Below are 44,585 nucleotides of genomic sequence, written 5' to 3'. Positions count from 1 at the left end.
TCGTGGGGCGCCCCGGTTGGCCCGGAGGTCTGGATCGGCTCGCCCAACATACAAGGCACCGCCCCGCGGGCGGCACGACAAGGGCCCGGATGCCGGCGCGTCCGGGCCCTTCGTCCGTCCGGCGCCACGCGGCCGCAATCGCGCCCGCGTGGCCCTGCCGTTCCGCGCCTCGCGGGCAACTGCCGCGCCGGCGCCCCCGTTGGCCCCGCATCACCGGGAGAGCCAGCATGCCGGACGACAAGCAGACCCCGCAGCCGAAGCAGCACCAGAACCGCCATCCCGGCTTCGAGTCCGAGATGACGCCGCAGCCGCGGGACCGGATGGAGAATTGGAAGGCCAGCGGCAAGCTGGCGGGCAAGGTCGCGCTCGTCACCGGCGGCGACAGCGGCATCGGCCGCGCCGTCGCGATCGGCTTCGCCAAGGAAGGCGCGGATGTCGCGGTGCTCTACCTGAACGAGCACCAGGACGCCGAGGAGACGAAGCGCCATGTGGAGGCCGCGGGTCGCCGCTGCGTCACCATCGCCGGCGATGTCGGCGATGCTGGCTTCGCGCGCCAGGCGGTGAGCCAGGCGGCGCAGGCGCTCGGCGGCCGCATCGACATCCTGGTCAACAATGCCTCCGAGCAGCATGTCTGCGAGGATTTCGCGGAGATCCCCGAGGCGCAGGTCGAGCGCACCTTCCGCAGCAACATCCTCGGCATGTTCTGGATCACGAAATACGCCCTGCCGCTGATGCCGGAGGGCGGGGCGATCATCAACACGACCTCGATCACCGCCTTCAAGGGCAGCCCGATGCTGGTCGACTATGCCAGCACCAAGGGCGCCATCCTCGCCTTCACCCGCAGCCTGTCGCAGGCGCTGTTCCAGCAGAGGAAGATCCGGGTGAATGCGGTGGCGCCCGGCCCGATCTGGACGCCGCTGATCCCGGCGAGCTTCGACGAGGAGAAGACGGCGAAGCATGGCGAGAGCGCCGGGATGGGCCGCGCCGGCCAGCCCGATGAATGCGCGCCGAGCTACATCTTCCTCGCCAGCGATGCCGACAGCAGCTACATCAACGGCCAGACGCTGCACCCGAACGGCGGCACGGTGGTGAACGCCTGACGCCGCCGGCGTGATGTGGTCGTGGCGCGCATTCCGCGCGCTCGACCCCATCGAGCGACCCCGAGCCTCGCCATCATGGCCTTCAGCACCAGTCGCCTTCGACGGCGTCGAAGGCGCATGCTTGCGCCTTCAGATCCAGCGCCGCACCCGCAGCAGGTAGGCCTCGTAGGCCGCCCCGAAGCGCTGCCGCAGGTAGCGCTCCTCCCGCGCCACCGCCAGCCGGTCGAGCACCAGGAAGGCCCCGACCGCCGCCAGCCAGGGCCAGAGGTCGCCCCAGCGGCAGGCGAAGCCCGCCGCGACCAGCAGGAAGCCGAGATAGATCGGGTTGCGCGAGAGGCGGAACGGCCCCCGCTCCACCAGCGCCTGGTCGGGCCTGTGCGGCTGCGGGTCGGTGCCGGCGCGCAGCATGAACACCACGGTCCAGACCGAGAGCGCGAGGCCGAGCGCCATCAGCCCGGTGCCGACCGTGGGCAGCGGCCGGCCGAGCGGCACCGGCACCTGCCGCTGCAGCAGCCAGCCCAGCAGCAGCAGCAGGCCGACCTGCACCGGTGGCGGCACGCGGATGCCCGGGCCGTGGTCGGCCGGCATCAGGCGGTGGCGGCGGCGGGCAGCACCATCCAGCCCGGGATCCGCGGCGTCAGCGCGGCCTCCCCGCAGCGGAGCGCGCGGCCATCCAGCGCCTCCAGCCGCAACTGCGCGACGCCCAGGCCGTCGCGGCCCGAGCGCATCTCGCCCACCTCGGCGCCATCCGCCAGCACCGGCGTGCCGGGGGCGGGCAGGGGACCCTCCACCGCCACCGGCACCAGCCGGCGCTTCACCAAGCCGCGATACTTGGTCCGCGCCGTCAGCTCCTGGCCCATGTAGCAGCCCTTGGTCCAGGAGACGCCGTGCAGCTCGTCGAAGCCGGCCTCGAGCAGCACGGTCTGCTCCGCGACCAGGTCCTTCGACCCCTCGGGCAGGCCGAGCGACAGGCGGTGCCGGTCCCAGTCCTCCGCCGTCGCATCCGCCCCCGGCAGCGGCGCCGGCGCGAGCGCCCGCCAGCCCGCCTCGGGCAGCCGCGGGTCGGGCGCGGCGACCACGCCGTCGGGCAGCGGCGCCCCGCCCCAGCCCGCATGCACCACGAGGTCGCCGGAGGCGTCGCGCAGCGTCACCTTCGACCGCAGCTTGAAGCGGGTCAGCCGCTGCAGCGTGGCCGCGACCAGCCCGCGCTCGACATCCAGCAGCAGCCGGTCCGGCGCGGCCAGGATGAGGAACTCGGACACCCACTTGCCCTGCGGCGTCAGCAGGGCGGCGAAGACGGCGTTCCCCGGGGCGGCCCCGCGGACGTCGTTGGAGACGAGGCCCTGGAGGAAGGCGACGCGGTCCTCGCCCGCCACCTCCACCACGCCCCGCTCGGGCAGGACTGCGATCGGCATGCCGACAGGGTGGGGCTTCCCCGTCGCCGCCGCAACGGGCCGGATGGGTAGGGTCCGGCCCGCAACCGTGCTACAGGCCGCGCGCCGTGCGCATCCTCTTCATCTCCTCCACCCGGATCGGCGACGCCGTGCTCTCGACCGGGCTGCTGGACCACCTGATCCGGACCTATCCCCACGCCAAGATCGCGGTCGCCTGCGGCCCGGTGGCGGAGGGGGTCTTCGCCCGCATGCCGAACCGCGCCTGGACCATCGTGCTGGCCAAGCGCCGCTTCCGTGCCCATTGGTGGGAGCTGTGGCGGGAGGTCGCGGGCCAGCGCTGGGACATCGTGGTCGACCTGCGCGGCTCGGCCTTCGCCTGGCTGGTGCGGGCGCGGAAGCGCTACGTCATCCGCGGCGGCCGGCAGCCGGGGCATCGCCTCGCGCATCTCGGCGCGCTGCTCGGCCTCGATCCGCCGCCCCTGCCGGTCGCCTGGTTCAACCAGGCCGACCGGGCGCGCGCCGCGAAGCTGCTGCCGGGGGAGGGCATGTGGATCGCCCTCGGCCCCACCGCCAATTGGGACCGCAAGGTCTGGCCGGCCGAGCGCTTCGTGGCGCTGTTCCGGGCGCTGACCGCGCCCGGCGCGCCGCTCGAGGGTGCCTGCGCCGCCATCCTGGGCGGGCCGGGGCCGCAGGAGCGGGCGATGGCCGCGCCGGTGCTGGAGGCGCTCGGCGACCGGGCGGTGGACCTGGTCGGCGCCCTGGCCCTGCCGGAGGTCGCGGCGGTGCTGGCGCGCTGCGCCCTCTTCGTCGGCAACGACAGCGGGCTGATGCACCTCTCGGCCGCGACCGGCACGCCGACGCTGGGCCTCTTCGGCCCGAGCCGCGTCGAGGAATACGCCCCCGCCGGCCGCCGCACCGCGACGGCGGTGGCCCCCGGCAGCCCGGCGCTCGACAGCATGCCGGGCCTGACGCTCGAGAGCGCGCTGGCAGCGGCGGAGCGGCTGCTGGCCGCGAAGGTGGCGGCATGACCGCGTCCGATCGCCGGAGGGCGGAGGGGTCGGAGGCCCCGAGCACCGCAGGCGTGAATCGGCCGCCCGGCATCGAGCCGTCCGATCGCCGGAGGGCAGAGGGACCGGAGGTCCCGAGCACCGCAGGCGTGAATCGGCCGCCCAAGCTTCGCATCTCCGCCCTGGTCGTCGCCCGCAACGAGGCGGCGCGGCTGCCCGCCTGCCTCGCCAGCCTGGGCGGCGCCGACGAGATCGTGGTGGTGCTGGACCGCAGCACCGATGCCAGCGCCGAGATCGCCCGCGCCCATGGCGCCCGCCTGGTGGAGGGCGGCTGGGAGCTGGAGGGCGAGCGCCGCAATGCCGGCATCGCCGCCTGCAGCGGCGACTGGATCCTCGAGGTGGATGCCGACGAGCGGGTGCCGCCCGAACTCTGGGAGGAGATCCGCCGCGTGGTGGCGGCCTCCCCGCACGGCTTCCACCGCGTGCGCATCGACAATTACGTAGGCGACCGGCTCATCCTGCATGGCTGGGGCGGCAGCTTCGGCACCACCCTCAAGCCCGTGCTGTTCCGCCGCGGCGCCAAGCACTGGCGCGGCCAGCGGGTGCATCCCGGCCTCGACTGGACCGGCCCCGAGGGGGCCGCGCTGGAGGGCGAGCGGATCACCGCGCATGGCATCCGGCACGAGGTGGACCGCGACATCTCCGACATGCTCCGGCGGCTGGACCGCTACTCCTCCGCCAAGGCGGCCGACCTGCTGGCCGCCGGGCGGATCGGCTCGCTGCCCGACAACCTCCGCCGCTGCCTCTCCCGCATCATCAAGTGCTATGTCGGCCGCAAGGGCTACCGGGAGGGCGGCTGGGGCCTGCTGATCGCCCTCTGCGCCGGGCTCTTCCCGCTGCTGTCGCACCTGAAGGCGCGGCTGGAGCCGGAGCGCCACCGCCCTGCCGCGCCCCGCTGATGCGTCGCGACGAAGGCGTGCGGATGCGCCGCGGCCAAGGCGCGCGGACGTGCATCGTGACGAAGGCGCGTTGATGCGCGTCGCGGCGGAGGCGCGCTGATGCGCATCGTCATGGCGACGGACGGCCCGCGCCTCGGGCCGGAGTCGGTGGGCGAGCGGCCGATGGGTGGGGTCGAGACCGCCTTCGCCCTGCTGGCCGAGGCCTTCCTCCGCCGCGGCCACGAGGTCGAACTGCGCGCCGGCCGCGACCTCGCCGAGGCGCGCGGCGGCCTTCGCTGGGCGCCTCTCGCCCGCGGCGGCGCGCCGGCGGCGCTGGTCATCGCCAACCGCTCGCCGCGGCTCTTCCGCTGGATGCCCGCGGGCCGCCGCGTGCTCTGGCTGCACAACCCGGGGGGCTACCTGCGCAAGGCGCGCAACATCCCGCCGATGCTGGCGACCTGGCCGCGCCTCGTCACCCTCGGCCCCGCCCATTCCCGGAGCCTGCGCGGCTGGATGCCGATCCGCCCGGTCGAGATCCCGCTGGCCCTCGCCCCGCCCTTCGATGCGGGCGCCACGGAGCGGCCGCCGCCACCGCCCGTCGCGGTCTTCGCCTCCAACCCCCGCCGCGGCCTGCTCTGGCTGCTCGACCTATGGGCGCAGCGCATCCGGCCGGCGGTCCCGGATGCGGAGTTGCACCTCTACACCGGTGCCGCCACCTATGGCGGCGATGCGCGCCTCGCTGCCCATGCCGCGCCCGTGCTGGCCCGCGCCGAGGCGCTGGCCGGCCAGGGCGTCCGGATCTTCGACCCCCTGCCGCGCGCCGGCCTCGCCGCGCGCCTGCGTGAGGCCCGCCTGATGCTCTATCGCGGCGATACCGGCGAGACCTTCTGCCTGGCCCTGGCCGAGGCGCAGGCGATGGGCCTGCCGGCCGTGGTCACGCCGCTCGGCGCCGTGCCGGAGCGCGTGGCGGATGGCGTGACCGGCGTGGTCGCCCGGGACGAGGCTGGCTTCGCCGCCGCCGCCATCCGCCTGCTCTCCGACGACGCTGCCTGGTCCGCCATGCACCGCGCGGCGCTCGCCCGCGGCCCCGGCCCCTCCTGGGACGAGGTCGCCGCCCGCTTCGAGGCGCTGGCATGAGCCTCGATGCCCCCGCCCTCTCGGCCATCCCGGCCCTGGCCGACCCGCCGCTGCGCATCGCGCATGTGATGGGCGGTGCCGCTGTCGGCGGCGCCGAGGCCTTTTATGAACGCCTCACCCTCGCGCAGCATGCCGCCGGCGAGGAGGTGCTGGCGGTGATCCGGCAGGAAGCGGGACGCGCGGCGCGGCTCCGGGCCGGGGGCCTGGCGCCGGTCGAGCTGGATTTCGGCGGCTATTTCGACCTGCGGACGGGCGGAAGGCTGCGCCGCCTGCTGGACGCCTTCCGGCCGCAGGTGGTGGTGGCCTGGCAGAGCCGCGCCGGCCGCTATGCCGGCGCCGTCAAGCGCCGGACCGGCGCGCCCTGGACGCTGGTCGGGCGGCTCGGCGGCTATTACGACCTGAAATACTATCGCGGCTGCGACCACCTCGTCGGCAATACCCGCGACCTCCGGGACTGGTTCATCCGCCAGGGCTGGCCGGCGGAGCGGGCGCATTTCGTGCCGAATTTCGCGCATGACTTCACCGGAGTCGCGCCCGCGGCCCTGCCGGCGCCGCCGGGCGCGCCGCGGCTGCTGGCGCTCGGCCGGCTGCATGTCAACAAGGGCTTCGACCTGCTGCTGCGCGCCCTCGCCCGACTGCCGGGGGCGCATCTCTCGCTCGCCGGTGAGGGGCCGGAGCGCGGCGCGCTGGAGCGGCTGGCGCGCGCGCTCGGCGTCGCGGACCGCGTCGCCTTCCTCGGCTGGCGGCAGGATGCCGGGGCGCTGCTCGGGGGCTGCGACGTATTCGTCTGCCCCTCCCGCCACGAGCCGCTGGGCAATGTGGTGCTGGAGGCCTGGTCGGCGGCGCGGCCGGTCGTCGCCGCTGCGGTGCACGGGCCGGTCGAGCTGATCCGCGACGGGGTGACCGGGCTGCTGGTGCCGAAGGAGGACCCGGCGGCGCTGGCCGCTGCCATCGGCGGCCTGCTGGCCGACCCGGCCCGCCGCGCGCGCCTCGCCGCTGCCGGCCGGGCCGAGTTCGAGCGGGCGCATGCCGAGGCGCCGGTGCTGGCGCGCTGGCGGGAATTCCTCCGCTCCGTCGTGCCGTCGGCCGCCGGGATGCCGCGCTGATGTGCGGCCTGGCGGGCCTGGCGCTGCGGCAGGGGCTGGAGCCGGACGGCGCGACGCTCGACGCCCTGACCCGCGCGCTGGCGCATCGCGGGCCGGACGGCGCGGGGCACCATGTCTCGGGCCCCGTCGCGCTGGCGCATACGCGGCTCGCCATCATCGACCTCGTCACCGGCGACCAGCCGCTCTTCGCCGGGCCGGCGGCGCTGGTCGCCAATGGCGAGGTCTACAACTACCGGGAGCTGCGCGAGGCCAACCAGCTCCGCTGTGCGACGCAGAGCGACTGCGAGCCGCCGCTGCATCTCTGGCGCCGCGACGGCGCGGCCTTCGCCGAGGCGCTGCGCGGCATGTACGCCATCGTCCTGCAGGACCGCGCGGCGAAGCAGGTGGTCCTCGCCCGCGACCCCTTCGGCATCAAGCCGCTCTATACCGCCGAGGTGGCCGGCGGCATCGCCTTCGCCTCCGAGCCGCAGGCGCTGGTCGCGGCCGGCCTGGTGCAGCCGCGGGTGCGCGCGGCGGCGCGGGCGGAGCTGCTGCAGCTGCAGTTCACCACCGGCGCGGAGACGATCTTCGAGGGCATCCACCGCGTGCTTCCGGGCGAGACCGTGGTGATCTCGGACGGCGCGGTGACGGAGCGCCGCCGGCGCGCGGCGCTGCCCGAGGGCGGGCCGGAGGTCATCGCCACCGAGGAGGCGCTGCTGCGGCTGGACGCGGCGCTGGAGGAGAGCGTCGCGCTGCACCAGCGCAGCGACGTGCCCTATGGCATGTTCCTCTCTGGCGGCATCGACAGCGCGGCGGTGCTGGCGATGATGGCCCGCCTGAACGAGCGGCCGGTGCTGGCCTTCACCGCCGGTTTCGACGTGGCGGGCGCGGCGGACGAGCGCATCCAGGCCGCCTCGCTGGCCGCGGCGGCCGGCGCGCGGCACGTCACCGTCGCGGTGACCGAGGCGATGGTCTGGCGCCACCTGCCCGAGATCGTCGGCGCCATGGACGACCCGGCGGCCGACTACGCCATCATCCCCACCTGGTTCCTCGCCCGGCGGGCGCGGGAGGAGGTGAAGGTGGTGCTCTCCGGCGAGGGCGGCGACGAGCTCTTCGGCGGCTATGGCCGCTACCGCGCCGCCATGAAGCCGTGGTGGCTGGGCGGCAAGACGCCGCGCGCCCATGGCAGCTTCGACCGCGTGGACGTGCTGCGGGAGGCGCCGACGGGCTGGCGCGACGGCATCGGCGCGGCGGAGGCCGCGGCGGCGACCGGCGGCCGGTCCCGCCTGCAGGCGGCGCAGGCGCTGGACGTGGCGGACTGGCTGCCGAACGACCTGCTCATCAAGCTCGACCGCTGCCTGATGGCGCATGGGGTGGAGGGGCGGACCCCGCTGCTCGACCCCGGCGTCGCCGCTGCCGCCTTCCGCCTGCCAGATGCGCTGAAGGTGCAGGGCCATACCGGCAAGTGGCTGCTGCGGCAGTGGCTGGCGCGGCACCTGCCGGCGGCCGAGCCCTTCAAGCCCAAGCAGGGCTTCACCGTGCCGGTCGGCGCCTGGATCGAGCATGTGGGTGACCGCCTCGGCCCGCTGGTCGCGGCGCAGCCGGGCGTCGCCGAGATCGCCCGGCCGGACCGGGTGGCGGCGCTGTTCCGCCATGCCGGCGGCGAGAAGCATCGCGGCTTCGCCGCCTGGCACCTGCTGTTCTACGCCCTCTGGCACCGCCGCCATGTCGAGGGGCGGCGGGCGGAGGGGGACGTCTTCGAGGTCCTGTCGGGACGGTAGCGCCCGATCAGGGCGTCGTTCAGAAGATCTTCTCGAGCAGGTACATCACGACGACGCTGATGATGGCGCCGGCGCCGACCATGACGATCGCGCGGTTCGCTTCCCTGGTATCCCTGTCGACGTCCCGGTCCAGTGCCATGTGGGGTTTTCCTTGCCGTTTCCGGCCTGCCTTTTGGCGGGCCGCCGCGGAAACGTGGCGGGCTTCGCGGCGGTTGCCGGATGGTCCGGCCGCGCGACGGTGGCGCGGCTCAGGGCGCCGGCGGCGCCGGATACCAGTCCTCGTTCAGGACCTGCGCGTCGAGGTCGTAGCGCGGCGGACCCTCGGCCGGGACGGCGGCGGCGAAGGCGCGGGCGGCCTCGGGGGCATCCACCCCCAGGTCGCGGGCGAGTTCGCGCCGGGCATCCCGCCAGGCCTTGGCGAAGAGCGCCTCCCGCTGCGCGAACAGGCTCGGGCTCTCCTCGAAGAGGCGGCCCAACTCGTCCCGGAAATTGCCGATCTCCTTTCGCCAATGGCCGGCGAATTCGGTGACCGGGTGGAATTCCATCTTCAGCGCATGCAGCGCGATCAGCCGCAGGAACGACGTGATCGCCCGGCGATCGGACTTGCCCAGGCTCTCGATCTCCTGGGCGACCTCCTCCACGTCCAGGCCATTGGGGCGGAGATGCTCCGGCCAGGCGCGCAGCCGCGCCGCCTGGTCCTGGGTCCAGGCGTACCAGTCGCGGTCGTGGAGGCCGGCATCGTCGGGCATGGCGGGGAGAGTATAGGAACCGCCCGACCCCGCCCCAAGGAGGAACCCCGCCCCTCGCCCGCGGCGTGACGGTAGCAGGGTTCAGGGCGCCGGCGGCGCGGGGTACCAGTCCTCGTTCAGGACCTGGGCGTCGAGGTCGTAGCGCGGCGGACCCTCGGCCGGGACGGCAACGGCGAAGGCGCGGGCGGCCTCGGGCGCCTCGCGCTCCAGCTCCCGCCGGACGATGCGCAGGCCCTTGTCCCAGGCCTGGCCGAACAGGGTGCCGCGCCGGGCCCGGAGCGAGGGGCTGTCGCGGAACTCGGTCTCGACCTGGGCGCGGAACCCGTCGATCTCCCGCATCCAGTGCGCCCTGGCCTCCTCCGCCGGATGGAATTCCAGCTTGAGGCAGTGGATGACGACCTGGCGCAGCAGGGACTCGACGGCGCGGCGCTGCGATCCCCCCAACTCCTCCACCTCCTCGGCCAGCAGTTCCACATCCAGGCCATTGGGGCGGAGATGCTCCGGCCAGGCACGCAGCCGCGCCGCCTGGTCCTGGGTCCAGGCGTACCAGTCGCGGTCATGGAGGCCGGCATCGTCGGGCATGGCGGGAGGGAGTATAGGAACCGCCCGATCGCGCCCCAAGGAGGAACCCCGCCCATGGCCAGCTACGACCTCATCCTGCGCGGCGGCGCCTGCGTGCTGCCCTGGGGCGTCGAGACCACCGATGTCGGGGTACGGGAGGGGCGGATCGCCGCCCTCGGCGACCTCCGCACCGCGCATGCCGCCAACGAGGTCGATTGCCGCGGCCTGCATGTCCTCCCCGGCCTGATCGACGCGCATGTCCATCTCCGCGACCCCGGCGACCCGGCGGTCGAGGACCTGGCGCATGGCACGAAGGGCGCGCTGCTCGGCGGCCTGGCCGCGGTCTTCGACATGCCGAATACCGCGCCCTCCATCACCGACCGCGAGCGGCTGGACTGGAAGCGCGGCTACCTGGACGGCCGCGCCTGGGTCGATGTCGGGCTCTATGTCGGGGCGTCCAAGAAGAACATCGAGGACCTCGGCACGCTCGAGCAGCAGCCCAATGTCTGCGCCGTGAAGGTCTTCGCGGGCAGCAGCACCGGCGACCTGCTGGTGGAGGACGATGCCTCCCTGGAAGCCGTGATGCGCAGCGGCCGCCGCCGCATCTGCTACCATTCGGAGGACGAGTACCGCCTGCAGGAGAGGAAGCCGCAGTTCAAGAGCGGCATGCCGCACCGCAACCACATGGTCTGGCGCGACGTGGAATGCGCCTTCCTCGGCACCCGCCGGCTGATGGCGCTGGCCCGCCGCACCGGCCGCCCCGCGCATATCCTGCACGTCTCGACCGCCGAGGAGCTCGACTATCTCCGCGACTTCCGCGATGTCTGCACGGTCGAGGTGCTGCTCAACCACCTCACCCAGACCGACGAGGCCTATGACCGCCTCGGCGGCTATGCCGTGATGAACCCGCCGATCCGCGACCAGCGCCACATGGAGGCCGCCTGGGCCGCCGTCGCCGATGGCCGGGTGGATGTCGTCGGCTCCGACCACGCGCCGCACAGCCGCGCGGCGAAGGAGCGGCCCTGGCCCGACTGCGCCGCGGGGCTGACCGGCGTGCAGACCATCGTCCCGCTGATGCTCGACCATGTCAGCGCCGGGCGGCTCTCCCTCTCCCGCCTCGCCGACCTGATGTGCGCCGGGCCGGCGCGGGTCTATGGCGTGACCGGCAAGGGGCGGCTCGCCGCCGGCTACGACGCCGACTTCACCGTCGTGGACATGCGGAAGCAGCGGACCATCGAGGAGAGCTGGATCGTCTCCCCCTGTGGCTGGACGCCCTTCGCCGGGCACCGCTGCACCGGCTGGCCGATCATGACGGTCCTGCGCGGCGAGGTGGCGATGCGCGAGGACGAGGTGATCGGCGCCCCGCGCGGCCAGGGCGTGCGGTTCCTCGAGGCGCGCGGGGGCTGACACCGGGGGTGGTCCTGCGCCAGCCGCGAGCCGCCCGCGGAGACGACGGGGCGGCGGAGGCAGCCCGCCACTCCCGCGGTCGAGGCGGCCGGTCATCGCGTGTCCGTGCGCGCAGGATGCTTGGCCATGCGGCGGCAACCGGTGCAGGCTTGCGTCCCTCAGCACAAGGGGAGGACGCGATGCCCAGCTACAAGGGCGCCTGCTTCTGCGGCGCCGTCGAACTCGAGGCGACCGGCGAGCCGGCGGGCATGGGCTACTGCCATTGCCGGTCCTGCCGGTCCTGGTCCGGCGGGCCGGTGAATGCCTTCACCCTCTGGGCGCCCGAGGCGGTGAAGGTGACCAAGGGCGAGGAGAACATCGCCACCTTCGCCAAGACCGAGATGAGCCACCGGCAGTACTGCAGCAAGTGCGGCGGTCACCTGATGACCCGCCACCCGCCGCTGAACATGGTGGACATCTTCTCCGCCACCCTGCCGGACCTGCCCTTCAAGCCCGGCGTGCACGTGAACTACGCCGAGACGGTGCTGCCCATGAAGGACGGGCTGCCGAAGCTGAAGGACTTCCCGGCGGAGTTCGGCGGCTCCGGCGAGATGGTGGCGGAGTAGCGCCCAGGCGCTACTCCCCACGGGCGGCGGCGGTCCTGGCCCGCTCCGCCTCCCGCAGCCAGTCCTCCGTGGTCTTGGTGACGGGCCGCGGCGGGCCGGCATAGGGGTCCAGGCCGCCGAAGGTCGCCTCGATGGCGCGGCAGTCCTCGCACATCTCCAGCACCGCCAGGCGCTTCGGATCGGCGAACATCCAGTGGCCGCCGGCGGTCAGCTTGGCCTTCACCCGCTCGATGCTGCTCCGCGTGCCGAAGGCCTTGCTGCAGCGGGTGCAGAGCGCCGGCGCCTCCTCCTTCACCACCTGCGGCTGCGCCGCCGCCTCGGCGAAGTTGAGGCGCGGCTCGAGCGCGATCACCCGCTCCGGGCAGGTCGCGGCGCAGAGCCCGCACTGCACGCAGGCATCCTCCAGGAAGCGCAGTTGCGGCGTCTCCGGATTGGCGGAGAAGGCGCCGGTCGGGCAGACCATGGTGCAGGCGAGGCAGAGGGTGCAGCCCTCGGCGGCCACGCGCGCCAGGCCGAAGGGCGCCTTCTCCGGCATCGGCACCACCGCCGGCGCGGCGCTGCCCGCGGCGTCATGCAACCCGCGCAAAGCCAGCCGCAGCACCTCCCGCGGCGTCCCCAGCGGCAGGAACTGCGCCGGCGCCCAGCCCGCGCGCAGCGCCATGGCCGGGGCCAGCGCCTCGCCCAGCGTGAAGGGGTCGTCGGTCTCGATCGCCCCGGCGCGCGGCAGCGCCGCGGCGAGGCCCAGCCCGTCCAGCGCCGCGCCCACATAGTCCAGGTTGCGGAACAGCCCCTCCGTCCCGTGCCCGCGCCGGCCCGGCAGCAGCACCCGCACCCCGGCCGCGCCCCAGGCCAGGGCGGCGGCGAGCGTCGTCAGGTCGAGCTGCGAGACCTCATTCACGCGCAACGGCAGCACCCGCGCCGGCAGCCCCTCGCCATGCCGCGCCAGCGCCTCGATCAGCGGCTCGCCATGCGTCGCATCGTGCAGCAGCAGCACCGCGTCGCGCCCGCCCGCCTCGGCATAGCCCAGCAGCAGGGCGCGCAGCCGCGCCAGCGTCGTCGCCGGCGGCGGCAGGGCATAGGTCGCGGCCCCGGTCGGGCAGACCGCGGCGCAGGTGCCGCAGCCCGCGCAGATCTCGGCGCTGATCACCACGCTGTCCCGGCCCGGCGCGATCGCGCCCGTCGGGCAGAGGTCGAGGCACCGGGTGCAGCCCACCCGCCTGTTGCGGCTATGGGCGCAGAGCCCGGCCTCGAAATCGACGAAGCGCGGCTTGTCGAACTCCCCGACCAGCCCGCCGGCCTCCGCCACCAGCCGCTCCACCGCCGCGGCATCCGCGGGGTCGGCGCGAAGATAGCCCGGCCGCACCGCATGTGCCGGGAACAGCGGCGCGCCGCCGGTCAGGTCCAGCAGCAGGTCGCAGCGGCTCTTCGCCCCGTCCCGCGCCGGCCCCCAGCGATAGGCATCGCGCGAGGAGGGCGCGGGTGCGGCATAGCCGTCCACCACCACCTCGAACTCGCCGAGGAACCCCGTCGCGGCCTTCGCCCGGCCGCGCAGCACCGGGAAGGCCGCGGCGCGCGCGGGCTGCACCGGCGCCTCGCCGGTCAGCAGCACCGTCAGGTCCAGCCGGTCCGCCAGGCGCTCCGCGACCGCCAGCGCCGTCGCGTCGCGGCCGAGCACCAGGGTCACCCCCTCGCTCTTCAGCGGCACCAGCGGGACGGGCGGCAGCGGCACCGCTGCCATGGCCAGCAGCCCGGCCATCTTCGGGCCCGCCGCCGCGCCCTCCCGCGCCCAGCCGCCGGTCTCCCGGACATTGACGAAGGCGAGCGGCGCGGTCGCGCCCGCCGCCTCGGCCTCCTGGCCGAACAGCGGCGCCTCCTGCGTGCAGGCGACGGTGATCGGCCGCCCTTCGCCCAGCGCTGCCGTGAAGCGGTCGAGCTGCGCGCGGCAGAGCTGCTCGGCGGTCCGCAGCTCGGCGCCTTCGGCCGCGCAGCCGCGCCGGAGGGCCCGGCCGTCCAGGACCATCGTGTCCTCGCAACTGCAGACGAAGGCGATACGCTGGTCCCGCTCGGGCATGCCGGTCTCGATCCTCGGGCGGCCATCGCCCCGGGCGCTTTCGCCCGGCGCCTCGGCCGGCCCGTCAAAGGGGATGGGGAGGAGGGCACGCGGCCCCTCCGCTGGCCCGCGCGCCTGGGCGCCGCGGGCCGCAGCGCATATATGCCCGCGATCCGCCGCTTGCGACCCTGTCCCCGGAGCCGTGCCGATCCACGTCCTTCCCGACCTGCCGACCGTCTTCCGCCCCGTCCCCCTGCGGGAGGGCGGCGATGCCCTGGCCCGCGCCGTCGCCCTGGCGCCGGAGCAGGGGGCGGGGACGCTCGCCTGGGTCGGCTCCGCCGCCCGGGCCGAGGCGGCGGTGGTGCTGGAGCCGGAGATGCCGCTGGCCGCCGCCCGGCTCGCTCTCCTCGCCGCCGCCAATGCGCTGGCCGATGCCTTGGGCGCCTTCGGGCCGCCCGAGGTACCGGTGGAGTTCCTCTGGCCCGGCCGGCTGCTGGTGAACGGCGCCGGCTGCGGCCAGGTCCGCCTCGCCGCCCCGCCCGGCACGGCGGAGGACGCCGTGCCGGACTGGCTGGTCGTCGGCATGGAGGCCCGGATCACCCTGACCCTGCCGCTCGAGCCCGGGGAGGTGCCCGACCTCACCGGCCTGCTGGAGGAGGGGTGGGAGGATATCTCCGTCCCCGACCTCACCGCCGCCTGGGCGCGCCACCTCATGGCGGCGCTGGACGATTGGCAGGCGAAGGGCCCGGCGCGGCTCGCCGAGCGCTACCTGGCGCGGCTGCGGGATGAGCGCGACGTGCCGGGCCTCAGGCGCGGCATCGACCCGGCGACGGGTGACCTCGTCCTGGATCGGGATGGGGCGCGCCAGCGGCGGAGGCTCGCGCCATGACGGCCCCGTCCCGGGGCTCCGCCCCGGACCCCGCGAAGGGGGCGAAGCCCCCCTTCGAGACCCCCCTTTGCAAACTCCCTCGCACCGTCCGACTCGATCCGTCCGACCTCGTCGTGTTCCAGCGCGCCGCCGAGCCGGGCGAATGGGCCGTGCCCGGCGGCTTCGACTTCTGGGACGAGGACCCGGCCAGCCTCGCCGGCAAGCGGCGCCAGGAATTCCGCGCCGGCTTCCTCGGCCTCGCCTCCTTCGGCTTCTCCACCCTGGTCGAGGTCGCCGAGGCGACGCCCGACCAGCGCGAGGCCGCGACCGCGGCCCTGGCCGCTCATATCCGCGCCGCCTATGGCGCCCCGGACGAGGCTGCCGCCTGCGCCGCGGCGGAGGAGGAGATCGCCTTCGCCGCCTCCCTCTGCGACCACCCGCCCGGCACCGTCCTCGCCCTCTCCCGCGCGGTGGAGGACGGTGCCGTGCGCGAGCGCTTCCGCACCCTCCACCGGCGCGAGGCCCCGCACCGCGACTTCGGCAGCCTGCCCGTCTTCTCGATCGTGGAGACCGACGACGAGGCCCCGGAACGCCCCGACCTGACGAGCCTGCCCCCGACATGAATGATTTATGGGTCGCCTCCGGCCACCTCTTCTGCGACCGCGATCCGGCCGGAAGGCTGCTGCCGACGCCCGATCTCTGGCGCGCCTTCCTCGCCCGGCCGGAACTGGTCCCGCCCGAGGAGGCCTGCGACGCCGAACTCGCCCTGCACACCGGCCTGCTCGCTGACCCGCTGCGCGCCGTGCCGCCGGCGCAGGTCGCGGCGCTGGCCGATGCGGATGCACGGGAGAACTGGCAGGTCTTCCTCGCTTTCCGCGACCGGGTCCAGGCGCAGCCGACGCTCGAGGCCGCCTGGCTCGCGCTCTTCCGCGGGAACGTCGCGGGCATCCCGCCGCTGTTTCTCCAGATGCTGACGCACCTGGTCACCCGCGCCGCCCTGGAGGACGAGGCGGACGCCTTCGCCCTCCGCGCCGCCGAGCTTCTCTTCCGCCCGCAGCGCGCCGCCATCCACCAGGGCGCGACCCTGCTGGCCGACGAGGAATATCTCGACGCCCGCGCCGCCGACGGCGACCTCGGCCCCATCGGCCGCCTGCTGACCGAGGCCGGGGCGCCGCCGCGCGAGGTCGAGCTGGAGGTGCTCTCGGACGAGCTCGCCCCCGGCTACCGCGCCCGCTCCGACGCGCATGACCTCGCCCTCGACATCGCCGAGGGGCGGCCGGGCCAGCACGGCCTCGCCCGCGCGCTGGAGCGCTTCATCCGCCACGTCATGGGGGAGGAGGTCGCCATCCGCCCCGTCCCGGTCATCGAGGACCGCAACTGGACCTGGCATGTCGGCCTGGACGCGGAAGCCACGGCCATCGCCAATGATCTCTGGCAGGGCAGGCCCGTGCAGCAGGCGAGGCTCGCGCGCATTCTCTGGCTGGGCGTGCTGGACTTCGCCGAGCCCTCGCGGGTGCTGCCGCGGGCCGCGGGGAAGCCAGTCTACCTCGCCTTGGCGATGGATGCGGCGCAGAGGGTGCGCATGAAGCCGCAGAACCTGGTGGGCCTGCCCTTGAAGGATGCGGAGGCGGGGGCATGAGCAGCCGCCTGGAAGTCCCCGGCACGCTCCGCATCCCGGTCGCCGTGCTGGCCGAGCGCCGCCCCGGCGCGACCCGCTGGGCCGAGTGGTCCTGGCGCGTGGTCGAGGTGCTGGAGGAAGCGCCGCCCGTCCCGCCCTGGACCGTGCTGCGGGAGGAGGCGGGCCGCACCCTCTTCTTCGCCGGCGAGGCGGAGGTCGCGCTGCACCCGACCGATACCAGCAATTACCGCGACAACCTCGGGGCCAGCCCGCCGCTGGTCTGGGTGGTGCTGCGCCCGACGGAGGCCGCGCCCGGCTGGGTGCTGCACCTCGTCACCGTCGATGCCGGCGAGGCCGAGATCTATGCCGATTCCGGCGCCGACCTGCTGGAATCGCTGCCCATGCCGCCCGGCCTGCGCGCGCTGACCGAGGCCTTCACCGCCCAGCACCATGTCGAGCGCCGCTTCCAGAAGCGCCGCCGCGACCGCGCCGATCCCGAGGCGCTGGCCCGCGGCGGCCGCCGCGCCGGCGAGGAGGAGACGGGATGAGCGAGGAGGCCAAGGGGGAAGGGCCCGGGGAAGGCTTCCTCGGCCGCTGGTCCCGCCGCAAGCGCGCCGCCGCCGGCCGGCCCGCGCCGGAGGCGCCACGACTTGTCACGCCGGAGGCGCCACGACCTGTCACGCCGGAGGCGCCGCGGGCCGCGATGCCGGAGGCGCCGCCCCCCGCCCTGGCCGGGCCCTCGCCGCCGGCCATGGTGCCGGCCGAGGCCGCGACCGCCCCGACATCCGCGGAGCCGGCCTTCGACCCCGCCAGCCTGCCGCCCCTCGAGAGCCTGACGGCGGAGAGCGACATCACCGCCTTCCTCCGCCCGCAGGTGCCGGCCGCGCTGCGGACGGCGGCGCTGCGGCGCGCCTGGACCCTCGACCCCGCCATTCGGGACTATGTCGGCCCGGCCGATTATGCCTGGGACTTCAACGCGCCGGACGGGATGGCGGGCTTCTCGCTCGAACTCGGCGGGGAGGTGCGCAAGCTCCTCGCCCAGGCCATCGGCCTGCGGGACGAGGCGGAGGCGGAGGCCGGGACGCCACCCGCGGCGCCCGACCCGCCCGCCCTGGCCGACGCCGCGCCGGAGCCCCTGCGCCTGGACCCGCCCTCCGCGGCGGTGGAGACGCCGCCCGACCCCGCGCCGGAGCCCGCCCCCGTGGCGGCGGCGCCGCGGCGTCACGGGGGTGCCGTCCCGGTCTGAGCCGCCGGATGATCGACCTCGGCGATCATCCCCGGCCTTTCCATCCATTCCGCAGGGCGTCCGCGGCGGGGCCGGGGCACAGGCCGTCGCCGCATTGTTATTCTTTGCGCCTTTGCAAAGGGGTGCACTGGACAAACCTAAACGGTAACGTCAGGATCAGATGGACGAAATTCCACGAAGCCATCCACGAAGCCAGGGAGGCATGGCGCGGCAGGCGATGAGCCCCGGGACCCGGCAAAGCGATCCGGTGGATGCGGAGCGGGCGCAGCTCTTCGCCCTGCTCGCCCGGTTGCTCGTCGCCGTGCCGGAGCCGGAGCTGCTGCAGCGCCTCGCCGCCCTTCCGGGCAATGCCAGCCCGGTCGGGGAGGCGATCGGCGGCCTCGCCCGCGCCGCCGCGTCGGCCGAACTCGTGGCGCTGGAGCGCGAGTATTTCGCGCTCTTCACCGGCCTCGGTCGCGGTGAGCTGCTGCCCTATGCCTCCTACTACCTCACCGGCTTCCTGCATGAGCGGCCGCTGGCCGAGCTGCGCGGCGACCTCGCCCGGCTCGGCATCGCCCGCCGCGGGGACGTGACGGAGCCGGAGGACCACATGGCCTTCCTCTGCGAGACGTTGGCCGGCCTCATCGAGGGTCGGCTCGGCAAGCCGGCGGAGGCAGAGCCTTTCTTCCGGCGCCACATGCGGCCCTGGGCGGCGCGGTTCTTCGCCGACCTCGAGGGTGCCGAGGCGGCACGCTTCTACCGGTCCGTCGGCGCGCTGGGACGCGTCGCGGTCGAGATCGAACAGGCGGCAGCGGATCTGCCGGGGTGACTGCGGGGGCTTGAAGGCGATGAGCGGGAGGAAGGACGGAGAGGTGGCGGCGCGCCGCGGCTTGCTGCGCGCGCTCGGCATGGGCAGCGCCGCCGCGGCGGCGGGCATCGGCACGGCCGCGGCGCAGCGCGCCGATGCGGTGCCCGCGAAGGATGCACGCAAGGAGAGCGAGGCCATCCGCGTCGCCGCCCGCTACCGCGAGACCGACCACGTCAAGGCCTTCTACCGCACCAACGCCTACGAGCACTGAGCGACGGAGCAGGGCCATGCTGATCAAGCGCTCGGAGGCGCGTGCCGCAACGCAGCGCCTCGTCTCAACCTATCAGGGATTGTCCTCGGGAGGGCTCGACCGCCGGTCCCTGCTGCGCCAGGCCGGCCTCGGCGGCGCGGGGCTTGCCGTGCTCGGCGCGCTCGGCGGCGGGCGCGCCCAGGCGGCGGATGCTGCGACCGGCGCCGCGACCGGCGTGCTGGACCATGCCAGGCCGGTCACCCGCGTGAAGAACATGTGCACCCATTGTTCCGTCGGGTGCTCGGTCATCGCGGAAGTGCAGGAGGGCGTCTGGGTCGGGCAGGAGCCGGCCTGGGAATCGCCGATCAACCGCGGCACCCACTGCGCCAAGGGCGCGAGCGTGCGGGAGCTGGTCCATGGCGACCGCCGCCTGAAATATCCGATGAAGCTGGTGGGCGGCCAGTGGCAACGGCTGTCCTGGGACGCGGCGCTGGACGAGATCGCGGCAAAACTCGCAGACATCCGCGGCCGAACCGGTCCTGACAGCGTCTTCTGGCTCGGCTCGGCCAAGTTCACCAACGAGGCCGCTTATCTCTACCGCAAGCTCGCGGCCTTCTGGGGCACCAATACGGTCGACCACCAGGCGCGTATCTGCCACTCGACCACCGTCGCGGGCGTGGCCAATACCTGGGGCTACGGCGCCCAGACCAACTCCTACAACGACATCCGCAATGCCCGCACCATGATCATCATGGGCGGCAACCCGGCGGAGGCGCATCCGGTCAGCCTGCAACACGTGCTGTCCGGCAAGGAGGTCAACCGCGCCAACCTGATCGTCATCGACCCGCGCTTCACCCGCACTGCCGCGCACGCCACCGAATATGTCCGGCTGCGGCCGGGGACGGACATTCCGCTGATCTGGGGCATGCTCTGGCACATTTTTGCCAATCGCTGGGAGGATGCCGAGTTCATCAAGCAGCGCGTCTACGGCATGGACGAGGTCCGGGCGGAAGTCGCGAAATGGACGCCGGATGAGGTCGAGCGCGTCACCGGCGTGCCGGGCGAGCAGCTTCGCCGCGTTGCCGAACTCTTCGCCAGGCAGAAGCCGGCGACGCTCATCTGGTGCATGGGCGCGACGCAGAAGACCGTCGGCACCGCCAATGTGCGCGCCTATTCCATCCTGCTGCTGGCGACCGGCAATGTCGGGTCCAGCGGCACCGGCGCCAACATCTTCCGCGGCCATTGCAACGTGCAGGGGGCGACCGACCTCGGCCTCGATGTGACCACGCTGCCCGGCTATTACGGGCTGGACGAGAATGCCTGGCGGCACTGGGCGCGCGTCTGGGGCGTGGACTACGACTGGCTGCTCGCGCGCTTCGGCTCCAAGGCGCTGATGGAGATGCCGGGCGTACCGACCACGCGCTGGTTCGACGCGGTCGTCATGCCGGGCGAGGCGGAGAAGACCGAGGCCGACGGCCAGGCCTATGTCCAGCAGCCGCATGGGCTGAAGGCCATGATGGTCTTCGGCCATGGCGGCAATACCGTCACCCGCATGCCGGAGATGGTGAAGGGGCTCGAGAAGCTTGAGCTGCTGGTCGTCGCCGATCCGCACCCGACGACCTTCTCCATGATCTCCGGCCGGCGCGACGGGACCTATCTGCTGCCGGTCTGCACCAGCTTCGAGATGGACGGCAGCCGCACCGCCTCCAACCGCTCGCTCCAATGGGGCGCCAAGGTGGTGGAGCCGATCTTCGAGAGCCGCAACGACTACGACGTGATGTACGCGCTCGTGCAGCGCCTCGGCTTCGCCGACCGCATGTTCCGCGACATCGAGGTGAAGGACGGACGCGTCTCGGCCGAGAGCATCCTGCGGGAGATGAACCGCGGCCTCTGGAGCATCGGCTATACCGGCCAGTCCCCGGATCGCCTCAAGCTCCACATGGCGAACCAGCAGCATTTCGACCTGGTGACGCTGCGCGGCAAGCCGGGCACGCCTGTCGCAGGCGAGTTCTACGGCCTGCCCTGGCCCTGCTGGGGCACGCCGGAGATGAAGCATCCCGGCACCCACATCCTCTACAACACCGCGCTGCACGTGAAGGAGGGCGGCGGCACCTTCCGCGCCCGCTTCGGCGTGGAGCGGAACGGCCAGACCCTGCTGGCCGAGGGGTCGTATTCCAAGGGCTCGGAGATCCAGGACGGCTATCCCGAGTTCACCGTCGCCGTGCTGAAGAAGCTCGGCTGGTTCGAGGAGCTGAGCGCGGCGGAGAAGGCGAGCCTCGAGCGGCATTTCGGCCAGAACATCGACCGCGCGGGCTGGGCCACCGACCTCTCCGGCGGCGTCATCCGCGTCGCGATGGAGCATGGCTGCGTGCCCTATGGGAACGCGAAGGCCCGTGCGGTGGCCTGGAACCTGCCCGATCCGGTGCCGGTGCACCGCGAGCCGATCTACACCGCGCGGCCGGACCTGATGGCGCAATACCCGACGCTGCCGGACCGCCGCGGCTTCCGCATGCCGCATCTCGGCCAGAGCCTGCAGGCGCGCAGCGCGACCGTCGTGAAGGACTTCCCCATCATCCTCACCAGCGGGCGCCTCGTGGAATACGAGGGCGGCGGCGAGGAGACGCGGTCCAACAAGTGGCTCGCCGAGCTGCAGCAGGAGATGTTCGTCGGGATCAACCCGGCCGACGCGGCCGCGCGCGGCATCAGGGATGGTGGCTGGGTCTGGGTGACGGGGCCGGAGAGCCAGAGCAAGGCCCGCGTGAAGGCGCTGGTGACCGAGCGGGTCGGCCGCGGCGTCGCCTTCATGCCCTTCCATTTCGGCGGCTGGTTCCAGGGCGAGGACCGGCGGAAATACTACCCCGCCGGCACCGACCCGATCGTGCTGGGCGAGAGCGTGAACACCCTGACCACCTATGGCTACGACCCGGTGACCTTCATGCAGGAGACCAAGGTCACCCTCTGCCAGATCCGGAGTGCCTGATCATGGTTGCGATCGAGGAGCGCCGCGAGGCGCGGAGCGTGAATCGCAGCCACTCCCGGAGGGAGACATACTGATGGCACGCATGAAATTCCTCTGCGACAGCGACCGCTGCATCGAGTGCAACGCCTGCGTCACCGCCTGCAAGAACGAGCACGAGGTGCCCTGGGGCATCAACCGCCGGCGCGTCGTCACCATCAACGACGGCAGGCCGGGCGAGCGCTCGATCTCCATGGCCTGCATGCACTGCACGGACGCGCCCTGCGCCGCGGTCTGCCCGGTTTCCTGCTTCTACACGACGGCCGATGCCATCGTGCTGCACGACAAGGACCTCTGCATCGGCTGCGGCTACTGCTTCTACGCCTGCCCCTTCGGCGCGCCGCAATATCCGCGCATCGGCAATTTCGGCGGCCGCGGCAAGATGGACAAGTGCACCTACTGCGCCGGCGGGCCGCAGCAGGACAATACGGCGGTCGAGTACATGCAGTACGGCGCCAACCGCATCGCCGAGGGCAAGCTGCCCCTCTGCGCCGAGATGTGCAGCACGAAGGCGCTGCTCGCCGGCGACGGCGACATCATCGCCGGCATCTACAAGGACCGCGTGACGCGCCGCGGCTATGGCTCCGGCGCCTGGGGCTGGCGCACCGCCTACAAGCAGGACGTGACCGCATGACCCGCATCCTCCTCGCGGCGCTGCTCGCGCTCTCGCTCGCCGGCGGCGCGGCCCGGGCGCAGGCCCCCGCCTCCGGCCCCGGCGGCGTCACCGTCTCGGCCGAGGAGATGGAGCTGCAGCGCATGCTGCGGGGCGGCCGGATCGAGGGCCGCGTCTCCATCCCCGATGCCCGCGCGGCCAGCCTGGTGCAGCCGCAGGGCCAGGCCTGGCGGGAATTCCACAACCGCACCCTCGCCTGGGTCGGCGGCGTCGCGGTGCTCGGCGTCCTCGCCCTGCTCCTCGCCTTCTTCCTCGCCAAGGGGCGCATCCCGATCGCGGGCGGCCCCGCCGGCCGGACCATCACCCGCTTCTCCCTGCTGGAGTGGGCGAACCACTGGATGGTGGCCTCCTGCTTCATCATCCTCGGGCTCACCGGCCTGAACCTCACCTTCGGCCGCCACCTGCTGCTGCCGCTGATCGGGCCGGAGGGTTTCACGGCGCTCACCATCGCCGGGAAATACGCCCACAACTACCTGGCCTTCCCCTTCACCCTCGGCGTCGTCGCGATGCTGCTGCTCTGGGCCAGGGACAACATCCCGAACGCCCGCGACATCGACTGGGTCAGGCTGGGCGGCGGCTTCATCGGCCGCGGCCATCCGGAGGCCGGGCGGTTCAATGCCGGGCAGAAGATGGTGTTCTGGATCACCGTGCTCGGCGGCGGCCTCGTCGCCGCCTCCGGCTACATGCTGATCTTCCCCTTCGCCGTCACCGACATCGCCGGGATGCAGCTCGCGCACATGGTGCACGGCATCATCGCGGTGCTGATGATCGCGGCCATGCTGGCGCATATCTATATCGGCTCGGTCGGGATGGAGGGCGCGGTCGAGGCCATGAGCACCGGGGAGGTGGACCTCAACTGGGCGAAGGAGCACCACGGCCTCTGGGTGCAGGAGGTCGCGACGGCCCACCGCGCCCCGCCCCCCGCGGCCAGGGCCTACGGCGCCGATTGACCTCGCCGCCGCCTCCGCCGCGGCGGGGGAGGGGACGCGCACCTCCAACCGGGATGGGCTTGCGTCGATGGCCCATTGCCCGGCCTGGGCGGGGGAGTGCCGCCCGGGCCCGCTCTCCCCTATACCCCCGGCATGCAGCTCATCGGCCTCGCCGGCTGGAGCGGGGCGGGCAAGACCACCCTCCTCACCCGGCTCATCCCCTGCCTCGCCCGCCGCGGCCTCGGCGTCTCCACCCTCAAGCACGCGCATCACCGCTTCGACGTGGACATGCCGGGCAAGGATTCTTGGAAGCACCGGGAAGCCGGGGCGCGGCAGGTCCTCGTCGCCTCGGAGCAGCGCTGGGCGCTGATGACCGAGCTCCGCGGCGCGCCGGAGCCCGACCTGCGCTTCCTCCTCTCCCGCCTCTCGCCCGTCGACCTGGTGATCGTCGAGGGCTTCAAGCGCGACAGCCTCCCCAAGATCGAGGTCCACCGGGTGGAGAACGGCAAGCCCTGGCTGCATCCGGAGGACCCGCGGATCGCCGCCATCGCCAGCGATGTCCGCCCGCCCGCGACAGACCTGCCCTGGGCCCCCCTGGACGATGCGGATTCCGTCGCCGATCTGGTGCAGCGCTTCGCGGTGGATGCCGCGGCCTGGATGGGGTGATGGCGCGTGGCGCAGCTCTCGGATGACTGCTTCGCCTTCGGCGGCAAGCTGCTCTCGGTGGAGGCGGCCGAGGCGCTGATCGCCGTGCGCATCCCGCCGCTCGGCGGGGAGGAGAGCGTGCCGCTCCCGGCCGCGCTGGGCCGGGTGCTGGCGCGGGACCTGGTCGCGCCGCTGCCGCTGCCGCCCTTCTTCAACAGCGCCGTCGACGGCTATGCCTTCCGCCACGCGGACCTGGCCGAGGGCGGGCCGACCAGGCTGCATCTTGCGGGCCGCGTCGCCGCCGGCCATGCCGCCGCGCCGCTGCCCGCCGGCGCCGCCGCCCGGATCTTCACCGGTGCCCCCATGCCACCCGGGGCCGACACGGTGCTGATGCAGGAGGATGCCGCGCTGGAGGAGGGCGCGGTGCTGGTCCCGCCCGGCCTCCGGCCCGGCGCCAATGCCCGGCCCGCCGGGGAGGACGTGGCGCAGGGCGCCGTCGCCCTGCCGGCCGGCCGGCGGCTGCGGGCGCCGGAGATCGGCCTCGCCGCGGCGCTCGGCCATGCCAGCCTGCCGGTCGCGCCGCGCATCCGGGTCGGCGTCTTCTCGACGGGGGACGAGCTGGCCTCGCCCGGCGCGGCGCTCGGCCCGGCGCAGACCTATGACAGCAACCGCTTCACCCTGCTCGCCCTGCTGGCGCGGTTGCCGGTGGAGGCCGTCGATCTCGGCATCCTGCCCGACCGGGCCGCGGCGAGCGCCGCGGCGCTGCGTGAGGCCGCCGGCTGCCACGACCTGCTGCTGACCTCGGGCGGTGTGAGCACGGGGGAGGAGGACCATGTCCGCGCCGCCATCGAGCAGGGCGGGCGGCTGGTCTTCTGGCGCCTCGCGGTGAAACCGGGCCGGCCGGCGGCCATGGGCGTCATCGGCGGGACGCCGGTGCTGGGCCTGCCGGGGAACCCGGTGGCGGCGGTGGTGACCTTCCTGCACCTGGCGCGGCCGGTGGTGCTGCGCCTGGCCGGCGCGGCGGCCGAGCCGCTGCCGCGCTTCGCCGCCGAGGCCGGCTTCGCCTACCGCAAGAAGGCCGGGCGGCGGGAATATGTCCGGGTGCGGCTGCGGCCGGGCGGCGCCCTGCCGGTCGCCGAGAAGTTCGAGCGCGAGGGAGCGGGGCTGCTGACCTCCCTGACCCAGAGCGACGCCTTCGCGGAACTGCCGGAGGATGTGCTGGCGGTCGCGCCCGGCGACCGGGTGCAGGTGCTGCCCTTCGCCGCGGTGTTCTGAATACCGGCCTGCACCGGACGCGGTCCGTGTTCGGCCCCGGCGGACCTGCGAAGCGGATGGAAGGGCTGCCCGGAGCCCTGCCGCATCACGGCCAGACGGGTGCGCCGTCCAGCCCCGCGGTTTCCGGCAGGCCGCAGATCAGGTTGGCATTCTGCACCGCCTGCCCGGCCGCGCCCTTGCCGAGATTGTCGACCACGCCCATCGCGATCACCAGGTCGCGCGCCGGATCGGCCGCATAGCTGACGAAGGCGAGGTTCGAGCCGGTCGCCCATTTGGTCTGCGGCGGCGCGTCGGTCACGCGGACGAAGGCCCGCCCGGCATAGAAGCGCCGCGCCGCCTCCAGGCACTCGCCCGTGGTGGCGCGGCCGCGGCAGTAGATCGTGGCGAGCACGCCGCGGGTCATCGGCACCAGGTGCGGCGTGAAGACCAGCCCGGCCGCGCTGCCACCGCTCAGGTGCTCGATCGTCCGTGCCATCTCGGGCATGTGGGTGTGCCGAAGCAGGCCATAGGGCACCAGGTTCTCGTTGCTCTCGGCATAGCCGAACCTGCTGTCGGCGCCGCCCCGTCCGGCACCGGAGATGCCGGTCTTGGCGTCGATGACGATGTTGCCGGGCTCGACCAGCCCGCCGGCCAGCAGCGGCGCCAGCGCGGTCAGCACCGCCGCGGGGAAGCAGCCGGGGTTGGCGATGCGGGACTGGCCCTCGATCCGGTCGGGCCAGACATCGGCCAGGCCATAGGCCCAGCCCTCGGCATAGCGGTGGTCGCCGCCGATATCGACGACCTTCACCTCCGCCGGCACGCGCGCCAGCGCCTCGGCCGAGGCGCCGGTGGGCAGCGAGGCGAAGAGCAGGTCGAGCTTCGGCAGGCTCGCCGGGTCCCACTTCTCGATCACCAGCCCGGCCAGCCGGGCCGGCACGCCGGGGAAGCGGTCGGCCAGGCGGCTGCCGGCGCTGCCCTCGCCCGCGGCATAGACGAGTTCGAAGGAGGGGTGGCCGGCGACCAGGCGCATCGCCTCGCCGCCGCCAAAACCGCTGATTCCGACGATGCCGACGCGAATGCTCATGGTGGTGTCCTTCCGGGGTTCGGGCAAAAGAAAACCCCCGGAGCCGGGGGCTGCGGGGGTTCAGGAAGGCGGGCCGGGGCCGCTCCGGCGGGTGGGACCTGGGACTAGGCCGTCACCACGCGCAAGGACGCCGATCGACGCGCAGCCCGAAAAGCCGCCGCAGGGGTGCAGCAGCGTCGGCGTCGGTCGAAAAGGGTCCGGTTCCCGGGCATGTCCCGCGACACTGTCGCCACCCCCATGCAGCGTCAAGAGGAATGTCTGCTGACCCTCCCATCCAGCGGTAGCCCTGCCCAGGAGGCCTGCCGTGCCCCGGCACCCTCCCCCTACGGCTTGGCGAACCGCGCGAAATCCCGCGCCAGCACCTCATAGATCGCCCGCTTGAACCCCACCGCTAGCCCCGGCAATTCCTCCAGCCGCGCCCAGCGCCAGGCGTCGAATTCCGGATGCGGGTCGAGGTCGAGGCGGATATCCGCATCCTCCCCGGTGAAGCGCAGGGCGAACCAGCGCTGCGTCTGGCCCCGGTACCGGCCCCCCAGCGCCTTGCCCAGCAGCGCCGGCGGCAGGTCGTAATGCAGCCAGTCCGGATGCTCGGCGAGGATCTCGGCGCTCGCCGTGCCGATCTCCTCCTCCAGTTCGCGGAAGACGGCGATCGCCGGATCCTCCCCGGCATCAATCCCGCCCTGCGGGAGCTGCCAGCCGCCCGGCGCACCCTCGGCATTCGGCAGGTCGGCGCGGCGGGCGACCAGGACCAGCCCGTCGCGGTTGAACAGCACGGCGCCGACGCAGGGGCGATAGGGCAGGTCCATGGCCAGGGTCTCCGGGGCGAGCCTCCCTTACCGGAGATCGCCGCCGGCCGCGACCGGGCGCCCGCCAGGCTTGACCCGGCCGGCGGGTGGGTCTATAGGATTATAATCACAATACCCGATCTGTGCCCTCGCCACCCCGTCCGGCCGGGCGCCGTCGCACGGTGCGGTCTTTCATCGCAGGCCCGCCCATGCGACTAAATTCCTCAATTCTAAAACCCGATCGCCAGGAACCCACGGAATTCCTGGCCTCCGGCACGAAAGGGCCGGATCGGACTCAGCGGAATTGAGGAATTTTGCCGGCCATTGAGGCGTGTTGAGCGGGTTTGATCGGGGCCGCCGGCGCCTCAGCGCCCGCGCGCGCCCTCCTGCTCCGGCCGGCGGATCAGCGCCGTCACCGGCGCCAGCACCAGCCCGCGTGCCTCGACGCTGCCGGCCCAGGCCGCGACGCGGTCCACCAGCACCGGGGAGGCCTCGCCGGCATAGCCCAGCGCCGCGCCGTGCTCCTTCGCCAGCGCCTCCAGCGCGGCCAGCTTGCGCTCGATCTCGCTGCGCGTCGCCGGCTCGTCCACCACCAGGTCGATGCCGCGGCCCCAGGCGCGGAGCGGCGCCTTCACCGCCCCCGGCCGCGGATCGAGGTAGAGCAGCCCGCGCGCCTGCAGCGTCGCCTGCAGCGCGCCCAGGCTCTCCTGCAACTGGGCGAAACGCTCGCCGCGCATGGGGCCGAGCGCGCCGATCGCCCCGACATAGCCGGGGAAGCGCGACAGCGCCCAGAGCAGCCGCTCGCCATTCTCGGAAGGCGAGAGGCCGGTCAGCAGCGCCCGATCGCCCGGGTTGTTCAGGGGATAGCCGGTCGGCTCCAGCGGCAGCGCGACCAGCACCTCCATGCCCTTGCCGCGCGCCTGTTCCAGCAGCCGCTCCGGCCGCGGCGCATAGGGGCTGAAGGCGAGGCCGATGGCGCCGGGCAGCCGCCCGATCGCTTCCTCGGTCACCGCCGCGTTCATCCCGAGCCCGCCGATGACGAGGCCGAGCCGCGGCCGCGGGTCCTGCCGGTCGAAGGCGCGGCCATAGGCGCGGATGGAGGTGCGGCCATCCGGCCCGATGCGCGGCAGGGGACCGTTCGGACCGTTCTCCAGCAGCGCCGGCTCGGCGATCGGGCCGGGCCGCGCGGGCCGGGCGGGGGTTTGCAGCGCGACCACCTGGACCGGCGACGGCTCGGGCGTCGCGGCCGGGGCGGCGCTGGCCTCGGCCCCCGCGCCGGGCATGGGCGCCTCCGCGACCGGTGCCGCGCCTGGGGGCGGCGCACCTGGGGGCGGCGGCAGGGGCCCGAGCCAGCCGAGCACCCCCGCGCCGCCGGCGGTGGCCGCCAGCACCACGGCCCAGAAGGCCCCGAGGCCACGCCAGCCGCCGAGGCCCAGCCGCGGCAAGCCCATCCGAACCGGCACGCTCCGTCGTCCTCCGCCCAGGATCCGCCCCGGACCAGATCGCCGGCGGCGGGAAGCCGGGTCCCGGGCGAGCCTGCCCATGGGGACCCGGGCCCGGGGGCCCGGCTCTGCTCCGGTGACATCAAGCCGGGGCGCCGTCGCCCTGTCCAGTCCGGGTGACGGCGCCCCGGCCGATCCTGCCGCCGAAGCCTACGCCAAATGGTTGCCGCGGGCAGTCGCGGCCTAGCGGACCGCGGCGCGGCGCGAGGGCGTCTGCGCCGCCGCCAGGTTGCGCAGCAGGCCGACCGCCTGCTGCAGCTGGAAGTCGGTCTCTGGCTTGGTCGGGTCGAAGGAGGGCGTGCCCTCCGGCGGCAGCCGCGTCACCTTCTCGGCGATGCCGGCCGGCAGCTCGAGCTTCGGGATGGCGGCGCCGGCCGGCTGCTGCACCCCGCCCTCGTTGCGGAGCGCGCGGCGGAGATCGGCCTCGCGCTCGCGCGGGATATTGGCCGTCGCTTCCTGCCGCTGCGCCAGCACCTCGATGTCGGGCTCGATGCCCGTCGCCTGGATGGAGCGGCCGGAGGGCGTGTAGTAGCGCGCGGTGGTCAGCCGGATGGCGCCATTGCCCGGGATGGGCATCACGGTCTGCACGCTGCCCTTGCCGAAGGACTTGGTGCCGAGGACGATCGCCCGGCGATGGTCCTGCAGCGCGCCGGCCACGATCTCGCTGGCCGAGGCGGAGCCGCCATTGACCAGCACGACGACCGGCAGGCCGGCGGCGATGTCGCCCGGCTTGGCGTTCCAGCGCTGCGCATCCTCGGCGCGGCGGGCGCGGGTGCTGACGATCTCGCCCTGCTCGAGGAAATCGTCCGAGACCTGCACCGCCTGGTCCAGCAGCCCGCCCGGGTTGTTGCGCAGGTCGAGCACGACGCCGCGCAGCCCGTTCGGCCCGGCTTGCTGGCGCAGCGTCTGCAGCGCCTTGCGCAGGCCGACATCGGTCTGCTCGTTGAAGGAGGTCAGGCGGACATAGCCGATGTCGTTGCCTTCCATGCGGAAGCGCACGACCTGCGGGCGGATGACCTCGCGCGTCAGCGACAGCTCGATCGGCCGGTCGGCGCCCTCGCGGCGGATCGTGATCTTGATGGCTGTGCCGCGCTCGCCGCGCATCTGCTCCACGGCCTCCTGCAGGGAGAGGCCCTGGACGGAGTTGCCGTTGAGGTTGGTGATGAGGTCGCCGGCCTTCACGCCGGCGCGGGCGGCGGGCGTGTCGTCGATCGGCGAGATGACCTTGATGTAGCCGCCTTCCTGCGTGACCTCGATGCCGAGGCCGCCGAACTCGCCGCGCGTCTGCACCTGCATGTCCCGGTAGGAGCGCTGGTTCAGGTAGGAACTGTGCGGGTCGAGGCCGGTGAGCATGCCGTTGATGGCATTCTCGATGGCGTCGCGGTCATTGATCGGCTCGACATATTCCGCGCGGACGCGTTCGAAGACATCGCCGAACAGGTTGAGCAGGCGGTAGGTATCGGCCCTGCCGCCATCCTGCGCCCAGGCGGCCACCATGGGTCCGACCACGACCCCGGCCGCGAAGGCCCCTGCAACCGCCGCCACTGACCGAACCCTGCGCTTCATGCGGCCAACCTATGTCCTTGTGGTGCGGCCTGCCCGGCCGCGAATGGGAGTGTAGCGGTGATCCTGGCCGCCTCATCCCCGGGCGGCAAACCAATTCCGAGGATCCACGGGCTGCCCGTTGCGGCGCAACTCGAGGTAGAGATTCGCCCGGCCGCGGCCATCCCCGGACGGCCTTTCGCCGAGCTGCCCGACCGGCTCCCCGGCCAGCAGGCGCTGCCCCGGGGCGGCATCCAGGCGGTCGAGCCCGGCCAGCACAAAATGGTAGCCGTCGCCGCAGTCCACAATCAACAGCAGGCCATAGCTGCGGAAAGATGAACCGAAGACGACCCGGCCGGCGCAGGGGCTGACCACCCGCGCGCCCGGCAGGGCCGAGAGCGTGAGGCCGCGGGCCGGCCCGCCTTCGCCGGCGCTGCCGAATTCCCGCACCGCCTGGCCGGCCACCGGCATGGCGCGGCCGCCGCGCGGCGCGGGCAGGTCGGGATCGGCCTGGCGGGCGGTGGCCTCCTGCGTCCGGGCGCGGGCGGCCTCCTGGCGGCCGGCCGCCTCGCGGGCGCGGCGCTCGGCCTCCTGCCGCGCCTCCTCCCGCCGCAGCCGGGCGAGGGCGCCCTCGAGGTCGGTGGCGCGGGCGGCGAGGTCCTCGGCGCGGCGGGCCGCCTCGGCCTCGGCATCGCGGGCGCCGGCGCGGCGGCGGCGGGCCTCGGCCAGGTCCTCCTCGACCTCCTGCGCGGCCGCGCGGGCGGCGGCCTGGGCAGCGCGGAGCTCGGTGGCCTCCTCCGCCGCCGTCGCGGCGCGGCGGGCCGCCTCGGCGCCGGCGCCGCGGAGCCTCGCGGCCTCCGCCGCCATGCTGCGGGACAGGCCCTGCAGCACGAGCAGGCCGCGCAGCGAGTCCTCGGCCGGGCCGGGCGCGGCGAGCAGGGATTCCGCCGGCCAGAGGGCGAGGCGGAGCATGACCGGGATGGCGGGGGCGAGCGCCTCGGCCTGCTGGCGGAGCTGCGTCTCGGCCGAGGCGGCGGCGGTGCCGGCGGCGCGGGCGCGCTCCTCGGCCTGGGCCAGGCGCTGCTCGGCGGCCTGGGCGCGACGGGCGGACTCCACCCGGCGCTCGGCGAGGCGGCGCTCCTCGGCGACGGCGGCGGCGCTGGCGCGGGCAGCGGCCTCGGCGGCCTCGCGCTGGGCGGCGGCGGCGCGCTGGGCGGCCTCGACGGACTGAGGGGTGGGCGGCTGGGCGAGGGCGGTGAAGCACAAGAAAGCCGCCATCAAGGGGGGCGCTGCCCCCCTTATCGGGCCCCATCGAAGGCGCTGGCGCCTTCGATGGGTTCCCGGATCCCCCCGCCAGGGGTCGAGCGACCCCTGGACCGGCCTGGGTTCGCCGGCGGAACCTGCCGACTCAGGGCGGTCCAGGCCGAGCTTCGGCCTGGCGGGGGGAGTTCGAGGGGGGCAGGGCCCCTCTCGAAGGGTCTCAATCCACAAGCGGCTTTCCGGTCATCGCCGCGGGCTGCGGCAGGCCCATCAACCTGAGCAGGGTCGGCGCCACATCGGCCAGCCGCCCGTCCTGCAGCCCCGCGCCGGTCGGCGCGCCCACCAGGAAGACCGGCACCGGGTTGGTGGTATGCGCCGTATGCGGCCCGCCGGTGAGGGGATCGCGCATCATCTCGCAATTGCCGTGGTCGGCCGTGACCAGCAGGGCGCCGCCCTGCGCCTGCACCGCCGCCGCGATCCGGCCGAGGCCGGTATCCACCGTCTCCACCGCCTTGATCGCCGCCGGCAGGCTGCCGGTATGGCCGACCATGTCGGGGTTGGCGAAGTTCAGCACGATCAGGTCGTACTTGCCGGAGTCGATCGCCGCGACGGCCTTGTCGGTCAGCTCGGGCGCCGACATCTCCGGCTGCAGGTCGTATGTGGCGACCTTGGGGGAGGGGACCATGATGCGGTCCTCGCCGGGATAGGGCCGCTCCTCGCCGCCGTTCAGGAAGTAGGTGACGTGCGGGTATTTCTCGGTCTCCGCCATGCGGAGCTGGGTGCGGCCGGCGCGGGCCACGACCTCGCCCAGGATGTCCTTCAGGTCCTGCGCCGGGAAGAGCGTGCCGAGGAAGCTGTTCAGCGCCGTCGAGTATTCCGCCATGCCGGCGGCGCCGGCGAAGCGGACCGTCCTCTGCCGCGCGAAGCCCTTGAAGTCCGGGTCGAGCAGGGCCGAGAGGATCTCCCTGACGCGATCGGCGCGGAAATTGAAGCAGAGGATGCCGTCGCCGTCCTGCATGCCCGCATAGTCGCCGATGGCGGTGGCCGGGACGAACTCGTCCGTCACGTCCCTGGCATGCGCGGCCTCCACCGCCGCGACGGGATCGGCAGCGCGGGCGCCAGCGGCCGAGACCATGACGTCGTAGGCCTGGGAAACGCGCTCCCACCGATTGTCGCGGTCCATGGCGTAGTAGCGGCCGGTGACGGTGGCCACGCGGACGCCGGCGAAGCCGCCGATGTCGTCGAGCAGGGTGCGCAGGTAGTCCGGCGCGGCGCGCGGCGGGGTGTCGCGGCCATCCGTGAAGCAGTGAATGGCGACGGGCACGCCGGCAGCCGAGAGCGCCCTGGCCAGCGCCGCCGCATGCTTCTGGTGGCTGTGCACCCCGCCCGGGGAGAGCAGGCCCATCAGGTGGCAGGTGCCGCCGGAGGCCTTGAGCTTGCCCACAAGCTCCGTCAGTGCCGGCAGCGAGGCGATGGAGCCGTCCGCGACGGTCGCATCGATCCGCGGCAGGTCCTGCATGACCACGCGCCCGGCACCGAGGTTGAGGTGCCCGACCTCGGAATTGCCCATCTGCCCGTCCGGCAGGCCGACGTCATGGCCGGAGGTATGCAGGAAGGCGCGCGGCCCGGCCCCCCAGAGGGCATCGAAATTCGGGGTGCGGGCCTGGCGCACGGCATTGTCCGCCGGGTCCTCGCGCCAGCCCCAGCCGTCGAGGATGACGAGCATGACGGGGCGCGGATGCGGCATGGGGCATTCTCCTCGGCTGGCCAGGGGTTACCGCCGCGGCACGGGAGGGGCAAGCATAGCTGCTTCCCGGGGCCGGAAACCGCCCCGGCGCCCGGCCGTTGCACCCGCGAACCCCACGGACAGGAGAGCGAGGGCATGGTCGAAACCCGCAGCGACGCCGAGGCCAAGCGCAAGGTCTGGGAGATGATCAAGGACGTGGACATCGCCATGATGGTCACGATGGACGACGAGGGCCGCTTCCGCGGCCGGCCCATGCGCGCCTCCCAGAAGGAGTTCGACGGTGTGCTGTGGTTCTTCACCCCGGCCGGCAGCCCGAAGACCGGCGAGGTCGCCGAGGACGAGCGCTGCCTGCTGGCCTATTCCGACCCGCGCAGCCAGAACTACGTCTCGATCTACGGCACGGCGGAACTGGTGCGGGACGTGGCGCAGCAGAAGAAGCTGTGGTCGGAGCCGCTCCGGGTCTGGTTCCCGGGCGGTCCGGAGGATTCCTCGGTGGCGCTGCTGAAGGTGACCTGCGAGGGCGCGGAGTACTGGGACAGCCCGTCGAGCACGCTGGTGCATGCCTATGGCTACCTCAAGGCTGTGACGACCGGCGAGCCGCCGCATCCCGGGGCGAACGACAAGGTGGATTTCACCAAGAAGGCGGGCTGAGCGCGGCGCTTCCGCCAGGGCAGGCAGATCTGGCATGATCCGCCCGCCCCGCTGGGGCCCGTGCGAGGTGCCTCGATGCCTGGTCATGAACGTTCGGTCGTCCTGCCGTCCGACCTCGCCAACTATGTCGAGGCGCGGGTGTCGTCAGGCGCCTTCGCCTCGGCCGAGGATGTGGTGCGGGCCGGGCTGGAGGCGCTGCAGGAGCAGGACGAGACCTTCGAGGCGTGGGTCACTCGCCACGCGGCGCCGTCATGTGGCCCGATGCGGCCGGACGCCGAGCACGCCATTCCCCCGGAGCGGGTCGCGGAACGATTGCGGACGCGCTGGGAGGAAGGCCGCGCCAGCGGCCCGCCGCAAGAGGTCGATATCGAGACGCTGATCGCCGAGGAGCGCCGCCGGCACGCCGGAGGTGGCTGACCTCTTCCTCACGCCGCGCGCGGAGCAGGATCTGCGCGACCTCTGGCGTTTCATCGCGGAGGGGAATCCGGACGCGGCCGACCGGGTGGTGCTGGGCATCCACCGGCGGATGCAGGCGCTGCGCCGCTTCCCGCGCCTCGGCCCTGCGCGGCCCGACATCGCCGCGGATGCGCGGGTGCTGGTCATCGGGACCGTGCTGGTCCTCTACGCCATCCTGCCCGACCGGGAAGGCGTCCCTGTCGGGCGCGTGGAGGTTGTCGCCGTGGTGGACGGGCGGCGCGACCTCGCCGCCCTGTTCCTCCCGTAGGCGCTCAGCGCGTCGGCGTCGGCGGGTTCGTGCTGTAGTCGTAGAACCCCTTGCCGCTCTTCCGGCCGAGCCATCCCGCCTCGACATACTTCGCCAGCAGCGGGCAGGGCCGGTATTTCGGGTCGCCCAGCCCCTCGTGCAGCACCTTCAGCACGGAATAGAGCGTATCGAGCCCGACGAAGTCGGAAAGCTCGAGCGGCCCCATCGGGTGGTTGGCGCCGAGCTTCATCCCCGCATCGATGGCCCGCACATCGCCCACGCCCTCCATGAGCGCGAAGATCGCCTCATTCAGCATGGGGCAGAGGATGCGGTTGACGACGAAGGCGGGGTAGTCGGCCGCGGCCACCACCTCCTTGCCCATCCTCTGCGCCAGCGCGGTCACGGTCGCCACCGTCGCATCATCGGTCGCCAGGCCGCGGATGACCTCGACCAGCTTCATCATCGGCACGGGGTTGAAGAAGTGCATGCCGACGAACCGCGCGGGGCGGTCCGTCGCGGCGGCGAGGCGGGTGATGGGGATGGAGGAGGTGTTGGAGGCGATCAGCGCATCCGCCCGGAGGTTCGGGATGAGGCTCGCAAAGATCTTCTTCTTGATCTCCTCGTTCTCGGTCGCGGCCTCGATCACCAGGTCGCACTCGGCGAAGGCGGCATAGTCGGTGCCGGCCCTGATCCGGCCGAGCGCCTCCGCCTTCGCAGCCGCAGGGATCGTCCCCTTGCTGGCCTGCCGTTCCAGGTTCTTGCCGATGGTGCCCAGCGCCTTCTCGAGCGCCGCCGGGTTCACATCCACCAGCGCGACCGGAATGCCGGCCAGCGCCGCCACATGCGCGATGCCGTTGCCCATCAGGCCGGCGCCGATGACGCCGAGTTTCTGCACCTCTGCCATCTCGTCCACTCCATATGGAAAAGGCCGCCGGACGCGGAGCGTCGGGCGGCCTTCTCGTCAGCGCATCGCCTTACTTCTTGCCGAGCTCGGCCTCGAATTCCGGCATCACCTTGAACAGGTCGCCGACCAGGCCGTAATCGGCCACCGAGAAGATCGGTGCCTCCTCGTCCTTGTTGATGGCGACGATCACCTTGCTGTCCTTCATGCCGGCCAGGTGCTGGATGGCGCCCGAGATGCCGACGGCGATGTAGAGCTCCGGCGCCACGATCTTGCCGGTCTGGCCGACCTGGTGGTCGTTCGGCGCATAGCCGGCATCGACCGCGGCGCGGGAGGCGCCGACGGCGGCGCCGAGCTTGTCCGCCACGCTCTCGATGATGTGGAAATTGTCGGCCGAGCCCATGGCGCGGCCGCCCGAGATGACGATGCGCGCCGCCGTCAGTTCCGGCCGCTCGCTCTTGACGATCTCGGCGCCGAGGAACTGCGACAGGCCGGGATCGGCCACCTCCGGCGCGGCCTCGATGGCGGCGCTGCCGCCCTCGGCAGCCACCGGGTCGAAGCTGGCGGCGCGGACGGTGATGACCTTCTTCGCATCGGCCGACTTCACGGTGGCCAGCGCATTGCCGGCATAGATCGGCCGGACGAAGGTATCGGCATCCACCACGCCGGCGATATCGGAGAGCACCTGCACGTCGAGCAGGGCCGCAGCGCGCGGCATCACGTTCTTGCCCGCGGCCGAGGCCGGGGCGAGCAGGTGGGAATAGTTCGGCGCGAGCGCAACCAGCAGGGCCGCGATCGGCTCCGCCAGGCCATTCGCGTACTGCGCCGCGGCGGAGTGCAGCACCTTGGCCACGCCCGGCAGCTTCGCCGCGGCCTGCGCCGCCGCCTCGGCGCCGAGGACCAGCGCATGCACCTCGCCGAGCTTCTGCGCCGCCGCCACCGTGCTGCGCGTCGGCTGCGTCACGGCCGACCCGTCGTGGTCGACCAGAACCAGGACCGCCATGCTCAGATCACCTTCGCTTCGTTGCGCAGCTTGTCCACCAGCTCGGCCACCGAGCCGACCTTCTTGCCGGCCTGCCGCTTCGCCGGCTCCTCGACCTTCACCACCGTCAGGCGCGGCGTCACGTCCACGCCGAGATCGGCCGGCTTCATGGTCGCGATCGGCTTCTTGCGTGCCTTCATGATGTTGGGCAGCGAGGCGTAGCGCGGCTCGTTCAGCCGGAGGTCGGTCGTCACGATCGCCGGCAGCCGGAGCTGCAGCGTCTCGAGGCCGCCATCCACCTCCCGGGTGATCTTGAGGCCGCTATCGGCCGCCTCGACCTTCGAGATGTAGGTCCCCTGCGGCCAGCCGAGCAGCGCCGCCAGCATCTGGCCGGTGGCGTTCATGTCGTCGTCGATCGCCTGCTTGCCGAGGATGACGAGCTCGGGGCTCTCCTTCTCGACCACTGCCTTCAGCAGCTTGGCGACGGCCAGCGGCTCGAGCACGCCGTCATGCTCGATCAGGATGCCGCGGTCGGCGCCCATGGCGAGCGCGGTGCGGATCTGCTCCTGGCAGGCGGTGGGGCCGGCGGAGACGGCGACGATCTCGGTCGCCACCCCCTTCTCCTTCAGCCGCACCGCTTCCTCGACCGCGATCTCGTCGAAGGGGTTCATCGACATCTTGACGTTCGCGGTCTCGACGCCGGTGCCGTCCGCCTTGACGCGGACCTTCACGTTGTAGTCGACCACCCGCTTGACGGGGACGAGGAGCTTCATCGCCTCTGCCGTTTCCCAGTGTTGTTGCTGCATCCCGCGGGCCGGCAGCCGGCCGGGAGTTGGTCTCCGGCACCCAGGCCGCCGCCGCACCCGGCGGCGCGGTGGTCCGCCCCGCGCAAACCCGCGGCAAAATAGGGCGGGCCGGCGCGGGCTGTCAAAACGGCCGGCTCAGTGTCGGCTGAGCAACAGCAGCAGGGCGAAGAGGGCGAGCGTCACCCCCTGCAGCACCACGCGCCATCGCATCAGGGTGTTGGACCGCGTCCCGGTGCCGTCCGACCTGGTGATGCCGAGCATGCCGGCCAGCAGGACGCCCACGGTGGCGAGCATGCCGATGCCGACGAGGATCGTGAGGAGGGTCGTCATGGAGACCATCTAGAGGAGCGCGGGGAAACCGCAATGCCCGGCCGCGACGCCGATTTGTTCCGCCCCTGGCCGCATGTCCGGCAGGGAATCCTTGACCCGGCCGGCCCCATGGGCTTGCTCCCCGCCGCATGAGACTTCTCCGCATCCTCCTCCTCGGCCTGCTCCTGCTGCCGGGGCCGGGCGGCCGGCCGGCGATCGCGCAGCCGGCCGGGCTGACCAGCGCCGACCTCGAACGGGCCGCCGCGCTGCTGCGGGACGACGCGCGGCGGGCGGAATTCCTCCGCACGCTGGAGGCGCTGGCCGCCGCCAGCCGGAGCGCGCCACCCCATGCCGCGCCGCAACCCGCCGCCGGCCGGGCCGCGCCGGCCCCCGCCGCGGTGCAGCCGGCCGGCCCGCCGCCGGCCCCGGCGGCAGCGAGCCCCGCCCCGACCAATGCCCCGGCGGCGGAGGGGTCGGAAGCGGAGGCGACCCCGCCGCCCGCCGCGGCCCCGGCCCCCGCCCCGGCGGCCCAAGGGGGAGCCCAAGGGGCAGCGCCTGGCGCGGCCCCGGCCACGCCCCCCGCCGCGCCCGACCCGCTGATCGCCCCCAATACCGTCGGCGCGCAGATCCTCGCCGGCCTCTCCGGCCGTGTCAGGGCGGTGGCGGAGGAGGCGCTGGACGGCATCCGCTCCATGGCCGACCTCCCGGCGCTCTGGGACGCCGCGGAGGACCTGGTCCGCGACCCGGTCTCCCGCACCCGGCTGCTGGATGCCGCCTGGAAGCTGCTGGTGCTGACCGCGCTCGGCCTCTGCGCGGAATGGCTGATGGTGCGCGTCGTCACCCGGCCACGGCGCTGGCTGGACACCATGGCGCTGGAGGCGGACGACACGCCCTGGGCCTGGCTGAAGCGGGCGCCGCTGGTGCTGGGGCGGCTGCTGGTGGACCTGCTGCCGATCGCCGCCTTCGGCCTCGCGGTCTATGGCCTCTTCGGCCTGATGCAGCCGCTGCCGACCACGCGGCTGGTCGGGCTGATGATGGCGCATACCTATATGGGCGCCCGCATCGCCTTCGCCGTCGCGCGCATGCTGCTCTCCCCCGCCTCCGACCACCTGCGGCTGATCCCCTGCGGCAATGCCGCCGCCGTCTGGGGCATCCGCTGGCTGCGGCGGCTGATGCTGGTCGGCCTCGGCGGCTATACCCTGGCCGAGGCCGGGCTGCTGCTCGGCCTGCCCTGGTCGGCCTATGACGCCATCATCAACCTGACCCTGTTGGTCATCTCCCTGCTGCTCGCCCGCATCGTGCTGCAGCAGCGGGAGGCGGTGGCCGCCCTGCTCCGCGCCGACCCGCTGCCGGCCGGCGAGGAAGCGACCGGCACCCGCCACCTGCTGCGCAGCGCCCGCGACCAGCTTGCCGATATCTGGCACGTCCTCGTCATCCTCTGGCTGATCGTCGCCTGGGCGGTCTGGGCGCTGGCGCTGGAGAACGGCCTGCACCGGCTGGCGGTCGGGACGGTGCTGACGGTGCTGATCGTCGGCCTCGCCAAGGCGCTGGACGAGGGCATCGCCTGGTCCATGGACCGCGTGCTGCATCCGGGGCCGGAGATGGCGAAGCGCTTCCCGGGCCTCGCCGTCCGTGCGGCGCAATACGTGCCACTGCTGAAGACCCTGGTCTCCGCCCTGCTCGGCGGCGCCTCTGTCGTGCTGCTGCTGGAGGTCTGGGGCTTCAACAGCCTCGCCTGGTTCGAGCCGGGGACGCTCGGCCGCCGGCTGCTCGACACCTTCGCCTCCATCGGCGTGACGCTGGTGATGGCGCTGGTGGTGTGGGAGGCGGCGAATTCCGCCATCCAGCGGCGGCTGCACCGGCTGTCGCGCGACAGCCAGGCGGCGCGCAGCGCCCGCGTGCGCACCCTGCTGCCGATGCTGCGCACCGTCCTCGGCGTGGTGATCCTGGTCTTCGTGGTGCTGAACGCCCTCGCCCAGCTCGGCATCAACGTCGCGCCCCTGCTGGCCGGCGCCGGCGTGGTCGGCCTGGCCATCGGCTTCGGCTCCCAGACGCTGGTGCGGGACGTCATCACCGGCGTCTTCCTGCTGCTCGAGGATGCGGTCGCGGTCGGCGACGTGGTGCAGCTCGGCGGCCTCTCGGGCGTGGTCGAGCACCTCTCGATCCGCTCCATCAAGCTGCGGGCGACGGATGGCAGCGTGCACATCGTGCCCTTCAGCGCGGTGACGACGGTGACCAACATGACCCGCGATTTCAGCTTTGCGGTGCTGGACGTGACGGTGGCTTATTCCGAGGACACCGATCGCGTGGTGGCGGCGCTGAAGGAGATCGGCGCCGAGATCCGCGGCGAGGCCAAGTGGAAGCCGCTGATCCGCGACGACATTGATGTCTGGGGCGTGGAGAAGCTGGCCGACAACGGGGTGGCGATCCGCGCCCGGGTGAAGACCGAGCCGGCGGCGCGCTGGCCGGTGGCGCGGGAGTTCAACCGGCGGATCAAGCAGCGCTTTGACGAACTGGGCATCATGATCCCGCGCCCGCAGCCCATGGTGCTGGTCGAGCGCCCGGCCGAGCCGCGCGCCCCGGATCCCGACCTGGCGCAGGCGGCGCAGTGACGCCGGCGGCGCGGCCGCGGCGGCCGCGCCGCGACGCCTCCCCCGGCCCATCCCGGAACTGCCGGGGGCCGCCGCGGCAGGCCCGACCTGCTGCGCGGCGAGGCGGCGGAACAAGCGCCGGCGACCCGCTTGGCGCGCCGATAGGCACGATCGCATCGGTCATCGCGCCCTGCCGGTCTGGCGCGATGGGCATTTCCGTGCCGTGCTGAAAAAAATTCCGCGCTACGGATCGCTGCCGGCATGGCGTCTACCGGCGGCGCCGCGCTAGGTCGCGGCCGCCATTCCGGAGCCAGCGCCGTGACCGCCATCGAGCTGAACCGCCGCACCCTGGCCGCCCTGCCTGCCTCGGTGCAGGTGCCGGCCTACGACCCCGCCGCCGTCGCGCCCGGCATCGTCCATCTCGGCCTCGGCGGCTTCCACCGCGCGCACATGGCCCGCTACACCCATGACCTGATGGAGCGCCGGCCGGATGCGCTGCGCTGGGGCATCCTGGGCGCCGGGCTGCTGCCGGGCGACCGCGCCATGGAACAGGCGCTGGCGCCGCAGGACGGCCTCTACACGCTGGTCGAGCGCAGCGGCGAGGCGGAGACCGTCACCGTCATCGGCGCGCTCGCCGGCGTGCTCTTCGCGGGCGAGTCCTCCGCCACGCTGCTCGCGGCCATGCAGGACCCGGCGATCCGCATCGTCAGCCTGACGGTCACCGAGAACGGCTATTGCCTCAATCGCGCGACCAAGCGGCTCGACCCGGAGCATCCCGCCATCCGGCAGGACCTGGCGACGCCCGAGGCGCCGCGCAGCGCCATCGGCATCCTGGTCGAGGGCTTCCGCCGCCGCCGCGCCGCCGGCCTGCCGCCCTTCACCGCGCTGACCTGCGACAACATCCAGCACAATGGCGAGGTGCTGCGCCAGGCCGTGCTGGACCTGGCCGAGGCACGCGACCCGGCGCTCGCCGCCTGGATCCGCGCCGAGGTCGCCTTCCCCAATACCATGGTGGACCGCATCACGCCCGTGACGCAGCCCGGGCAGGTCGAGGAACTCCGCGCGCGGCATGGCATCGCCGACCGCTGGCCGGTCTTCGCCGAGACCTTCCGGCAATGGGTGATCGAGGACCGCTTCCCCCAGGGCCGCCCGGCATGGGAGGAGGTGGGCGCGCAATTCGTCGCCGATGTCGCGCCCTACGAGTTCATGAAGCTGCGGCTGCTGAATGCCAGCCACCTCGCCATCGCCGGGCTCGGGCGTCTCGCGGGCCATGTCACCATCGACGAGACCATGGCCGACCCGCTCTTCCGCGCCTACATGGCGGCGCTGATGGACCGCGAGACCGGGCCGACCTTGCCGCCGGTGCCCGGCATCGACCTCGCGGACTACAAGCGCACCCTGATCGAGCGCTTCGCCAATACCGCCATCAGGGACACGGTGGAGCGGGTGAACACCGACGCGCCGATCAACGTGCTGGTGGACCCGATCCGCGACCGGCTGCGCATGGGCGGGGATGTCGGGCTGCTGGCCCTGGCGCTGGCCGCCTGGTTCCGCCGGGTGCGCGGGGAGGACGAGCAGGGCGCGCCCATCGAGGTGAAGCATCCACTCGCCGCGCTGCTGCGGGAAAAGGCGATCGAGGGCGGGCCGGACCCGGCGCCGCTGCTCGGCATCCGCCCGCTCTTCGGCGAGCTGGCCGACGACACACGGCTGGCTGCGGCGGTCGGGCACTGGCTCGGCTCGCTCTACGCCGTGGGGAGCCTGGAGACGCTGCGGCGCGCGGCACGCGAGGCGGGGTTCTAGCCAGACCTCCCGCGGGTTGCACCGGGAGGCCAGCCGTTCGGCATGCAACGCATTCCGCCGGCAATCGTTAGCGCGGAGAGTCGGTCCGGGCGGTCGCTGTGCTTGACGGGCTCGCGACTGTCGCGTTGATAAGAGGCGGAGTATCGCAACCGAGTCGGCTCCGCCAGGGCGCCGGCACAGGGGAGGAACCGATCGATGTCCAGGCGTCGCCTCGCCGCGCTCTTCGCTGCCTTCGCCGTCGCGCTGTTGCCGGGCGGCCGCGCCCTGGCCCAGGCCACGGTCACCATCGCCACCGTCAACAACGGCGACATGGTGGTCATGCAGCGGCTCTCAAGCCGCTTCGAGCAGCAGAACCCCGACGTGAAGCTGCGCTGGGTGGTGCTGGAGGAGAACGTCCTGCGGCAGCGGCTGACCACCGACATCGCCACCAAGGCCGGGCAATTCGACATCCTGACGATCGGCAATTACGAGGTGCCGATCTGGGCCAAGCAGGGCTGGCTGGCGCCCTTCGACAACCTCCCCGCCGCCTACGACGCCAACGACATCCTCGCCCCCGTCCGCACCGGCATCAGCCATGACGGCAAGCTCTACGCGCTGCCCTTCTATGCCGAGAGCGCGATGACCTATTACCGCACGGACCTGCTGCAGAAGGCCGGCATCACCATGCCGGCCGAGCCGACCTATGCGCAGATCCGCGACATCGCGGCGAAGATCACCGACAAGGCGAACCAGACCTATGGCCTCTGCCTCCGCGGCAAGCCGGGCTGGGGCGAGAACATGGCCTTCGTCACGCCGCTGGTGACAGCCTTCGGCGGCCAGTGGTTCGACGCGCAGTGGAAGCCGCAGCTCGACACGCCGGCCTGGCGCAACGCCGTCACCTGGTACAGCACCTCGCTCCGCGACTACGGCCCGCCCGGCGCCACCTCCAACGGCTTCAACGAGAACCTCGCGCTCTTCGCCGGCGGCCGCTGCGGCATCTGGATCGATGCCAGCGTCGCGGCCGGCCTGCTCTACGACACCAAGCAGTCGCAGGTGGCGGACAAGGTCGGCTTCGCGCCCATGCCGACCGGCGAGTTCACCGGCGGCCCGACCTGGCTCTGGAGCTGGAACCTGGCGATCCCCGCGACTTCCAAGCAGCAGGATGCCGCGCGGAAGTTCGTGTTGTGGGCGACGTCGAAGGACTATGTGAAGCTCGTCGCGCAGGAGAATGGCTGGGTGGCGGTGCCGCCGGGCACGCGGCAATCCACCTATGACAGCCCGGACTACCAGAAGGTCGCGCCCTTCGCCGGCTTCGTGCAGAAGGCGATTATGAGCGCGAACCCGAGCGCGCAGACCCGCAACCCGCGCCCCTATACCGGCGCGCAATTCGTCGCCATCCCGGAATTCCAGGGGCTGGGCACCCAGGTCGGGCAGACCATCGCCTCAACGCTGACCGGCACGGCGGTGGAGCAGGCGCTGCGTACCGCCGAATCGGCGACCGAGCGGACCATGCGGCAGGCCGGCTACCCGAAGTAGGACGTCGGAGGGGATGGGCATGTCCTCCTCCGCCCTCCGGCCGGGCAGCGGCGTCGCCGCGACGGCGCCCGAGGCCCGGCGCCGCGGCGCCTTCCCGCTGCTCGCGCCCTCGGTCGGCGTGCTGCTGCTGTGGATGATCGTGCCGCTGGTCATGACGCTGTGGTTCTCGGTCCAGCGCTACAACCTGCTGAACCCGGAGGTCTCGGGCTTCGCCGGGCTCGAGAACTACGAGTTCCTGGTGACCGACCCGGATTTCTGGGTCTCGCTGACCAATACGCTGATCCTGGTGGGATCGGTGCTGGTCATCACGGTCGGCTTCGGCACGCTCCTGGCGGTGCTCTTCGACCAGCCCTTCCCCGGGCGCGGCATCGCCCGGGTGCTGGCCATCTCGCCCTTCTTCGTCATGCCGACGGTCAGCGCGCTGGTCTGGAAGAACCTGATGATGCACCCGATCTACGGGGTGCTGGGGTCCCTCGCGCGCGCGGTCGGCATGGAGCCGGTGGACTGGTTCGCCGAATACCCGCTGTTTGCCATCATCGTCATCGTCGCCTGGCAGTGGCTGCCCTTCGCCCTGCTGATCCTGCTGACCGCGGTGCAGTCGCTGGACCACGAGCAGAAGGAGGCCGCGCGGATGGACGGCGCCGGGCCGGTGGCGCAGTTCCTCTTCATCACCCTGCCGCATCTCGGCCGCGCCATCAGCGTCGTGGTGATGATCGAGACCATCTTCCTGCTGACCGTCTTCGCCGAGATCTTCGTCACCACCTCCGGCGGCCCCGGCAATGCCACGACCAACCTCGCCTTCCTGATCTATGCCCGGGCGCTGCTGCAATTCGATGTCGGCGGCGGCTCGGCCGGCGGCGTGGTGGCGATCCTGCTCGCCAACATCGTCGCCTTCTTCCTCGTCCGCTCCATCGCCCGGCGGCTGGAGGTCTAGCCCATGCGCTCATCCGCCCGGCAGATGCTGCTGACCACGGTCCTCGGCTGGGGCGTGGCGCTGCTGCTCTTCTTCCCCATCCTCTGGATGGTGCTGACCAGCTTCAAGTCCGAGGTCGCGGCCATCGCCACCCCGCCGCAGATCCTCTTCACCCCGACGCTCGAGAGCTATGCGGAGGTGCAGCAGCGCGCGGACTACCTGCATTTCGCGCTCAACAGCGTCGTCATCTCGGTGGGCGGGACGGTGCTCGCCCTCGCCTTCGCCATCCCGGCCGCCTATGCCATGGCCTTCCACCCGACGGAGCGCACGCGCTCGACGCTGCTCTGGATGCTGTCGACCAAGATGCTGCCGCCGGTCGGCGTGCTGGTGCCGA

At 73.1% G+C, this 44,585-nt stretch carries 43 protein-coding genes (1 of these 43 cut by a window edge); 28 read left to right on the top strand and 15 right to left on the bottom strand.

Going from position 1 to position 44,585, the window contains the following annotated elements:
- Positions 1-227 precede the first annotated feature (227 nt).
- Positions 228-1,100: an SDR family oxidoreductase gene (locus Q7A36_RS07635; RefSeq protein ID WP_305103073.1), complete on the top strand. Its 873-nt coding sequence runs from the start codon at positions 228-230 to the stop codon at positions 1,098-1,100.
- A gap of 129 nt (positions 1,101-1,229) precedes the next feature.
- On the opposite strand, the gene Q7A36_RS07630 is transcribed toward Q7A36_RS07635, so the two are convergent.
- Entirely contained in the window at positions 1,230-1,688 is a 459-nt protein-coding gene (locus Q7A36_RS07630; protein WP_305103072.1) for a methyltransferase family protein, read from the bottom strand.
- A complete protein-coding gene (gene ygfZ / locus Q7A36_RS07625; protein ID WP_305103071.1) occupies positions 1,688-2,515 on the bottom strand; it encodes a CAF17-like 4Fe-4S cluster assembly/insertion protein YgfZ in 828 nt (275 codons plus the stop codon). Before ygfZ ends, Q7A36_RS07630 begins: the two co-directional genes overlap by 1 nt.
- Before the next feature lie 86 nt (positions 2,516-2,601).
- On the opposite strand from ygfZ, the gene Q7A36_RS07620 reads away from it, so the two are divergent.
- From Q7A36_RS07620 to asnB, 5 genes are all read left to right on the top strand, one after another.
- Complete coding sequence (locus Q7A36_RS07620) at positions 2,602-3,522, top strand: glycosyltransferase family 9 protein (RefSeq protein ID WP_305103070.1); 921 nt, start codon at positions 2,602-2,604, stop codon at positions 3,520-3,522.
- A 128-nt stretch (positions 3,523-3,650) separates the two neighbouring features.
- Positions 3,651-4,460, top strand: a complete 810-nt coding sequence (locus Q7A36_RS07615) for a glycosyltransferase family 2 protein (RefSeq protein ID WP_305103069.1) — start codon at positions 3,651-3,653, stop codon at positions 4,458-4,460.
- Between the two features lie 99 nt (positions 4,461-4,559).
- Positions 4,560-5,576: a glycosyltransferase family 4 protein gene (locus Q7A36_RS07610; RefSeq protein ID WP_305103068.1), complete on the top strand. Its 1,017-nt coding sequence runs from the start codon at positions 4,560-4,562 to the stop codon at positions 5,574-5,576.
- Positions 5,573-6,682: a glycosyltransferase gene (locus Q7A36_RS07605; protein WP_305103067.1), complete on the top strand. Its 1,110-nt coding sequence runs from the start codon at positions 5,573-5,575 to the stop codon at positions 6,680-6,682. The genes Q7A36_RS07610 and Q7A36_RS07605 overlap by 4 nt, the downstream gene beginning before the upstream one ends.
- The gene (asnB, locus tag Q7A36_RS07600; protein WP_305103066.1) at positions 6,682-8,442 is read left to right on the top strand and encodes an asparagine synthase (glutamine-hydrolyzing); all 1,761 of its coding nucleotides are present in this window, start codon (positions 6,682-6,684) and stop codon (positions 8,440-8,442) included. The genes Q7A36_RS07605 and asnB overlap by 1 nt, the downstream gene beginning before the upstream one ends.
- 248 nt (positions 8,443-8,690) lie before the next feature.
- On the opposite strand, the gene Q7A36_RS07595 is transcribed toward asnB, so the two are convergent.
- Together Q7A36_RS07595 and Q7A36_RS07590 are read right to left on the bottom strand one after the other, a co-directional pair.
- The gene (locus Q7A36_RS07595) at positions 8,691-9,191 is read right to left on the bottom strand and encodes a DUF29 domain-containing protein (protein ID WP_305103065.1); all 501 of its coding nucleotides are present in this window, start codon (positions 9,189-9,191) and stop codon (positions 8,691-8,693) included.
- A gap of 81 nt (positions 9,192-9,272) precedes the next feature.
- A complete protein-coding gene (locus Q7A36_RS07590) occupies positions 9,273-9,773 on the bottom strand; it encodes a DUF29 domain-containing protein (RefSeq protein WP_305103064.1) in 501 nt (166 codons plus the stop codon).
- Between the two features lie 54 nt (positions 9,774-9,827).
- Between Q7A36_RS07590 and Q7A36_RS07585 the strand changes: the two genes are divergently transcribed.
- Both Q7A36_RS07585 and Q7A36_RS07580 read left to right on the top strand, forming a co-directional pair.
- Complete coding sequence (locus Q7A36_RS07585) at positions 9,828-11,159, top strand: dihydroorotase (RefSeq protein WP_305103063.1); 1,332 nt, start codon at positions 9,828-9,830, stop codon at positions 11,157-11,159.
- A 179-nt stretch (positions 11,160-11,338) separates the two neighbouring features.
- Positions 11,339-11,764, top strand: a complete 426-nt coding sequence (locus Q7A36_RS07580) for a GFA family protein (RefSeq protein ID WP_305103062.1) — start codon at positions 11,339-11,341, stop codon at positions 11,762-11,764.
- A gap of 10 nt (positions 11,765-11,774) precedes the next feature.
- Here Q7A36_RS07580 and Q7A36_RS07575 read toward each other — a convergent pair whose 3' ends face one another.
- The gene (locus Q7A36_RS07575; RefSeq protein ID WP_305103061.1) at positions 11,775-13,835 is read right to left on the bottom strand and encodes a 4Fe-4S dicluster domain-containing protein; all 2,061 of its coding nucleotides are present in this window, start codon (positions 13,833-13,835) and stop codon (positions 11,775-11,777) included.
- 181 nt (positions 13,836-14,016) lie between these two features.
- On the opposite strand from Q7A36_RS07575, the gene Q7A36_RS07570 reads away from it, so the two are divergent.
- From Q7A36_RS07570 to Q7A36_RS07515, 12 genes are all read left to right on the top strand, one after another.
- Positions 14,017-14,703, top strand: coding sequence for a biotin/lipoate--protein ligase family protein (locus Q7A36_RS07570; protein ID WP_305103060.1), 687 nt, complete (start codon positions 14,017-14,019; stop codon positions 14,701-14,703).
- On the top strand, positions 14,700-15,305 hold the full coding sequence (locus Q7A36_RS07565) for a DUF6505 family protein (protein ID WP_305103059.1): 606 nt from the start codon (positions 14,700-14,702) through the stop codon (positions 15,303-15,305). Before Q7A36_RS07570 ends, Q7A36_RS07565 begins: the two co-directional genes overlap by 4 nt.
- On the top strand, positions 15,302-16,321 hold the full coding sequence (locus Q7A36_RS07560) for a DUF6352 family protein (protein ID WP_305103058.1): 1,020 nt from the start codon (positions 15,302-15,304) through the stop codon (positions 16,319-16,321). Before Q7A36_RS07565 ends, Q7A36_RS07560 begins: the two co-directional genes overlap by 4 nt.
- Complete coding sequence (locus Q7A36_RS07555) at positions 16,318-16,848, top strand: DUF3305 domain-containing protein (RefSeq protein WP_305103057.1); 531 nt, start codon at positions 16,318-16,320, stop codon at positions 16,846-16,848. Before Q7A36_RS07560 ends, Q7A36_RS07555 begins: the two co-directional genes overlap by 4 nt.
- Positions 16,845-17,546 carry a DUF3306 domain-containing protein gene (locus Q7A36_RS07550; protein ID WP_305103056.1) on the top strand — a complete coding sequence of 234 codons (702 nt, stop codon included), beginning with the start codon at positions 16,845-16,847 and terminating at the stop codon, positions 17,544-17,546. Before Q7A36_RS07555 ends, Q7A36_RS07550 begins: the two co-directional genes overlap by 4 nt.
- Before the next feature lie 217 nt (positions 17,547-17,763).
- Positions 17,764-18,354 (top strand): TorD/DmsD family molecular chaperone, encoded by a 591-nt coding sequence (locus Q7A36_RS07545; protein ID WP_305103055.1) that lies wholly within the window; start codon positions 17,764-17,766, stop codon positions 18,352-18,354.
- 19 nt (positions 18,355-18,373) lie between these two features.
- Complete coding sequence (locus Q7A36_RS07540; RefSeq protein WP_305103054.1) at positions 18,374-18,604, top strand: hypothetical protein; 231 nt, start codon at positions 18,374-18,376, stop codon at positions 18,602-18,604.
- A 16-nt stretch (positions 18,605-18,620) separates the two neighbouring features.
- Positions 18,621-21,563 carry a formate dehydrogenase subunit alpha gene (locus Q7A36_RS07535; RefSeq protein WP_305103053.1) on the top strand — a complete coding sequence of 981 codons (2,943 nt, stop codon included), beginning with the start codon at positions 18,621-18,623 and terminating at the stop codon, positions 21,561-21,563.
- Positions 21,564-21,636: 73 nt separating this feature from the next.
- Positions 21,637-22,233, top strand: coding sequence for a formate dehydrogenase FDH3 subunit beta (gene fdh3B, locus Q7A36_RS07530; RefSeq protein ID WP_305103052.1), 597 nt, complete (start codon positions 21,637-21,639; stop codon positions 22,231-22,233).
- The gene (locus Q7A36_RS07525) at positions 22,230-23,222 is read left to right on the top strand and encodes a formate dehydrogenase subunit gamma (protein ID WP_305103051.1); all 993 of its coding nucleotides are present in this window, start codon (positions 22,230-22,232) and stop codon (positions 23,220-23,222) included. Before fdh3B ends, Q7A36_RS07525 begins: the two co-directional genes overlap by 4 nt.
- 96 nt (positions 23,223-23,318) lie before the next feature.
- Positions 23,319-23,867, top strand: a complete 549-nt coding sequence (mobB, locus tag Q7A36_RS07520) for a molybdopterin-guanine dinucleotide biosynthesis protein B (RefSeq protein WP_456306783.1) — start codon at positions 23,319-23,321, stop codon at positions 23,865-23,867.
- A gap of 6 nt (positions 23,868-23,873) precedes the next feature.
- On the top strand, positions 23,874-25,121 hold the full coding sequence (locus tag Q7A36_RS07515) for a molybdopterin molybdotransferase MoeA (RefSeq protein WP_305103050.1): 1,248 nt from the start codon (positions 23,874-23,876) through the stop codon (positions 25,119-25,121).
- Positions 25,122-25,206: 85 nt separating this feature from the next.
- Here Q7A36_RS07515 and argC read toward each other — a convergent pair whose 3' ends face one another.
- The 6 genes from argC to gpmI form a co-directional block, all read right to left on the bottom strand.
- Positions 25,207-26,184, bottom strand: a complete 978-nt coding sequence (argC, locus tag Q7A36_RS07510) for an N-acetyl-gamma-glutamyl-phosphate reductase (RefSeq protein ID WP_305103049.1) — start codon at positions 26,182-26,184, stop codon at positions 25,207-25,209.
- Between the two features lie 323 nt (positions 26,185-26,507).
- Positions 26,508-26,990, bottom strand: coding sequence for an RNA pyrophosphohydrolase (locus tag Q7A36_RS07505; protein ID WP_305103048.1), 483 nt, complete (start codon positions 26,988-26,990; stop codon positions 26,508-26,510).
- A gap of 344 nt (positions 26,991-27,334) precedes the next feature.
- Entirely contained in the window at positions 27,335-28,432 is a 1,098-nt protein-coding gene (locus Q7A36_RS07500) for a divergent polysaccharide deacetylase family protein (protein ID WP_305103047.1), read from the bottom strand.
- 222 nt (positions 28,433-28,654) lie between these two features.
- Positions 28,655-30,037, bottom strand: a complete 1,383-nt coding sequence (locus Q7A36_RS07495) for a S41 family peptidase (protein ID WP_305103046.1) — start codon at positions 30,035-30,037, stop codon at positions 28,655-28,657.
- Between the two features lie 72 nt (positions 30,038-30,109).
- Positions 30,110-31,291, bottom strand: coding sequence for a murein hydrolase activator EnvC family protein (locus tag Q7A36_RS07490; RefSeq protein WP_305103045.1), 1,182 nt, complete (start codon positions 31,289-31,291; stop codon positions 30,110-30,112).
- Positions 31,292-31,493: 202 nt separating this feature from the next.
- Complete coding sequence (gene gpmI, locus Q7A36_RS07485) at positions 31,494-33,020, bottom strand: 2,3-bisphosphoglycerate-independent phosphoglycerate mutase (protein ID WP_305103044.1); 1,527 nt, start codon at positions 33,018-33,020, stop codon at positions 31,494-31,496.
- Between the two features lie 135 nt (positions 33,021-33,155).
- Between gpmI and Q7A36_RS07480 the strand changes: the two genes are divergently transcribed.
- The 3 genes from Q7A36_RS07480 (at position 33,156) to Q7A36_RS07470 (ending at position 34,395) form a co-directional block, all read left to right on the top strand.
- Positions 33,156-33,671 (top strand): pyridoxamine 5'-phosphate oxidase family protein, encoded by a 516-nt coding sequence (locus Q7A36_RS07480; RefSeq protein ID WP_305103043.1) that lies wholly within the window; start codon positions 33,156-33,158, stop codon positions 33,669-33,671.
- A gap of 75 nt (positions 33,672-33,746) precedes the next feature.
- Positions 33,747-34,088, top strand: coding sequence for a ribbon-helix-helix domain-containing protein (locus tag Q7A36_RS07475; RefSeq protein WP_305103042.1), 342 nt, complete (start codon positions 33,747-33,749; stop codon positions 34,086-34,088).
- On the top strand, positions 34,081-34,395 hold the full coding sequence (locus tag Q7A36_RS07470; RefSeq protein WP_305103041.1) for a type II toxin-antitoxin system RelE/ParE family toxin: 315 nt from the start codon (positions 34,081-34,083) through the stop codon (positions 34,393-34,395). Before Q7A36_RS07475 ends, Q7A36_RS07470 begins: the two co-directional genes overlap by 8 nt.
- Positions 34,396-34,399: 4 nt before the next feature.
- On the opposite strand, the gene Q7A36_RS07465 is transcribed toward Q7A36_RS07470, so the two are convergent.
- The 4 genes from Q7A36_RS07465 to Q7A36_RS07450 all read right to left on the bottom strand — a co-directional run bounded on the left by Q7A36_RS07465 (position 34,400) and on the right by Q7A36_RS07450 (position 37,393).
- Positions 34,400-35,278 (bottom strand): 3-hydroxybutyryl-CoA dehydrogenase, encoded by an 879-nt coding sequence (locus Q7A36_RS07465; RefSeq protein ID WP_305103040.1) that lies wholly within the window; start codon positions 35,276-35,278, stop codon positions 34,400-34,402.
- Positions 35,279-35,348: 70 nt separating this feature from the next.
- Positions 35,349-36,278, bottom strand: a complete 930-nt coding sequence (locus Q7A36_RS07460) for an electron transfer flavoprotein subunit alpha/FixB family protein (RefSeq protein WP_305103039.1) — start codon at positions 36,276-36,278, stop codon at positions 35,349-35,351.
- Positions 36,279-36,280: 2 nt separating this feature from the next.
- Entirely contained in the window at positions 36,281-37,030 is a 750-nt protein-coding gene (locus Q7A36_RS07455) for an electron transfer flavoprotein subunit beta/FixA family protein (protein WP_305103038.1), read from the bottom strand.
- A gap of 168 nt (positions 37,031-37,198) precedes the next feature.
- On the bottom strand, positions 37,199-37,393 hold the full coding sequence (locus tag Q7A36_RS07450; RefSeq protein WP_305103037.1) for a twin transmembrane helix small protein: 195 nt from the start codon (positions 37,391-37,393) through the stop codon (positions 37,199-37,201).
- Positions 37,394-37,521: 128 nt separating this feature from the next.
- Here Q7A36_RS07450 and Q7A36_RS07445 point away from each other — a divergent pair, with 128 nt between their 5' ends.
- The 5 genes from Q7A36_RS07445 to Q7A36_RS07425 all read left to right on the top strand — a co-directional run.
- Positions 37,522-39,984 carry a mechanosensitive ion channel domain-containing protein gene (locus Q7A36_RS07445; RefSeq protein WP_305103036.1) on the top strand — a complete coding sequence of 821 codons (2,463 nt, stop codon included), beginning with the start codon at positions 37,522-37,524 and terminating at the stop codon, positions 39,982-39,984.
- Between the two features lie 297 nt (positions 39,985-40,281).
- Positions 40,282-41,763, top strand: a complete 1,482-nt coding sequence (locus Q7A36_RS07440) for a mannitol dehydrogenase family protein (RefSeq protein ID WP_305103035.1) — start codon at positions 40,282-40,284, stop codon at positions 41,761-41,763.
- A gap of 195 nt (positions 41,764-41,958) precedes the next feature.
- Positions 41,959-43,278: an ABC transporter substrate-binding protein gene (locus Q7A36_RS07435; RefSeq protein WP_305103034.1), complete on the top strand. Its 1,320-nt coding sequence runs from the start codon at positions 41,959-41,961 to the stop codon at positions 43,276-43,278.
- Positions 43,279-43,297: 19 nt separating this feature from the next.
- On the top strand, positions 43,298-44,212 hold the full coding sequence (locus Q7A36_RS07430; RefSeq protein ID WP_305103033.1) for a carbohydrate ABC transporter permease: 915 nt from the start codon (positions 43,298-43,300) through the stop codon (positions 44,210-44,212).
- A gap of 3 nt (positions 44,213-44,215) precedes the next feature.
- Positions 44,216-44,585 carry the 5' portion of a carbohydrate ABC transporter permease gene (locus Q7A36_RS07425; RefSeq protein ID WP_305103032.1) on the top strand. 452 nt of this gene lie beyond the right edge of the window, so the window shows 370 of its 822 coding nt (coding positions 1-370); it begins with the start codon at positions 44,216-44,218; its stop codon lies off the right edge, out of view.

This window comes from Paracraurococcus lichenis (genome assembly GCF_030657435.1).
Lineage (GTDB): Bacteria > Pseudomonadota > Alphaproteobacteria > Acetobacterales > Acetobacteraceae > Paracraurococcus > Paracraurococcus lichenis.
This window is presented reverse-complemented; position numbering and strand designations above follow the sequence as displayed.

Bases quoted from the DNA above. Each gene is read 5' to 3' on its own strand.
- Q7A36_RS07635 (WP_305103073.1), top strand. From the start codon at position 228: ATGCCGGACGACAAGCAGACCCCGCAGCCGAAGCAGCACCAGAACCGC.
- Q7A36_RS07630 (WP_305103072.1), bottom strand. From the start codon at position 1,688: ATGCCGGCCGACCACGGCCCGGGCATCCGCGTGCCGCCACCGGTGCAG.
- ygfZ (WP_305103071.1), bottom strand. From the start codon at position 2,515: ATGCCGATCGCAGTCCTGCCCGAGCGGGGCGTGGTGGAGGTGGCGGGC.
- Q7A36_RS07610 (WP_305103068.1), top strand. From the start codon at position 4,560: ATGCGCATCGTCATGGCGACGGACGGCCCGCGCCTCGGGCCGGAGTCG.
- Q7A36_RS07605 (WP_305103067.1), top strand. From the start codon at position 5,573: ATGAGCCTCGATGCCCCCGCCCTCTCGGCCATCCCGGCCCTGGCCGAC.
- asnB (WP_305103066.1), top strand. From the start codon at position 6,682: ATGTGCGGCCTGGCGGGCCTGGCGCTGCGGCAGGGGCTGGAGCCGGAC.
- Q7A36_RS07595 (WP_305103065.1), bottom strand. From the start codon at position 9,191: ATGCCCGACGATGCCGGCCTCCACGACCGCGACTGGTACGCCTGGACC.
- Q7A36_RS07590 (WP_305103064.1), bottom strand. From the start codon at position 9,773: ATGCCCGACGATGCCGGCCTCCATGACCGCGACTGGTACGCCTGGACC.
- Q7A36_RS07585 (WP_305103063.1), top strand. From the start codon at position 9,828: ATGGCCAGCTACGACCTCATCCTGCGCGGCGGCGCCTGCGTGCTGCCC.
- Q7A36_RS07580 (WP_305103062.1), top strand. From the start codon at position 11,339: ATGCCCAGCTACAAGGGCGCCTGCTTCTGCGGCGCCGTCGAACTCGAG.
- Q7A36_RS07575 (WP_305103061.1), bottom strand. From the start codon at position 13,835: ATGCCCGAGCGGGACCAGCGTATCGCCTTCGTCTGCAGTTGCGAGGAC.
- Q7A36_RS07565 (WP_305103059.1), top strand. From the start codon at position 14,700: ATGACGGCCCCGTCCCGGGGCTCCGCCCCGGACCCCGCGAAGGGGGCG.
- Q7A36_RS07560 (WP_305103058.1), top strand. From the start codon at position 15,302: ATGAATGATTTATGGGTCGCCTCCGGCCACCTCTTCTGCGACCGCGAT.
- Q7A36_RS07555 (WP_305103057.1), top strand. From the start codon at position 16,318: ATGAGCAGCCGCCTGGAAGTCCCCGGCACGCTCCGCATCCCGGTCGCC.
- Q7A36_RS07550 (WP_305103056.1), top strand. From the start codon at position 16,845: ATGAGCGAGGAGGCCAAGGGGGAAGGGCCCGGGGAAGGCTTCCTCGGC.
- Q7A36_RS07545 (WP_305103055.1), top strand. From the start codon at position 17,764: ATGAGCCCCGGGACCCGGCAAAGCGATCCGGTGGATGCGGAGCGGGCG.
- Q7A36_RS07540 (WP_305103054.1), top strand. From the start codon at position 18,374: ATGAGCGGGAGGAAGGACGGAGAGGTGGCGGCGCGCCGCGGCTTGCTG.
- Q7A36_RS07535 (WP_305103053.1), top strand. From the start codon at position 18,621: ATGCTGATCAAGCGCTCGGAGGCGCGTGCCGCAACGCAGCGCCTCGTC.
- fdh3B (WP_305103052.1), top strand. From the start codon at position 21,637: ATGGCACGCATGAAATTCCTCTGCGACAGCGACCGCTGCATCGAGTGC.
- Q7A36_RS07525 (WP_305103051.1), top strand. From the start codon at position 22,230: ATGACCCGCATCCTCCTCGCGGCGCTGCTCGCGCTCTCGCTCGCCGGC.
- argC (WP_305103049.1), bottom strand. From the start codon at position 26,184: ATGAGCATTCGCGTCGGCATCGTCGGAATCAGCGGTTTTGGCGGCGGC.
- Q7A36_RS07505 (WP_305103048.1), bottom strand. From the start codon at position 26,990: ATGGACCTGCCCTATCGCCCCTGCGTCGGCGCCGTGCTGTTCAACCGC.
- Q7A36_RS07495 (WP_305103046.1), bottom strand. From the start codon at position 30,037: ATGAAGCGCAGGGTTCGGTCAGTGGCGGCGGTTGCAGGGGCCTTCGCG.
- Q7A36_RS07490 (WP_305103045.1), bottom strand. From the start codon at position 31,291: ATGGCGGCTTTCTTGTGCTTCACCGCCCTCGCCCAGCCGCCCACCCCT.
- gpmI (WP_305103044.1), bottom strand. From the start codon at position 33,020: ATGCCGCATCCGCGCCCCGTCATGCTCGTCATCCTCGACGGCTGGGGC.
- Q7A36_RS07480 (WP_305103043.1), top strand. From the start codon at position 33,156: ATGGTCGAAACCCGCAGCGACGCCGAGGCCAAGCGCAAGGTCTGGGAG.
- Q7A36_RS07475 (WP_305103042.1), top strand. From the start codon at position 33,747: ATGCCTGGTCATGAACGTTCGGTCGTCCTGCCGTCCGACCTCGCCAAC.
- Q7A36_RS07465 (WP_305103040.1), bottom strand. From the start codon at position 35,278: ATGGCAGAGGTGCAGAAACTCGGCGTCATCGGCGCCGGCCTGATGGGC.
- Q7A36_RS07460 (WP_305103039.1), bottom strand. From the start codon at position 36,278: ATGGCGGTCCTGGTTCTGGTCGACCACGACGGGTCGGCCGTGACGCAG.
- Q7A36_RS07455 (WP_305103038.1), bottom strand. From the start codon at position 37,030: ATGAAGCTCCTCGTCCCCGTCAAGCGGGTGGTCGACTACAACGTGAAG.
- Q7A36_RS07450 (WP_305103037.1), bottom strand. From the start codon at position 37,393: ATGACGACCCTCCTCACGATCCTCGTCGGCATCGGCATGCTCGCCACC.
- Q7A36_RS07445 (WP_305103036.1), top strand. From the start codon at position 37,522: ATGAGACTTCTCCGCATCCTCCTCCTCGGCCTGCTCCTGCTGCCGGGG.
- Q7A36_RS07435 (WP_305103034.1), top strand. From the start codon at position 41,959: ATGTCCAGGCGTCGCCTCGCCGCGCTCTTCGCTGCCTTCGCCGTCGCG.
- Q7A36_RS07430 (WP_305103033.1), top strand. From the start codon at position 43,298: ATGTCCTCCTCCGCCCTCCGGCCGGGCAGCGGCGTCGCCGCGACGGCG.